The organism is Fluviispira multicolorata (genome assembly GCF_009208585.1).
GTDB classification, from domain to species: domain Bacteria; phylum Bdellovibrionota_B; class Oligoflexia; order Silvanigrellales; family Silvanigrellaceae; genus Silvanigrella; species Silvanigrella multicolorata.
The window spans coordinates 1-57,671 of record NZ_WFLN01000010.1; the positions used below are offsets into that span (position 1 = coordinate 1).

The 57,671-nt window shown below is 30.4% G+C and carries 54 protein-coding genes (1 of these 54 running past the window's edge); 37 read left to right on the forward strand and 17 right to left on the reverse strand.

The annotated features are described in order from the left end of the window. Positions 1-361: 361 nt before the first annotated feature. Both GCL57_RS12975 and GCL57_RS12980 read left to right on the forward strand, forming a co-directional pair. Complete coding sequence (locus GCL57_RS12975) at positions 362-1,096, forward strand: 4-hydroxy-tetrahydrodipicolinate reductase (protein WP_152213783.1); 735 nt, start codon at positions 362-364, stop codon at positions 1,094-1,096. Positions 1,097-1,242: 146 nt separating this feature from the next. Then, positions 1,243-1,848 (forward strand): hypothetical protein, encoded by a 606-nt coding sequence (locus GCL57_RS12980; RefSeq protein ID WP_152213784.1) that lies wholly within the window; start codon positions 1,243-1,245, stop codon positions 1,846-1,848. On the opposite strand, the gene GCL57_RS12985 is transcribed toward GCL57_RS12980, so the two are convergent. After that, positions 1,845-2,486, reverse strand: a complete 642-nt coding sequence (locus tag GCL57_RS12985) for a hypothetical protein (protein WP_152213785.1) — start codon at positions 2,484-2,486, stop codon at positions 1,845-1,847. The two genes, GCL57_RS12980 and GCL57_RS12985, sit on opposite strands and share 4 nt — an antisense overlap. Before the next feature lie 167 nt (positions 2,487-2,653). Between GCL57_RS12985 and GCL57_RS12990 the strand changes: the two genes are divergently transcribed. From GCL57_RS12990 to GCL57_RS13010, 5 genes are all read left to right on the forward strand, one after another. Beyond that, positions 2,654-3,427 carry a hypothetical protein gene (locus GCL57_RS12990; RefSeq protein ID WP_152213786.1) on the forward strand — a complete coding sequence of 258 codons (774 nt, stop codon included), beginning with the start codon at positions 2,654-2,656 and terminating at the stop codon, positions 3,425-3,427. Between the two features lie 65 nt (positions 3,428-3,492). Next, the gene (locus GCL57_RS12995; RefSeq protein WP_152213787.1) at positions 3,493-5,043 is read left to right on the forward strand and encodes a response regulator; all 1,551 of its coding nucleotides are present in this window, start codon (positions 3,493-3,495) and stop codon (positions 5,041-5,043) included. Positions 5,044-5,076: 33 nt separating this feature from the next. Continuing rightward, the gene (locus GCL57_RS13000; protein ID WP_152213788.1) at positions 5,077-5,877 is read left to right on the forward strand and encodes a DUF6588 family protein; all 801 of its coding nucleotides are present in this window, start codon (positions 5,077-5,079) and stop codon (positions 5,875-5,877) included. A 199-nt stretch (positions 5,878-6,076) separates the two neighbouring features. Next, complete coding sequence (locus GCL57_RS13005) at positions 6,077-6,409, forward strand: hypothetical protein (protein WP_152213789.1); 333 nt, start codon at positions 6,077-6,079, stop codon at positions 6,407-6,409. 36 nt (positions 6,410-6,445) lie between these two features. Beyond that, positions 6,446-8,452, forward strand: coding sequence for a SpoIIE family protein phosphatase (locus GCL57_RS13010; protein WP_152213790.1), 2,007 nt, complete (start codon positions 6,446-6,448; stop codon positions 8,450-8,452). Between the two features lie 62 nt (positions 8,453-8,514). Here GCL57_RS13010 and GCL57_RS13015 read toward each other — a convergent pair whose 3' ends face one another. From GCL57_RS13015 to GCL57_RS13025, 3 genes are all read right to left on the reverse strand, one after another. Beyond that, positions 8,515-9,528 (reverse strand): leucine-rich repeat domain-containing protein, encoded by a 1,014-nt coding sequence (locus tag GCL57_RS13015; protein ID WP_152213791.1) that lies wholly within the window; start codon positions 9,526-9,528, stop codon positions 8,515-8,517. A 310-nt stretch (positions 9,529-9,838) separates the two neighbouring features. Further along, positions 9,839-11,788 (reverse strand): ribosomal protection-like ABC-F family protein, encoded by a 1,950-nt coding sequence (gene abc-f, locus GCL57_RS13020; protein WP_152213792.1) that lies wholly within the window; start codon positions 11,786-11,788, stop codon positions 9,839-9,841. 26 nt (positions 11,789-11,814) lie between these two features. Beyond that, positions 11,815-12,696, reverse strand: coding sequence for an alpha/beta fold hydrolase (locus GCL57_RS13025; protein WP_152213793.1), 882 nt, complete (start codon positions 12,694-12,696; stop codon positions 11,815-11,817). A gap of 135 nt (positions 12,697-12,831) precedes the next feature. Here GCL57_RS13025 and flgG point away from each other — a divergent pair, with 135 nt between their 5' ends. From flgG to GCL57_RS13050, 5 genes are read left to right on the forward strand one after another with little or no spacing between them, the layout of a single operon-like run. Then, positions 12,832-13,617, forward strand: coding sequence for a flagellar basal-body rod protein FlgG (gene flgG / locus GCL57_RS13030; protein ID WP_152213794.1), 786 nt, complete (start codon positions 12,832-12,834; stop codon positions 13,615-13,617). A gap of 12 nt (positions 13,618-13,629) precedes the next feature. Beyond that, the gene (locus tag GCL57_RS13035; protein WP_152213795.1) at positions 13,630-14,424 is read left to right on the forward strand and encodes a flagella basal body P-ring formation protein FlgA; all 795 of its coding nucleotides are present in this window, start codon (positions 13,630-13,632) and stop codon (positions 14,422-14,424) included. Next, positions 14,411-15,682, forward strand: coding sequence for an FtsB/FtsL family cell division protein (locus GCL57_RS13040; RefSeq protein ID WP_152213796.1), 1,272 nt, complete (start codon positions 14,411-14,413; stop codon positions 15,680-15,682). The genes GCL57_RS13035 and GCL57_RS13040 overlap by 14 nt, the downstream gene beginning before the upstream one ends. Positions 15,683-15,710: 28 nt before the next feature. Then, positions 15,711-16,787, forward strand: a complete 1,077-nt coding sequence (locus GCL57_RS13045; protein WP_161597759.1) for a flagellar basal body P-ring protein FlgI — start codon at positions 15,711-15,713, stop codon at positions 16,785-16,787. 17 nt (positions 16,788-16,804) lie between these two features. Next, positions 16,805-17,299 carry a rod-binding protein gene (locus GCL57_RS13050; protein ID WP_152213798.1) on the forward strand — a complete coding sequence of 165 codons (495 nt, stop codon included), beginning with the start codon at positions 16,805-16,807 and terminating at the stop codon, positions 17,297-17,299. Between the two features lie 29 nt (positions 17,300-17,328). On the opposite strand, the gene GCL57_RS13055 is transcribed toward GCL57_RS13050, so the two are convergent. The 3 genes from GCL57_RS13055 to GCL57_RS13065 all read right to left on the reverse strand — a co-directional run bounded on the left by GCL57_RS13055 (position 17,329) and on the right by GCL57_RS13065 (position 20,431). Further along, on the reverse strand, positions 17,329-17,700 hold the full coding sequence (locus GCL57_RS13055; protein WP_152213799.1) for a hypothetical protein: 372 nt from the start codon (positions 17,698-17,700) through the stop codon (positions 17,329-17,331). Next, on the reverse strand, positions 17,697-18,653 hold the full coding sequence (locus GCL57_RS13060; RefSeq protein ID WP_152213800.1) for a hypothetical protein: 957 nt from the start codon (positions 18,651-18,653) through the stop codon (positions 17,697-17,699). Before GCL57_RS13060 ends, GCL57_RS13055 begins: the two co-directional genes overlap by 4 nt. A 62-nt stretch (positions 18,654-18,715) precedes the next feature. After that, complete coding sequence (locus tag GCL57_RS13065; protein WP_152213801.1) at positions 18,716-20,431, reverse strand: hypothetical protein; 1,716 nt, start codon at positions 20,429-20,431, stop codon at positions 18,716-18,718. A 438-nt stretch (positions 20,432-20,869) separates the two neighbouring features. On the opposite strand from GCL57_RS13065, the gene GCL57_RS13070 reads away from it, so the two are divergent. Next, complete coding sequence (locus GCL57_RS13070) at positions 20,870-22,816, forward strand: methyl-accepting chemotaxis protein (protein ID WP_152213802.1); 1,947 nt, start codon at positions 20,870-20,872, stop codon at positions 22,814-22,816. Positions 22,817-22,843: 27 nt separating this feature from the next. On the opposite strand, the gene GCL57_RS13075 is transcribed toward GCL57_RS13070, so the two are convergent. After that, positions 22,844-24,322 carry a WD40/YVTN/BNR-like repeat-containing protein gene (locus GCL57_RS13075; protein ID WP_152213803.1) on the reverse strand — a complete coding sequence of 493 codons (1,479 nt, stop codon included), beginning with the start codon at positions 24,320-24,322 and terminating at the stop codon, positions 22,844-22,846. Between the two features lie 230 nt (positions 24,323-24,552). On the opposite strand from GCL57_RS13075, the gene GCL57_RS13080 reads away from it, so the two are divergent. The 3 genes from GCL57_RS13080 (at position 24,553) to GCL57_RS13090 (ending at position 28,644) form a co-directional block, all read left to right on the forward strand. Beyond that, complete coding sequence (locus tag GCL57_RS13080) at positions 24,553-25,782, forward strand: hypothetical protein (RefSeq protein ID WP_152213804.1); 1,230 nt, start codon at positions 24,553-24,555, stop codon at positions 25,780-25,782. 68 nt (positions 25,783-25,850) lie between these two features. Beyond that, a complete protein-coding gene (locus GCL57_RS13085; RefSeq protein ID WP_152213805.1) occupies positions 25,851-28,199 on the forward strand; it encodes an adenylate/guanylate cyclase domain-containing protein in 2,349 nt (782 codons plus the stop codon). Positions 28,200-28,209: 10 nt separating this feature from the next. Further along, positions 28,210-28,644 carry a GatB/YqeY domain-containing protein gene (locus GCL57_RS13090; protein WP_161597760.1) on the forward strand — a complete coding sequence of 145 codons (435 nt, stop codon included), beginning with the start codon at positions 28,210-28,212 and terminating at the stop codon, positions 28,642-28,644. Between the two features lie 6 nt (positions 28,645-28,650). On the opposite strand, the gene GCL57_RS13095 is transcribed toward GCL57_RS13090, so the two are convergent. The 4 genes from GCL57_RS13095 to GCL57_RS13110 all read right to left on the reverse strand — a co-directional run bounded on the left by GCL57_RS13095 (position 28,651) and on the right by GCL57_RS13110 (position 31,498). Next, positions 28,651-29,118: a hypothetical protein gene (locus GCL57_RS13095; RefSeq protein WP_152213807.1), complete on the reverse strand. Its 468-nt coding sequence runs from the start codon at positions 29,116-29,118 to the stop codon at positions 28,651-28,653. A gap of 153 nt (positions 29,119-29,271) precedes the next feature. Then, positions 29,272-29,976 (reverse strand): substrate-binding periplasmic protein, encoded by a 705-nt coding sequence (locus tag GCL57_RS13100; RefSeq protein WP_152213808.1) that lies wholly within the window; start codon positions 29,974-29,976, stop codon positions 29,272-29,274. A 58-nt stretch (positions 29,977-30,034) separates the two neighbouring features. Next, positions 30,035-30,487 carry a hypothetical protein gene (locus tag GCL57_RS13105; protein ID WP_152213809.1) on the reverse strand — a complete coding sequence of 151 codons (453 nt, stop codon included), beginning with the start codon at positions 30,485-30,487 and terminating at the stop codon, positions 30,035-30,037. A 27-nt stretch (positions 30,488-30,514) separates the two neighbouring features. After that, positions 30,515-31,498 (reverse strand): pyridoxal-phosphate dependent enzyme, encoded by a 984-nt coding sequence (locus GCL57_RS13110; RefSeq protein WP_152213810.1) that lies wholly within the window; start codon positions 31,496-31,498, stop codon positions 30,515-30,517. A gap of 74 nt (positions 31,499-31,572) precedes the next feature. Here GCL57_RS13110 and GCL57_RS13115 point away from each other — a divergent pair, with 74 nt between their 5' ends. Together GCL57_RS13115 and GCL57_RS13120 are read left to right on the forward strand one after the other, a co-directional pair. Continuing rightward, a complete protein-coding gene (locus GCL57_RS13115; protein WP_161597761.1) occupies positions 31,573-32,871 on the forward strand; it encodes an RsmD family RNA methyltransferase in 1,299 nt (432 codons plus the stop codon). Continuing rightward, positions 32,868-34,223, forward strand: a complete 1,356-nt coding sequence (locus GCL57_RS13120) for a hypothetical protein (protein ID WP_152213812.1) — start codon at positions 32,868-32,870, stop codon at positions 34,221-34,223. The genes GCL57_RS13115 and GCL57_RS13120 overlap by 4 nt, the downstream gene beginning before the upstream one ends. Before the next feature lie 7 nt (positions 34,224-34,230). Here GCL57_RS13120 and GCL57_RS13125 read toward each other — a convergent pair whose 3' ends face one another. Both GCL57_RS13125 and GCL57_RS13130 read right to left on the reverse strand, forming a co-directional pair. Next, the gene (locus tag GCL57_RS13125) at positions 34,231-34,563 is read right to left on the reverse strand and encodes a type II toxin-antitoxin system PemK/MazF family toxin (protein ID WP_152213813.1); all 333 of its coding nucleotides are present in this window, start codon (positions 34,561-34,563) and stop codon (positions 34,231-34,233) included. Then, a complete protein-coding gene (locus GCL57_RS13130) occupies positions 34,553-34,786 on the reverse strand; it encodes an AbrB/MazE/SpoVT family DNA-binding domain-containing protein (protein ID WP_152213814.1) in 234 nt (77 codons plus the stop codon). The genes GCL57_RS13125 and GCL57_RS13130 overlap by 11 nt, the downstream gene beginning before the upstream one ends. Before the next feature lie 161 nt (positions 34,787-34,947). Here GCL57_RS13130 and GCL57_RS13135 point away from each other — a divergent pair, with 161 nt between their 5' ends. From GCL57_RS13135 to GCL57_RS13195, 14 genes are all read left to right on the forward strand, one after another. Next, a complete protein-coding gene (locus tag GCL57_RS13135; protein ID WP_152213815.1) occupies positions 34,948-35,496 on the forward strand; it encodes a DNA-3-methyladenine glycosylase in 549 nt (182 codons plus the stop codon). 100 nt (positions 35,497-35,596) lie between these two features. Beyond that, positions 35,597-36,262, forward strand: a complete 666-nt coding sequence (locus GCL57_RS13140; RefSeq protein WP_152213816.1) for an HAD family hydrolase — start codon at positions 35,597-35,599, stop codon at positions 36,260-36,262. A 4-nt stretch (positions 36,263-36,266) separates the two neighbouring features. Next, the gene (locus GCL57_RS13145; protein ID WP_161597762.1) at positions 36,267-37,514 is read left to right on the forward strand and encodes a glycosyltransferase family 39 protein; all 1,248 of its coding nucleotides are present in this window, start codon (positions 36,267-36,269) and stop codon (positions 37,512-37,514) included. A 2-nt stretch (positions 37,515-37,516) separates the two neighbouring features. Next, positions 37,517-38,998, forward strand: a complete 1,482-nt coding sequence (locus GCL57_RS13150; protein ID WP_152213818.1) for a B12-binding domain-containing radical SAM protein — start codon at positions 37,517-37,519, stop codon at positions 38,996-38,998. Between the two features lie 27 nt (positions 38,999-39,025). Beyond that, positions 39,026-39,979 carry a class I SAM-dependent methyltransferase gene (locus GCL57_RS13155; protein WP_152213819.1) on the forward strand — a complete coding sequence of 318 codons (954 nt, stop codon included), beginning with the start codon at positions 39,026-39,028 and terminating at the stop codon, positions 39,977-39,979. Next, positions 39,960-40,772 carry an NTP transferase domain-containing protein gene (locus GCL57_RS13160; RefSeq protein ID WP_152213820.1) on the forward strand — a complete coding sequence of 271 codons (813 nt, stop codon included), beginning with the start codon at positions 39,960-39,962 and terminating at the stop codon, positions 40,770-40,772. The genes GCL57_RS13155 and GCL57_RS13160 overlap by 20 nt, the downstream gene beginning before the upstream one ends. A 1-nt stretch (position 40,773) precedes the next feature. After that, on the forward strand, positions 40,774-42,789 hold the full coding sequence (locus GCL57_RS13165; protein ID WP_152213821.1) for a 2-phospho-L-lactate transferase CofD family protein: 2,016 nt from the start codon (positions 40,774-40,776) through the stop codon (positions 42,787-42,789). After that, positions 42,752-43,474 carry a glycosyltransferase family 2 protein gene (locus GCL57_RS13170; RefSeq protein WP_152213822.1) on the forward strand — a complete coding sequence of 241 codons (723 nt, stop codon included), beginning with the start codon at positions 42,752-42,754 and terminating at the stop codon, positions 43,472-43,474. The genes GCL57_RS13165 and GCL57_RS13170 overlap by 38 nt, the downstream gene beginning before the upstream one ends. A 122-nt stretch (positions 43,475-43,596) precedes the next feature. Beyond that, on the forward strand, positions 43,597-45,381 hold the full coding sequence (locus GCL57_RS13175; protein WP_161597763.1) for a glycosyltransferase family 4 protein: 1,785 nt from the start codon (positions 43,597-43,599) through the stop codon (positions 45,379-45,381). A 93-nt stretch (positions 45,382-45,474) separates the two neighbouring features. After that, entirely contained in the window at positions 45,475-45,717 is a 243-nt protein-coding gene (locus tag GCL57_RS13180) for a class I SAM-dependent methyltransferase (RefSeq protein WP_152213824.1), read from the forward strand. 143 nt (positions 45,718-45,860) lie between these two features. Further along, entirely contained in the window at positions 45,861-46,028 is a 168-nt protein-coding gene (locus tag GCL57_RS14835) for a hypothetical protein (RefSeq protein ID WP_161597764.1), read from the forward strand. Between the two features lie 8 nt (positions 46,029-46,036). After that, positions 46,037-47,062, forward strand: a complete 1,026-nt coding sequence (locus GCL57_RS13185; protein WP_152213825.1) for an NAD-dependent epimerase/dehydratase family protein — start codon at positions 46,037-46,039, stop codon at positions 47,060-47,062. A gap of 326 nt (positions 47,063-47,388) precedes the next feature. Then, complete coding sequence (locus GCL57_RS13190) at positions 47,389-48,216, forward strand: glycosyltransferase (protein WP_152213826.1); 828 nt, start codon at positions 47,389-47,391, stop codon at positions 48,214-48,216. Positions 48,217-48,232: 16 nt separating this feature from the next. After that, positions 48,233-49,420, forward strand: a complete 1,188-nt coding sequence (locus tag GCL57_RS13195; protein WP_161597765.1) for a glycosyltransferase — start codon at positions 48,233-48,235, stop codon at positions 49,418-49,420. Positions 49,421-49,446: 26 nt separating this feature from the next. Here the strand turns inward: GCL57_RS13195 and GCL57_RS13200 are convergent, their stop codons facing one another. The 3 genes from GCL57_RS13200 to GCL57_RS13210 are packed head-to-tail and all read right to left on the reverse strand — an operon-like array spanning position 49,447 to position 53,087. Next, on the reverse strand, positions 49,447-50,367 hold the full coding sequence (locus GCL57_RS13200) for a UbiA family prenyltransferase (protein ID WP_152213828.1): 921 nt from the start codon (positions 50,365-50,367) through the stop codon (positions 49,447-49,449). Between the two features lie 16 nt (positions 50,368-50,383). Continuing rightward, positions 50,384-52,399: a hypothetical protein gene (locus tag GCL57_RS13205; RefSeq protein WP_152213829.1), complete on the reverse strand. Its 2,016-nt coding sequence runs from the start codon at positions 52,397-52,399 to the stop codon at positions 50,384-50,386. Position 52,400: 1 nt separating this feature from the next. Next, positions 52,401-53,087 (reverse strand): class I SAM-dependent methyltransferase, encoded by a 687-nt coding sequence (locus GCL57_RS13210; protein ID WP_152213830.1) that lies wholly within the window; start codon positions 53,085-53,087, stop codon positions 52,401-52,403. Between the two features lie 344 nt (positions 53,088-53,431). Between GCL57_RS13210 and GCL57_RS13215 the strand changes: the two genes are divergently transcribed. The 5 genes from GCL57_RS13215 to GCL57_RS13235 all read left to right on the forward strand — a co-directional run. Beyond that, positions 53,432-53,758: a hypothetical protein gene (locus tag GCL57_RS13215; RefSeq protein WP_152213831.1), complete on the forward strand. Its 327-nt coding sequence runs from the start codon at positions 53,432-53,434 to the stop codon at positions 53,756-53,758. 36 nt (positions 53,759-53,794) lie between these two features. Then, positions 53,795-53,995: a transposase gene (locus GCL57_RS15225; protein ID WP_152213968.1), complete on the forward strand. Its 201-nt coding sequence runs from the start codon at positions 53,795-53,797 to the stop codon at positions 53,993-53,995. A gap of 425 nt (positions 53,996-54,420) precedes the next feature. Next, on the forward strand, positions 54,421-56,190 hold the full coding sequence (locus GCL57_RS13225; RefSeq protein ID WP_152213832.1) for an ABC transporter ATP-binding protein: 1,770 nt from the start codon (positions 54,421-54,423) through the stop codon (positions 56,188-56,190). Positions 56,191-56,233: 43 nt separating this feature from the next. Next, a complete protein-coding gene (locus GCL57_RS13230; protein WP_152213833.1) occupies positions 56,234-57,469 on the forward strand; it encodes a class I SAM-dependent methyltransferase in 1,236 nt (411 codons plus the stop codon). After that, a protein-coding gene (locus GCL57_RS13235; protein WP_152213834.1) for a DegT/DnrJ/EryC1/StrS family aminotransferase crosses the window boundary here: on the forward strand, positions 57,466-57,671 show its beginning. The gene runs 901 nt beyond the window's last position; the window shows 206 of its 1,107 coding nt (coding positions 1-206); the start codon lies at positions 57,466-57,468; its stop codon lies beyond the right edge, outside the window. The genes GCL57_RS13230 and GCL57_RS13235 overlap by 4 nt, the downstream gene beginning before the upstream one ends.

Genomic DNA, 57,671 nt, shown 5'->3' on the forward strand with positions numbered 1-57,671 from the left:
TTTCTCTTGACGGCTCGTCTTTTATCTCGAGCCCCGAAGCCTCTTTATCTCTCAACTTGCGCCGATTGACTCAAAGCCTCTAAGGACCCGCACTCTGTTTCTGCTCTCTTCTCTTGTCAAATAACTTTACCAGTTATGTTGAGTTGTTAGACTGATTTCTCAGTTTCGCTTCCCGCTGGTAAGGGATGTAGCTACAGAAACCACGATCACTTGTCAAATTTTTCCAAAGAGTTTTTTGAAAAAAAAATTAATTAAGTATTTTCATTTACTTAAAACTGCTCAAAAGAGTTGCTTTGAAAAAGCTAAAAGTCGTTATATCCTCTGGTCTGTTCTTGAATACCTTAATATATAAGGATTTTTTATGTTTATTGGAATTATTGGAGCTTCAGGACGATTAGGGTTACTTACATGTGAGCTACTTGAGCAGGAGAAAACATCTTTCGTTAAAATTTTACGTTCAGATCTTTCAAGTATTGAAAATTTCAAGCAATTATTAATTGATATTCCGCAGGATCTACTTTTACTCGATATAAGTCTTCCACAAGGAACTTTTAATTTATGCAATATAATTAGTGAATTAGATAAAGATTATCTTACTAGAATAAGAGGCCTAGTGGTTGGTACAACGGGACACTCTCAAGTTCAAAAAGAAGTTTTACAAAAAGTTTCAGAGAAAATACCCATCTGCTTAGTTTCAAATTTCTCAAAAGGCATTTTTCTATTTGAAGAGCTTTTAAAGGCCCAAACAACATTGGGTTTGAGTGTAAGTGATCTAGCTCAAAAACTTGGATTCGATCTGGCTGTTCATGAAAGCCATCATACTCAAAAGAAAGATTCTCCAAGCGGAACGGCTCTCACTCTTGCAGATGCAGCAAGTATCAAACATGAGCGCATTTCTTCGTTACGTGTTGGAAAGGTTATTGGAGAACACACTCTCGTGATGAGCAGTCATAGCGAAAATCTACAAATCACACACACAGCTTACACAAGAAAGTTATTTGCAGAAGGTGCGCTTGAAATTTGCAGAAATATATATAAAAATCGCCCAAAGCCTGGTTTTTTAAGAAAAGAAGATTTTTTTATTCAAATGACTTGAGGCTGAGAAGTCATTGCATAAAAATTCATGCTAATCTATATCTGCGCTGGGATTTTCCCGAATGACTAGATACGACAAATGCTCTCATTAGATAAAGCTATTTGTAAATCTTACAAATTTTTACTCAATTAAATTATGGTTGGTATATGGAAACTGTAGTGCTTATTTTTAGAACTTTATTTTTAGTAATTGGATCTCTCACTGGATTAGTTTATTTTCTTTTACAACTTTACCAAAAAATGCCAAACGAAAAGTTTAAACTTTTAACTGCCGACTATATAGTATATTCATTTGTTGCACTCGTCTTTGGATTTGGAACAAACTCATACTATGGACTTCTCGCTTTTCTTCCTCTCATTGTTATGAAATTTATTTCTAAAAAATTTATTGCACCTAATAAGCTCAGAGGTTCTGGTTTTTGGCTCGAAATTGACTGGAAAAAGCTCACTCCTAAAGGTTTCGATCGCAATGTACCAAGACATATTCTTGAAGAAATGAATAAAATGCTCAATAGCACTCCTAAAGACACACATTTTATAATCCCAAGAATTTATGCTAAAATTGCAATTTATTTTATGATGCGTAAAATGAAAAAAGAGACACAAAAAATGCCGACTGGATTTACAAATCAACAAAAAAATATGGGCATGGAACAATTTACCAGCTTAGCTCAAAATATTTTAAAACTTGAACCTGGAAATACAGAAAAGAAAGATTTAAATATAGGTATTCTTAAAGTTACAAGGCTTTAAGCGTTATTTGGCATATCTAAAATCCATCGAATATTTTCACCTTCTTTTTCAAATCCGGCTATTAAAACAGATGGAATAATATCATTTTCAGAAGACATTTTGAGTATTTTTTCAAAGTCTTCGTGAGTGTTATTTGGAACTTGCATCTTTACCCATTCTAATAAAGCATTTAGAGATGTTCCCACAAGAACAAGAGCAGGATTTAAATCTTCATTTAAATGCTGCGTAAAATCAGTTAAAGCCTCTTGGAGAGTTCCAAGCTCTGGTTTTAATAAAGAATGTCTATCAATCCTCTCGTCAACACAAGCTGGAAGTGCTAATTTTTTTGCAAGAAATTCCGTTGTTTTAAGAGTTCTGTCATCACTACCCGATATAATAATAAGCTCGGAAAATAAATTGACAGAAGTTTTTACAGCTTCTAAAAATAAAGATTTATCTTTAAATGAACGCCACTTAACATCTTCATTAAGAGAATTAATTCTTTCATCTAAAGTTGACTTTAAATCCAAATGAAGACTCTCTGTTAAAAACGAAAATATTGTTTCCGTTAAAGTTTCAGCACCTTGTTCACCTGTGCGACTCAAATAATGAGGAGCGCCAGCTTCTCCTTGAGTATAAAATAAAAACAGTGATTTCATATCATCCTTCCTGCAAATTAAACGCCGCAAATGTTCAATAGATTTTATATCTCGCCTCAGTCAAGCCCTTGTAGTATGTTATAATTGGAAATCACAATACCTTCGGAGAGTCGGTTCATTGTGAAAAATTAAATAAAAATAGTCAAAAATATGATCGAGGTCTTTTTATGAGTAAAAAAATTGAATTTGAAAATCACTTTTCGGCGCGTGTTTTAGAAATATTCTTTCCTGAAGGATATCATGTTCATTCAAATGAAGATATTTTGAATTTAAAAAATTTATGGATTGCAAATTTAAAATCATGGCATTCGCCTTATACATGTTTAATTGACTTCAGAGATTTTGACATTAAACCTGAATTAATCCCTGCATTTGAAAATACCCTTAAATTTTTTAAAAACTTTTTTATGAGAAAAATAATTGGATTTTATGAAGATGAATTAAAAAAGCCCCATGTTAAAATAGAAATGATATTTGGGTACGAAAATGCAATAAAACAAACTGGACTCGCTCGAGGCAGAGGCATTCAAAAAGTTAAAGGTGATTTAAGAAGTTCAATACAAATAGACAACGATTTTAATGCACATGTTATGGAAATAACTTTTGCAGAACATGTAGATTTTTCAAATAATGCGGACATACAAATATTAAAATCAAAGTTACAAAATATTCTAATGATGTGGCATACCCCATATAGCATTATGTTTAATTGTGTTAACTGCACATTTAGTCCAGAGACTCATTCAGAGTTTGTTAAAGTAGAACGTTTTCTAAAAGGTTTTTTTTGCAAAGCAATTATAGGGTATGCTCCTAAAGAAGCTAAAGAAACATATCCCTTTATAACCTTTCGTTCCCGTCACCTTGCTGCTGCTTCCCTTGAAAACAGCGGAATCGATTCAGGAGAGATAGCAAACTGTTCAACACGTAAAATTGGCACATAAAATTCTAAAAAACAGGTTAAACTAAGAGTACCCAAAGTTTTGCTCAAATAAGGGGCTCTTATAGTATGTCTGAAAACTTATCTGAAAATGAAATCATTCATGCTTTTGTTATAAATGCAAAGCAAAAAATTCAAGAACTTAACGGAGTTGCTACAGTTCTAATGAAAGAAGGGGCAAAACCAGAATTTTTTGATGCAATATACAGAGCAAGCACTTCAATAAAAAACTTTGCCTCAACCTGTAATCAGAATCAAATCGTTTATTTTATAGTCAGTGTCATTGATGCTCAATTTAATCGTATTCGGCTCGAAAAAAAGGAAATAACAGATACAGAAAAATTAGAAATTAAAGAAAATATCAAGACACTTCGAGAAATGGTTTTAAAGCTTGTAAACGAAATGCCAACTAAAGAAACAGCTATAGTAACAAGCGATGAAACAAATGAAAATCAATTGGAACTACTTGCAACAATTGGGCAGTTGAGCGTTTGGAGCTTTCACGAAATGATGAACGCATTTGCAAAAGTCCATGGCTACACAGAACTATTAGATGATATTGCTCAGCATATACCTAAAACTTTTACACAAGTTCATAGCGAAATGCATGTAGTGCAAGGAAAACTTATAGCAAATACGGAATATATGACAGGAATAATGAATCGCATTCGATCATTAAGAGGAAAAACAAAAATCACGTTAAAAGATTTTAATATTAGAAGTCTTGTTCAGCGTATTCAAGATTTAACTCAACAACCACGTAAAACGCTACAGTGGTCAGCGTTACAAATTCCAAGTGTAAATATTCAAGTTGATCATATTATTTTTGAACAAATGTGGGTCCATTTATGGAAACTTCTTTCTGAATGGCAAACACCTAATAAAAATATTCAATCGATGTGCTTAGGGAAGATTGAAAAAAATAAGAATCCAAATAATCCAAAATATAAAAATCAACTTAACTTATATATATGGATCGAGCCAAATAGTGATTCAAGAATTAATCCAGAAGCATTGACTTATACAGATAAAACAGAGCATACCGATATTGCAAATGTATTTCACTATACTGCAAAAACAGCTGCACGTATTCAGTGTGAAGCCTCTTATGGTAAAAGTAACGAAGGATCTCCTGTATTTAAGATATCATTAGCTTGTGATGATATTTTGCATGCAATTTCAGAAATAACAGGTAACGCCGTTCCGCAACCCCTTCATTTAACAGAAGAAAATAAAATAAATGCTCCCTTAAAATACGTACTTATTGTTGATGATGAAAAAGATCTTCGTGCAATATTAAGTATTAAAATAAGTAAACTTGGCTATGGTGTTTGCGCTGCTTCTTCAATACAGGAAGCAAGAGATATATCTAAACAAAAAGAAATAAAACTCATTCTCTCTGATTTATTTTTAAACAATGAAAGTGGAATAGAGCTAATGAAAGAATTTAAGCTAAACTTTCCAACAGTTCCTTTTATTTTTATCACTGGTGCAGATGAAGATGATATTCCAAATTCAATAATGGAAATTATGATGAAATATACCAGTGGATTTCTTCCAAAACCAATATCTAATCAAACATTAAAAGAAATACTTGATAAAAATTTACCGCTCACATAAAAAATATTGGGATCTTTTTTGAAAGGAAAAGTAATGTTTCTTAAAAAAATGAATATATCACGCAAAATATTCACATTGTTCTGCACTGCGCTTTCACTTCATTCATTTCAAGTAGTATATGCAAATTCACTCAACTATCAATTTACTGCGCAAATACCACAGAATGATTATGATAATATCGTCCGCCCAATAGTGAATGCATCTCGATTTCAATTTATGTCTTTTCCAGGAGCATCTTCAGGCAGAATAATACCACTGTCAATATCAGCTGGAGCCGGTGTTACTTACTTCGATACGCCAAGCTCGGCTAAAACTTCATTATCAACTTATACAAATGGCAGTGCCGACTTTCCTGATTCAATAATTTTTCCAAGAATTATTGCCCAAATTGGTATTCCATTTGGTCTCGATATCGCAGTAAATTATGCACAAATTCCAAATAGTAAAATTGAGCTTTCAGGTGTAGGATTTCAATTGGCAATTAAACCCAAACTTCTACCTCTCTCATTTGCAGCACGTGTGGGATATACACAAATTGCAAACTATGAGCCATTTACAGCTTCATCAACAAATGCAGAAATCTTAATTGGAGCTGCAATTCCATTCTTAAAACCCTATATTGGTGCTGGAGCAAATTGGTCTAATGCAAGTACAAATGCAGATTTTACAAATAATGGTGCAACAATTCATATTTCGCAAAGTTCAACATGGACAGAATATTATGGAATCGGAGGAATTCATTTAACATTTATTCCTTTTATTGGAATTGATTTCAATGCTCAATTATCTGAATCACAAACTCTTTATAATGCGAAACTCTCCTTAGATATTTAATTAAATAAGAAACAAATATACTTCTAATATTAATAATTAAAAAAGTCAAAAGCAATTAAGCATAAGGTAATTCTTACCGCATTAACTATCCCACTTATTCTCCGAACAATTGTGAAGCAATAAAAAAGAGTCTGCAAAAGACACTTTTTTATTCCAAAGGAGCAAGAAGCTTCTTTGTATATGCCAGGAGGCAAATAATATGATCTTTTTTACGTTGCAAAAAAAGCTACGCGAACTTGTGACCTCAAATTGTACATTATTGTGGCTAGAGGGAGCAAAGCATGAAAGGGTCTTAAAAATTAAGTTAACTGGAAATAAAGTCATATTAAATTTATCAAACGAAACAACACGAGTGATTGCATTTGAGCGTTATGTATGCACTTCAGTTGGACTACAATTTTGGTTTCAAGGTAAACCAGGTGTTCTATATAAGTGGGAGCAAGTATCAAAATCAGATCATTATGATCAAATATTAAGGGAACAAACTTTACCTGAGGATGATCCGACTCCCCCTCCAAATGTTGCAGCTTAAATTATTAATGCAATATTTTAATTTTTTGAGGCATTTATGAGGTTGACTGCCAAAATTCTATCATGGTTACTAGGTTCTACTTTAGTAGTCATGCTTTCTTTTGCAAGTTTAGCCATTTATATGCTGGAAAAAAACTTAAGAGCTGAAGCACTTAACTCTCACAAACTTATTTATACTTTATTTTTGCCTTCAGTTACAAGATATTTATGGGAATTTGATATAACAGGAATTAAAGAAACATTATCAAATATTATAGAAAATAATTATGCAAATAAAATTTATATATTTGATGCTGACTCAACTCTTGTGACCTTTCTTTATAAAGATCCCAAGACGGGGAAGATATCTAACTCAAACAATGCAAGTATAATTAAAGAAACAGAAAATATTATTACTTTAGATAAGAAAAAATCACTCGAAAAAAAACTCTATAATGATGAAGAAAATTTTCTTTATCAAGATAATCTGCCAAATGAAACATCACGCATAATAGGAAGTATGCTTCATAGAAAAAGAGCAAATGCTGAGCCTTCAGTAATTGGATACTTTGTCTTAGATTATTCCACTTCAAATATTTCTAATGCAATAAAAGCAATGATAAGAAATGTTGTTTTCCTTACTCTTTGTATTACCGTGATGATTGTTTTTGCAATTGGACTCTTACTAAGAAAAACACTTATAAATTCAATTTTAAAACTTAGCCAAGCAAGCTTAAATATTTCAAGAGGTAAATTTATAAAAATTCCTGAACGACACGGAAGTCGTGATGAAATGAAAGATCTTGTAAAAAACTTTAATATTATGAGTTCTCAAATAGAAGAAAATCAAGAAAATTTAAAAAATATTGCCGAAGAAGGTATTAAAATATCAAGTACTTTTTCAATTGAAGATCTGGCAAAGCAAATTTCAGAATCATTATCTAAAATTGCAAAAAGAAATCTAAACACAGAATTTTATGTTATAAATTCGTTATTACACTTTGCTTCGGCGGAAGGCTTTCACGAGATTTTAAAATCAGAGGAAACAGGAGAAAACCTTTTTCTAGCACCTGATGACTTCGAAGGAGATCCTACAGGTAAAAAAAGATTTTCCATTTCAGACAACGGAACAGGAGAGGTCTGTGCAATTATTCAGATCTCGGATATAAGACAAATTTATCAGTTTTCATACACAGCTGCAGAGTCTGTTTATAGCGCCATTAGAGCATTACAAATAAGTGTTTCAAATGCACTCGACAATATGAGATTTGTAAAAGAGCAAAAAGAACAACAAAGACTTATAAGTGAACAAGAAACAGCAAGACTCGTACAGAATAATCTTATGCCTAAATCAGACTTCAGAACAATTGGAGACTTTGAGTTAGCAAATCACTTTGAAGCTGCAGATGAATGTGCAGGAGATTGGTGGAATTATTATAAATTAACGAACGATAGATTGTTACTTTTATTAGGTGATGTAACTGGACATGGCACTGCCAGTGCACTTTTAACTGCAGTGGTTAAAGGCTACTGCGACTCAATCCACACTCAGCCTGACATAACAACAAAAGCGATATTGTCTCAGTTAGATTCTGTTGTACGTAACAGTGGGGATGGCAATAAAGTCATGACAATGTTTGCAGCAGTTCTCGATCCCATCAATAAAACAATTGAATTCTCAAATGCAGCTCATAACTTTCCAATTACAATTAAAAAGAAACAAGAGAAAAACTCTCTTTCTAAACTTATTGCTCAAGGCAAACCACTTGGCTTTGACATGACTCCTACTCCAGAGCAGTCTTCACAAATATACGAACAAAGAAATGTAACGTTAGAAAATGGAGATGTCCTGATTATTTTTTCAGATGGACTTATTGAAGCACTCAACACTTCGGGTGAAGAGTTTAGTGAACGTCGCTTAAAAACGATTATTTTAAAAATGGCAGAAAACTCTGTAACTGAAATAAAAAATGAAATCATCAAAGAATTTAGAGAATACACATTTCCAAATAAACTCATGGACGATGTTACTTTTTTAGTGTGTCGTTATAAAAAAATATCTTAAAAAAAAACATCTCACTTATGTAGAGATGTTTTTTTAACATTATATTTAAATAGTTGCTCTTTTTATTTAAACTGAGTTGCTTGACCTACATTGCCATCAAGATTTTTAACTTTTAATTTATCAAGCCATTTTCTGGTGCTCTCAGGAATTTCTTTAATTTCATTGTTTTGTAGGATTACAACTTCAAGAGATTTCATTTTCGTAAGAAATTCAGGAATCTCTTTAATTTTATTTTGACCTAAATTTAAACTTTTTAAATTCTTTAACCATTTAATACTAGGAGGGATTTCTGTTAAGTCATTCATAGAAAGATCTAGGAATTCAAGTTTATCAAGATTAGACAAGTCAGGAATGTCAACACCTTTCATATTTGAAGCCGTAAGTTCTTTAAGGTTGATGAGAGCTGTGATTGGAGAGAGAGTTGTAATCTGAACTGGTTTACCATCTCTATCTTTAAAATCAGATAAATTTAAAGTCTCCATATCCTTTGAAGCATGATTCTTTAAATTCAGAGATAAGCCATTTAAATTATTCAAATATTGTTCACTATGTAACCACTCACCAATAGTATGATTAAAACTTACATCCAAACGATTGTCTTGCAATTTTGCTTTACTTGATTTTAATTTATAAGAACAAGTGATTTGCTTTGGCAATTTAATATTATAATATGGATTGTTTTTTAATATTTCAATTGCATTTTGACTTTCATTTATTTTTAATGCAAAAGCATCACAAAATTTTGGTTGTTTTTTAGAATCATAAGCTTCTATGCTAAGACTTTTTTGACTTTTATTATTTTCTGCAACCTTAAAGGCAATAGCTGCAACTGGAGATGAATCACCGTACTCAAAACTAATCCCAGCAAAAGTTTTAACTTTTTCACCTTTGTTATTTTTTATTTCAGCAACTCTGAGTTCATTATCCATTAAATATATCAGTGGTGTATTAAAGTGTGCTCCCTGATTTTGATATGTAACTTTTTTTTCATCTTCTACTCTATCATTTAGACCACAGCCCACTGCAGTTGCTAAAAGAAATGAAGAAACTGTTAATAGACATAATTTATTTTTCATTTTTTATTCCTTATGAAAATTATTTCTAAAAAAAAACGTAACAACCAAATATAAAGCATATTATTTTATAAATATCAATTTATTTTACGTTAATTATTTTTTGCTATGAAAAAGTATAATAATTTATTTATATTGCGCTTAAAATTACAAATTTTTGGTAAGCTATATATAATACTAAACAATTGTCATCTAAACAAAACGCATTTAAATTAAGCATTGTTTATTTAAGTAAGAATCAAAAAAAAGAAGAATGCATAAAAATAAGCATTCTTCTTTTTAGAAAAAATAAAAATCAGCGCAATTTTTAAAATTATTTAATTGCGTTTAACTGCTCTTCTATTTCCAGCCATTCTTCTTCTGCATGGGAAAGTTGGAGTTTAAGGTCTTCGTGGCTTTTATTTAATTCTGCAAGACGTAAATAATCAGAATGATCGACAGCCTCCATTAAAGTTTCTATATCTTTTACTTTTAAAGCTAACTGAGAAATATCAAAATCAATTTTCTCTTTTATTTTTTCGAGTCTTTGCTTTTCTTTTCTATGTTCTTGTTGTTGTTCACGGGAAATTTCAGCAGGTTTTAGTTGAATAGGCTTCGTATATTCATCTGAAATTTTTGCAATTTCTAAACTTTTATCTGGACTTAAAATATCAGGAAATCCAGACAATGGAGCAAGCCTTTCATAATCCTCAAGCTTTCCTTCAAACAAAGCAAAGCGTCCATCGTTTGTCATAGCAAACACATGTGTACAAATAGAGTCTATGAAATTTCGGTCATGACTTACAAAAAGAACAGTTCCATCATATTCATCAATAGCTTGCGCTAAAATTTCTGCACTTGACATATCTAAGTGGTTTGTTGGCTCGTCTAACAAAAGAAAATTTGCTTCTTGCAATAATAAGCACGCTAAACCTACACGACTTTTTTCTCCTCCAGATAAAACTTTAACTGGTTTAAAAACATCGTCTCTTTTAAATAAAAAACTACCCAATAGACTGCGTGCGCGTCTTTCAGAAACATTCCCAGAACTGCGCATGACATTTTCTAAAACTGTTAGTTTTTCATCAAGAACATCTAACTGATCTTGCGCAAAAAATGCTAAAGAAACATTGTGCCCCAATTCAAAATTACCGTCGAAAGGACGAATAATAGATGAAATAGTTTTTAATAATGTTGATTTTCCAATTCCATTTGGACCAATGATAGCAATTTTCTGTCCACGTGCCACTTTAAGATGAATGTCTTTCGACAAAACAGATTCGTAGCCAATGCTTAACTTTTCAACAGTTAAAACTTCTCGTCCACTTGCAATTGCTTTTGGCAATGAAAAAGAAATTTCATCTACCGCATTATCAAGATCAAATGTGCCTTCAAGCTCTTTCATACGTGCTAGCATTTTAACACGACTTTGCGCTTGTTTTGCTTTTGATGCTTTTGCTTTAAATCTGTCAACAAAGCGCTGCACTTCTTCCATTCTTTTTTTCAAACGATCTGCTTGTGCCGCTTCAAGTTCTAAGCGGTGTTCACGTTGCTCTAAAAAGGAATCAAAATTACCTTTATAGGGAGTAAGCTTTCCATTGTTTAAATGTAAAGTAACAGTTGACAGTCTATTTAACAAAGATCTGTCATGTGAAACAAATAAAAGCGTCCCTTGAAAACTTTGCAAAAACTTTTCAACCCAAATTAAACTTGGTAAGTCTAAATGGTTAGTGGGTTCGTCTAACACTAAAAAATCGGGATCATTTAAAAACACACGCGCCAATTCGAGACGCATTCTCCATCCACCGGACAGCTCCTTAGGATTTTTTATAAACTGAAAATCTCGGAACCCAAGTCCTAGCAGAATTCCTTTCGCTCTGGCTTCAAGTGCATAGCCTCCCGCTTCACGAAAATCATTTTCAATTTTTTCATATTTTTTATGCACTTCTTCGCTATAATTATTCTCCATTTGTTCAAGAATATTATCAAGAAGTCTCTTTAATTCACGTAATTTAATAGCCCCATCAACACACTCTTCAAGCAATGTTGGTTTGGGATTTGCATTGGGCTCCTGCGGCAAATAGCCTAAATTTACTTTAGCAGGTTTAACTATTTGTCCTGTATCTGCCTCATCAATTCCACAAATAATATTTAATAAAGTTGACTTTCCTGCACCGTTTGGCCCAACAAGAGCGACTCTTTCGGCTTCTGGAAAATGATAAGTTGTATTTTGGAATAATACTTTTGCAGCATATGCTTTGCATAAATTCTCGATCCGAATCATTAATTAAGTTCCATTTCTTTCTTTGCTCAACCACTTTTTTCAATCCAGTTTAATAGATCTGATATTGCTTGAGATCGACATTGTTCAGTTTCGTTAAATATCTCATGGCCCGCACCTTCAATGATTTTGAAAGAACTGCCAATATGAGAAAAATAGGGCACACATTTTTTTGTCACTTCAATTTTTACTAATTTATCATCAGCAGCGGCAACAACCGTAACAGGTGCACGAATAAGTCTAATTGCTTGGACAATTTTTTTCTCATCAAGAGCTCCAAGGAAAGTATTTCCCATCCTTGCCGTTATATGTGTTAAAATCAAATGATCATGTCGTGCCGCCTCATTATTATCAGGATTATTTGATAAAGTATCTGGTTTTATGCCAATAGGTGCAACCAAATTAGGAAGATATTTTGCCACTTTTGTTGCAAGAAATCTTTTCCAAACAGGTATATTTTGCTTAACACCATAACAGGGAGAACTCAAAAAAAGTGGAGGACAAGAATCGGCCAAATGCGCTGCAGCATACGTTGCAAGCAACGAACCAAAACTGTGTCCAAATAAACCAAAAAAAGAATTTTTTTGTCTAGTCAAACCAAGAATTTCTTTAACATGATTTGTCATAAAAATCACGTCTAAAACCATGGCATGAAGATTTTCCGCATCCCCTCTAGCTGGCCCCGATTTACCATGCCCTCTGATATCAAAAATTGCAAAGGCAAGATTTTTCGAGCAGACAGCTCTTGCGACATGCGCATATCGCCCACTGTGTTCACCAAAACCGTGAACGGCAAGAACGACTCCCTCAAGTTTTGACTCTCTCTGATCTTTTTTTGCAGGAGTATAAACACGAAAAAAGAGTTCATTTCCATCGAAACTTCTTATATTTTCTGCACGTTCTTGAAACATAATCAAAACTCCCTGCTTCAAAATTTCCTATGGTTATTCAGATACCTGCAATGTTTTCATACAACATTCACACTAAAACAAATTAACCTGCAAGAAGAAATAGAAATATTTTGACCTCTAAGAAGGAGAAAGACTATGCTTCGCAGTTTAAATACCGCTGCAACAGGTATGGATTCCCAACAAAGATTGATAGACACGCTTTCAAACAATATGGCCAACGTCAATACAATCGGTTTTAAAGGAAGCAAAGCTTATTTCCATGATCTTCTTTACCAAAATATACGCGCACCAGGTTTACAAACAACCACAGGAACGATTGCTCCCAGTGGAATTCAAATTGGTAATGGGTCAAAGCTTGTATCTGTAGAAAAGTCATTTGACGAAGGAGCAATTAAAATCACCAATAAAGATACAGACATGGCTATTATGGGCAAAGGTTTTTTTAGGATTCAACTTCCGGATGGGAACATTGCATATACAAGGGATGGAACATTTCGCAGAAGTGCGGATGGAAGAATTGTAACTTCTGAAGGGTTGCCTTTGTTACCTGAAATTGTTGTTCCTTCAAATACGCTGCATTTGAGGATAGCCATTGATGGAGTTGTGACAGCCAAAGTCAGTGGAGAATATGAACCAAGAAATTTAGGGCAAATTCAACTGGCAAATTTTATAAACCCAGCTGGATTAAACTCAATGGGGCGAAATTTATACACAGCAACACCAGCATCTGGCGAAGCCATTGTTTCAATCCCCGGCGAAAATGGTGTTGGTACCATTGATCAAGGAGAACTCGAAACAAGTAACGTAAATATTGTAGAAGAAATGGTACAATTGATTGTAGGACAAAGAGCCTATGAGTTAAATAGTAAAGTTATTAAAACTGGCGATGAAATGTTAGCATCTACAAATCAAATGAAATAAATAAGGTGATTCATGATTTCTGTACCTCCTCAAATCTATGTTGAATATAAAAACCTAGCTCATGAGCAAATAATGGCAGAAATTCAAAAAGATTTAATTGTGCAAGTATTAAAAAAAAATGGCTATGAAGAAAGTATTATAATTGAAAATCAGTTACAAAAAAATCCAAGTGATAAAGACATTATTTTAAATGTAAATTGTCTTCAATGTCATATTTCTGGAACAGATCTGAATGAGATTATTTATCCATCTATCAGAAAATCAATAAAAAAAAATGACTATACTGTTGAATATTCATTTGATGTGAGTTCTACAAACTTAAAAAACTCCGTTTGGAAAATTGAAGTAACAGATAAAAAATTAATCTACTTTATTTCAGCAAAACAAGGCATTATCCTGAATTCTATTTTAAATTCACAAAATACTGAAATAAAAACATGTATAACAGGTGATGATAAATGTATGCCTAGAATCTCTTTTGCTTCCGCACAAGAAGCAATGGATCAATTAAAATTATTTCTAAATAAAAAAACAAATAAGGACTTAAAACCTGGGCAAGAAATCGATGGAAAAAACTTATCTCAAGAGATCTTCGTACATACAGGAGAAAAAACACGTATTACATACAAACCCACACAGGCTCTCACCATTCAAACATTTGGAAAATCACTTTCAAACGGTGGACTAGGAGAAATAATTCGTGTTCAAATAAACGACTGGTTTGAGAAAAGCTCTGCTTTTCGCCCTACAGGGATCATTGAAGGAACAGTGATTGCGCCAGGTGAGGTTGAATATGCAATCAAATAACAAATATGCAAAAATAATTAAAGATCTCGATTCCATCTGCTTAAATGAAGAAGAGGGATATACCGAAACTTTACAAATAAAAGCAAACCAAGAAAAAAAGGTTAATGCTAAAAAAAGAGTTCATAGAAAACCTGAGCATGAAGTTAAAAACTCATCGAGTGATAGCAATGTTTGGTTTTCAACAATTGATAAATATTTAAGTTCAGTTGAATATGCCTTTGACAAAGGTAACAGCACTAGTAAAAAAGTTTCGACAGCATTCGACAATATTCCTGAACCTACATCTAAAAAATTTGTTTTACGACTCACATTTCTTTTTGTAATTATTGCACTGATTATATTTTTTTCTAGCTGCACTCCCACTTTTAATGCCTCTGCTCAGAATTTCACTCCACGTCCTCTAGTTGGAAATTTAAATGACCCGCAAAGTGACAGCTTAGAAAAAAAAATTGAACGAAATAACTCAACAGAAAATCCACGTAACCAAGAACAGTTATTTATTAAGAGAGAAAATTTATCTATCAAATCGAGAGAGGCGGGATCGACCTCAGGAAGCATATGGGCTGATTCAATGCAGCCTAAATCTCTTGCCACCGATTTTCAGCCAGCTCACGTCGGTGAAATTATCACAGTCAATATTCCAGAAGATCTTCAATACAAACCTGATACAGCTCCTCAAGCGGGGGCTGGGGCTTCGTCTCAAAAATACGACCCCATTAAATCTATGAAATTTGAAGTGGTTGGGTTTGAACCGGGGGGGGATGTTTACTTAAGAGGAAGCAAAACCTATGTCAGTGAAACCGGAGAAACAAAAAGTCTACTCGTTATGGCTAAAATTCCTCAACGCAGTCTTAATAAATTTGAAGTCGATGCAAAAGAAATAACGCAAATTGCTGTTACTGAAAATAATAGTGGACAGGTAAGCGACTACTCTGCAGCAGGCTGGGATCTTACTGTCTCAAGAAAGCTTTCTGGCTATGCTCCTGATCTCAATACTGCAATGGCTTCTCTTGATGGACAAAAGAAAGAACTAGAAACACAAAAGAATGCTTTAAAAGAACAAGAAAAATCTCTTAAAGATGAAGCAGATAGACTTAAAAAAGATCGAAGTCGCCTCGATGCAGAAACAGCTCAAGCTAAAAAAATTCTTGAATCAGCAGTCATCATTGATGGCCCACCGCAAGATTCTGCCGGCGGTAAAGGGAAAAGCGGTAAATCCACAGGCAATGCAGGCGCAGGCAAAGCACCCGCAAAATAATTTTTCACCTTGTTAAAGGAGAATTCGATTGAGAAATTATTTAATCTTCTTCATTTTAGGAAGCCAGATCTTTCTCATTAATTTAATTTTCCTTCAATTTAATTCACATGCTGAAGAAAGCGAACTTCCAGTCAGACTCAAAGATCTTGTTGAAGTGAGAGGAGTGAGAGGAAACTCTCTTTCAGGAATTGGACTTGTGGTTGGATTGCAAGGAACGGGTGACAGCAAAGCGAGTATTGCAACCAACAAAGCAACGTCAACAGTCTTTACCCGCCTTGGAATGACTGTGGCACCAACAGAAGTCATCACAAAAAATATTGCAATAGTTGTTGTTACTGCTGTGTTACCCGCTTTTGCACGCATTGGCGATAAACTCGACATACGTATTTCAAGTATTGGTGATGCACAAAGTTTAGAAGGAGGCACGCTTTTATTGACTACATTAACTGCTGTCGATGGACAAGTTTATGCGACAGCGCAAGGGACTATAAGCCAAGGCACATCTATGGCGGGAGCTGAAGGCGGAGCAGGCCAAGCAGCACGCAGCTCAACCCCTAAAACTGTTTCTTTAACAAATACTGGCATTGTCGAAAAAGAATTTCTTTCTACATTTATTAGCAATAATAACATTGAATTAAGTTTAAGAAGTGCTGACTTTACAACAGCAAATCGCGTAGCAAAAGCTCTTAATGAATATTTTGGAGAATTTATCGCAGATCCAATTAATGCAGGACTTATTTCGGTAAAAATTCCAAATAAAGTCACACGAAACAATCCAAGCTTTAATCCTGTTGCTTTTATGTCAATATTAGAACAAATAAAAGTCACTCCCGACTCTGTTGCTATTGTTGTCATTAATGAAAGGACGGGAACAATAATTTCTGGTAATAATGTCATTATTGAGCCTGTAGCAATCAGTCATGGCAGATTAGAAATTCAAGTTGAAAAGAAAACAGCAAAAGTTGGTGAAATTTCCGCTACCACTTCGGTTGCTGATCTTGTTCGGGCACTTAACAATTTAGGTGCAGGACCTAAAGATATCGTATCAATAATGCAAACATTAGAAATAGCAAAAGCAATTAAAGCACAAATTAAACTTATGTAATAAGTGAGGAACTGACAATGAGAATTGGTTCACTTGATGTTTTGCAAAAAGTTAAAAATAATTCTGAATTAAATACAGATAACAAAAATGACGAGCCTTCACAGACTGTAAAAAATTTATCAAAAAAAGATCAAAAGTTAAAAGAAGCAGAAAACGTCGCAAAAGAATTTGAAACACTCTATATCGATATGATGATAAAAAGCATGCGGCAATCTGCAAAACCAGAAGAAGAAAGCAATGCACACGATATTTTTCAAGGAATGCTAGACGGCGAATATGCAAAGGTCATGGCTGACTCACAAAGTTTTGGAATAAGAGATTTAATTTTAAATTGGATGAAAGAAAATGATCCTGAATTAAATTCAAATGTAAAGTTAGCTAACGATAAAGAAGGAATTGCTAATAGTAAAAAAGAATTAAACAAAGCATCAGATATAATACAAAAAATGAAAAATGATTCATATATGTCAAAAATGGCGATTGAACAGTATAAAATGGAATTAGGAAAATAAATGACAATAGACAATCAAATATAATCTAATTAAAATTCATCTGGCAAATAGATTTCCTCTCCATTTGCCATAACAGTGATAGTCACATTTCCTTTTCTAAATATCTTTGTACCATCATCTCTTACTTCAAGTAATACTCTATTTTGCGGATTTTTTAACCATGTAACATATTCTACAGGCCGCAATTCTCGAACTATCATTTCTTCATTTATTTGATCTTTATCTGTTTTTTTCGAATATTTTTGTTTAAGTTGTGATGAAGAATTTTTTTCAATTTTTGTTACTTCTTTCTCATCATTACTTGTAATATGAAATTTATCATTTTTATTAAAAAAATTATATGTCAAATAAGATATCAAACTGAATCCAAAAACATAAATAGGTAAGTATTTTCTTTTCATAATCCAACCCACACTAAATTATCTGAGTAATTATTACTTCTTGTTAATCTAATAAGAACAAAATTCTTATGGATGTTATTGTTACCACAAAAATCCACTAAAAACTTTTCGTTAAAAAAACATTTTTCAAATAACAGTTTTGAGGATTTCATATAAGGAATCATTTTATAGTAATCATTAAAATAATTACTAAAATTAGGATCTTTTCTTCTCAAACTATCAATAAATAAAAAAACCATATCATTTTCACTCAATCTTTCACTCTTCAAATTTTCAATCGTCTGAATTAAGTCAGAAATAACCTCAGATGAAACTTGGGGAGAATTATTTTCTGCAAAATCAATAAAGCTCAAAAAATTTTTCAATTCTTCTTGCGCCCCATCTTGATATTGCTTTGCATAAGTATTTCCAAGTATATTTTCATATTTTTCATCTGGTTTGCGGAAAGAAGACTTATCACTTATAAATTGTTCAAAACCAATTTTAATATAAGTCGTAGAAAAGTCCCCAAGTTCCTTTTCTTGTTTACAACTTGCTAAATGAGCACTCGTAAAATTATTTAATAATTCAGAAAATAAAGCAACTTCTTCAACTCCTATATTTAATGAAACGTTTGGTCTTAAATATTCCATTAAAATTAATTTTTTGTCAACATCTAGTTGTTTGAACCAACTAAAAAAGCAGCCCCTTACAATTTCTTTCACTGAATTTTGAAAATCTAAGGTTACAGTTAGATCATTATAATTAAATTTTGATCCTAAAAAAATATTTTTTAACCAATTATTAGAATATCCCATCTCTTGAATTGAAAAATTCTCATTTTCAGTATGCAAAAAATATATTTTATCAAGAGTTTGAGAACTTCTAAAACTCCCAAAAATATAATTTAATGGTAATGAAAAAGCATTGCTATTTATAAGCAATAAAAAGATGATAGCATATCTTTTTTTCATATAACCCTCAAACAAAATTCAATGAGAGCTTCACACTTTTAAGTGAAGCTCAAGAAATCTAATTAAAGATTTTCTGGAAGGATATTTCCTTCTGGTGAAGTAGGTGCATTAGTATTTCTATTATTACCACACTGAATTGCGTCTTGCGTGTCGCTGCATGATTGAGATTGTTTAGCAGATTGGGTTGCATCTGTTAATGGAATTGCTTTTGCTTGTTCTCCTTCATTACATGCTCTATATGCTTTCACATGTACGTTCCAAACAAGACAAATATTAGTAGGAATTGAAACACTCATTGAACTTGCTGTTTCAAAGGACAATTCTTTATGTATTTTTAAACCATTCAACATTGTCATTTCTTGAGCATTTATTTGCCAATAATAATTTGGGCGACTTGCTAAAGCAGACACTGCAGACTGTGCCCATCCTGATTGCTGATAGGCTTGGAAAACGTTTTGATGACCGTTATTTTGCTGAGTTCTATCTATAATTTGGCCTTGTTGTTGTTGAATTTGCTGCCAGTATTGAGATTTATCCACAGGAGATAAATTTGATTTCTGTGCTAAAAGTTTCGAAACTTCTGTTTCAAGTGCTTGCACAGCCGCATAATATGCAGCTTTTGTATCGCCAGAATGAATTGTCACTCGACAGAAACTTTGAGATTGAGGACCGCTCATAATCATATTTGAAATTGTATTGTCGTTAAACACAGCTACTTGTTTATTAATAACAGAGCGATCTTTAATTATAAGACCAGGACCAAAATCACAATCAAGTGTGGCTTTATAAGAACCTACCTGTTGGTGTAAAACTCCTTTAATACTGAGAGGGGGTATAAATGGTGATAGGTTACGTGCAAATGAAACGGCACCATTCGTGGTTAAATCAAAGTTAAAGGTTGCTCCACTTAAAGTACCACCCCCTTTAAGTGATGAAAAAATAGGAATCCCAGCTCTTTGGCTTTTTACACCATATGAATCATATTGAAGTTCAGTTAGTGATTCAAAAGATAAACTCGTTAAAGGAATTACAGAAATTTTTAAATTTGGAGCATACTTAGATTTATATGTCTTTATTTTTAATATTTCACCATCTGTAAATCCACCGTAAATATTTCCAGTTATTAATCCGCCATTAGAAGAATTTAAATCTGCTAAATTACGATTTAATCTATTGTGTCTTGCGGTCACAATTTCATTTTCATATATTGGGAAATGAATTCCTGCAGCTCCAAAAATAGTTGCAATATTATTGTAGATTGAAGTTAATACACCTTTAGGAATGCTTTGCTCAAAACTATTTGCTTTTGCTTCAATTTCTTTTTTCTTCTCAAGCGCTTTATTTAAGTAATTCTGATAAATTTGAATATTTGGATCTGAAGGATTTCTTGCAACAGTATCAATGATTATCTTTTCTAAATTACTAACAATTTTGACCGCATTGAAATATTCTTCAGAAGTTAAACTTGAAACTTTGACACTCAAATCGGTTATAACAGATGAACTTGAGACGGCAACATCATTCTTTAAAAATGTTGCAGAAACTCCATCTGCATTGGTTGATGCCTTTAATTTAGGAACATAATAATATTGTGAAGAATCTTGCTGATCTTGATAAACGGGCATGCTCACAACAAAGTCAATAGCTTGCTTGTCATTTTGCTCCATCGTTCTATCAACAGGAAGAGGTAAGGTTGTGGTTTGTGTATTTGGTAAACCCGCATAACTTATTGCGGGCAACATTAAGCCAACGACTGAAAGAAGCGATAAACATTTCATATCATTTCTCCTAGAATATAATTAAGGAAACAAGATCACCATCAGAAAATTTTAAAAATAAGAGTATAATTTAAAGAAACAAATAACATACAAATTTTAAACAAGCAATTAAAAATATAGTTTTATAAAATAATAATTAATTAATTATATTTCGTTTATATAAAGATAAAGACAAATATAATTATCATCAATTAAATAAAAAAAACTATCCATAAATGATTTATTTTATTTTTATTTTAATAGTACACAGCTTATAAAATAGATAAGTAAATTTACAATTAAACTATTCTGCTTTTTTTCCAAATCAAGAGGTAAAAATTTCTTTAAGAGTCAGAGAAAAAACATATTAGAAATAAAGTCATTATCAAAATCATCATTTTCTGATATTTTTATTGAATGAAGTTAAGTTCAAGTAAAAGTTAACCATAAGGTCAAGCTATGATTTTAGAAAAACTTGGCAAATTTCTCGATAAATATAGTTTAAAAGCCAAAGTTATTTTTACAGGCATCTTTGGGATTTCAATAATTGCCGTTATAATTATAACAATTGCAATCTTCAATAATAATATAAGAAACCAAGAAGCAATTCAAAACTATATTAATGAATCGACAGCAGCGATTGATAAAGCAATTTCTACTCAATTTTATGAAAGATACGGTGACGTACAAGCATTTGCAGTTAATTCCGTCTTACAAACAAGCCGCATTGCAGATATGACAAAAATATTTAATGAATATGCTCGTATGTATGGAATCTATGATGTAATTCTCTTTGTTGACACAAAAGGAAATTTCGTTGCCTCAAATGATAAAAGCCCTAATGGCGAAAAAATCAACACCACAAAACTTGCTAAGCAAAATTATGCGAAAGAAGATTGGTTTCAAAACGCTTTTGAAGAAAAATACACGACCGACAAAAACAATGGATTTGATGGCACCTATTTTGAAGATGCAAAAATTGATCCTATTGTTGAAAACGCTTACGGGAAACAAATATTTACTACGAGCTTCAGCACGGTCGTAACAAATTTTGAAGGAAAAAAAATTGGTGTTATTACAAATCGTGCTAATTTTTCGTGGGTTGGAGATGAAATTAAAAATGAATATGAAAATGCGCGTGGTCAAAGCTCCGTCCGTATTGACCTTTTACTATTAAATAAAAATGGTGAACTTCTTGCAGATTTTACAAAAGAAAGTTTTGATAAAAAGGTAACTCTCGATCCGAACTATTCTTCGGAAAAAGCAAAAATGCTTGTAGAATCTCAAACAGTAAAAGATGCATTGAATTCAAATAGCGGTTCTACTACATACTATGATAAAGTATCAAAAAGAGATTCTTATATTGCTTTTGATCATATTAAAAATAAAAAATTTATTCCAAGTATCAACTGGACATTAATTATTAGCATTCCTGAAGATGACATATTTGGCGCAAACAATCGACAAACTTTTTATACTGTAACTATTATTACTTCAACATGGCTCATTTCACTTATTTTTGCACTTTACCTTTCGCTTGGCCTTTCAAAAAAGTTTTCAGAAGTTGCACGCAGACTTGGGATCACTTCCGAGTCCATTCTAAAGTCATCAAAAGAGCTTACGAAACTATTTGATAAAGTCGCTGCAAATGCAGTAAAACAATCACAATCACAAGAACAAACATCTGCAGCATTAACTCAAATACTTGCCATGATCAGCCGTACTGTTGAAAATGTGCAAAGCTCAAAACAAACAGCAACAAGTGTTTCAAATGAAGCACAAGAAGGTAACATTGCAATGGAAAGAATGGAAAAAGCTGTTATAAAAATTGAAGAAACCAATACTTCCCTTGAAGAAATAAGAAAAATAATCAATCAAATTAATACAAAAACTTCTCTCATCAATGACATTGTTTCTAAAACAGAACTTCTCTCCCTAAATGCATCAATTGAAGCCGCGCGTGCTGGTGAATATGGAAAGGGATTTGCAGTCGTTGCTGAAGAAGTAGGAAACCTTGCAAAGACAAGTGGAAATGCTGCTACTGAAATTGAAACACTCATTGCTTCCAGTGCATCAAAAGTAAGTAGCATCATTGAAGAAACCAAACTAAAAGTTATTGAAGGAATCGAGGCAAGTAAGCTAGCAGTGACCATTTTTAAAGGAATTTCAGAAAAAATAGAAGATATTAAACAAAGAGTAGACTCAATAAATGAAGCAACTAATGAACAGAAAATTGGTGTTGAATCAACAACAGATGCAACCAATCTCTTAAGCCAAATGACAAAAGAAAATAGTGATTCAGCTGAGAAAGCTTTAACTACAGCTAAAACTGTAGAACAAGACAGCAACCGCATAGCCCTCAGCATGAATGAAATAAAATATTTAGTATATGGTAAAAAATTCTAAAAAATATAATTCTTTAAGATATTTCCATCACTCAGCAGTTAAATACTGCAAGCCATAACTTGTCCCTAAAAAGACTTTACCTCCACTGACAGAAATTCCCATTAAATTAGTGATTGACATTATTTTTTTAAATTTAAATTGATCTTCTTGCTTGGCATAATAAAGCCCATCTATTTGTTTTTTAAGATTATTATCATCAGAGCAGAAGCTACAGAGAACTGCTGCATAAAGATTTTTTTCGTAAACAAATAATCCATATATTTGTTTTCCATTTCCAACCATATTTTGAACATCCAAAAATTCTTTGTCAGGACCATTTGTCGAGATATACAGTCCATTTTCTCCTCCAACAAAAATATTATTATCAATAACTGCAATTTCATTAAGATATTTATCATTAAATTCAAAATTATTTTTAATAAAAACTCCAGATGTAAAATCATTTGAATAGTATAAATTTTTTTCGCCTGTTGCAAAAATTTTTCCTTGAGAGATATGTAAACCTTTTATATATCTCTCATTTAAACTTATTATTTTTTTAAATTTACCTCTAATTCCTTCTGTTGTATAATATAATCCATCATTCTCTGTTGCAATATAAATAGTATTTCCATCTGCTACTATATTATGTATATCTTCTCTATCTAATAAGGGATCTGTAGTCCTTTCAAAATTTTCTCTATCTTTCGAATAAAAGACTCCTCCATTTTTTCCTTTACATACAAGAAGAATATATTCACCTGAAATTGCCATAATTCTTACATCATGATTTCTTATTGTACTTAAATTTTTAAATGGTTTATTTGGAAAATCATTGCTATGAAATAGCCCTCCCAGTCTATCTCGTTTCTCTCTAGTATTTGTGGCCAAATATATAGATTTTCCAAACGAATAAATTCTATAAACAAATGTACTTTTCAAGCCATTCACCACAGTTGGATTCCGTGTGAAATTTATCTTCTTATAATTTAATAAAGTATCGGATACTAAATGATCATAATTTTTAATATTAGAAACAATTACCTTTAAAACCATAGAATTTAAATCATTTAAATTTAAAAAATATTTAATATATATATTAGCATCAAAATTTCTTTCATTCCTATTTAATTTTGAAAATTTTATAAACTCAGACGGGAAAAAACGAAATGATAACTCAGCTTTATTACTAAAATCATTTAACTCATATTCATTTTTTTTTCCATTAACTAACATAACTATTTTTTTGATCTCTAAAGTGCAATCAAAATTATTTTTTCTCATTTTTAATGAATGAATTGTTGATTTTTTCTCACTATAGGCTATCCACTTTTCTCCCACTTTATGTCCCGTACACGTATCTCCATATATACCTTCAACAAGATATTCCTTTTTTGATATACTTTGGTTATAAGAATTAAGAATAATATCAATATTTACAAAATCATTTATTGAAGTTTTTTTTTGTTTTTCAGAAGCGCAGGCACTTAATAAAATCTGAACAAAAATAATCATATAAAATTTCATTTTAAAACCTTTAATATTAGTATTGAAATTAAATCTTTCGAATAATTTTATATTTTCACAGCACATATAACACTTTGTTTTTACTTATTTTTATAAAATTAGTTTATTTTATTACAATCTCTTCCGAAGAGTCATTTTGTAGAGTTTTTGAAGCTGTTCAAAAATGGAGTTGCACTCTACGCCATTAAACTCTTAGCAAAATCTTAAAAGACCCAGCTAGGGAGGTCTCAATGGTAAAAAATGTAAATAGTTCGGCAAAAGATGATCCGATTTCGGCACTCAGAATGTTTATTCTCGAGAAAAACTTAAATCGTAATGATCTTAATAACAATGATAGAGTATCCCAAATATATAATAAATATATTCTCCTATCAAATGAACAGAAAAACAAAATAATACAATTTACTGCTCAGCAACTACAAAATATATTATATCGAGAAGAATCAATTCATAATCAACTTTATTCATTTTGTCTTATTTCAGGTTTCGAAAAAGAATTTGAACATATTAAAAAATTAGTTGAGCAACTCACTGAAAATAAGTTGGAAATGAATTTATTTAAGAAAATTTGTCAAACATTATTTACAATTATTGACCATGAATATGACATCGATACAATTAATAGCACAGTCGCAGCATATTCACTTGCTTTTTTAATAGAAATTGGAATATATTTAAATAATCAAAACTCAAAAAACAAACACGATACTGAACAGCTTCAACATGTCATTCAGTATATCACTTCTAATTTACTTGCAAGAAGCAATATCAATAATGAAGAAATTAGAATTGCACTTGTCTATTATTTATCCAGAATTAAGGATAAATCCCAGATGTATCTTGACAAAATATTATCACGTTTTGGAGAGAGTTTACTTGAGAGTGTTTTCAACAAATATTTTATTGATCCCAAAAAAAATAAAATCGCATTTTATTTTCTTACAGAACATTTAAATCTTTTTTTAGGAGGATCTGCTTACATTGCTGAAATGAGCAATGCAGTTCTACAATCACAAATGCTAAAAAACTCAAATGAATTCATTATTTTCTTTGAATATTTTGTTAAAGAACAAATTAAAGAGATGAACGATTATAAAAGCTTAACAATACATATTTCATTTCTACTTAAAAAATCCTTTGAAATAAATAATAATGAACTCATAGATGGTCTTAAAAACTTATTACTTATTCATATTGAAGAGAATAAAGACATAAATATGAATCAATATATTGAAGCATGCGATATAATAATTGATATAATTTCTGAAGTCCGCACTAAGAGCTCACGTGACTTTATTTCGCATATAAACACCCAAAATATTGCTCCAAAAAAACTAAAATCAAATAAAATAAAAAAATTAAACCTTCACTCCTCACTTACTAATATACATTTAGAAAATAACTATAAAAAGTATCCTCACCCGTCAGCACTCGAAGAAATTTTACTTTTGGCTAGTTAAAACAATTTTTCCTACTTCTTAAATTACAAATATAAAATAATAGAATAAACAATAAAAAAGGTCTTTCAATGAAAAAAAATGCTTTGCTCTCATTCCCTAAAAAAAAACTTCTTCACATTTTTTTAATGCCTTCATCATTCAAAACAGGTTTAATTATCTGTTTTATCTCACTCTTCCTACTTCTTAGACACTATTCTTTACCTAAAAATGCTCTCGATTTAGTGGGACAATTAGAGCGTGAACTCTACGACATACGTTTTAAAATTCGTGGTCCAATCAAAATGTCAGGTACAGTTGGAGCTCTCACAGCTGATGATAAAAGCATTGAAAAATTTGGTCGCTGGCCTTTTTCTCGCGGAATTTATGAAAAGGTTTTTCAAAACTTAAAAAAAGCTGGAGTAAAATGGATTGGTTTTGATGTTTTTTTTAGCGAGCCTCAAAGAAGATTTCTTGATGAAAGTATCATAGATCTCAAGCAAATTTATCAAGAGAAAAATTTTGGAGCACGATTACAAGAATTAATGCTCACAAGCCCTGGAGATTTTTCCTTAGGAAAAGCTATCGATGAGTTTGGAACAATCACTCAGGGGTTTTATTTCATTGATCACAAATTTCACCTTGAAAATTCGCAATATGATTGGCTTGCAAGTTTTCGCCGTTTAAAAAACTCCTCCATCGATTTTATCGATTTTCCTTCTGGTAAAAAGCTAAAAGACTACAAAGATCTTTTAAGTTATGGGGTCGTTACAAATACAGAAATTATTGCGGGTAAATCTCGCTACGTCGGATTTGCAAATAATCAATCAGATTCAGATGGTCTCATTCGTAAGGCTGGATTAGTTAAGGCTATCGAACCTACAGATGACAAAGGAAATGCCTTAGCTCCTCCCATTGTTGTTCCAAGTTTAGCTCTTTCGCTTGCAGCAAATTATTTAGAAAGTGGAATCGTTGTTCACTTTGATGCAGTGGGAATTGATGGAATTGATCTCTATCCAAGTGACAATAAAAAACCCCAATTAAAATTACCTCTTTTCTATGATGGTCAAGGAAAACTTTTAATAAATCACTATGGAGAATTTGGACGTCTACCTCAACTATCTCTACAAGATGCATATGAAAATAAAATTCCGAAAAATGTCCCGCCCATTCTTGTGTATGGAGGAACTGCGACAGGAACAAATGATAAAAGACCTTCGCCATTTGATGAAAATTTTGACGGCGTTGGACATCATGTAGCTGTTATCGAAAATATATTGACACAAAACTTCATGAAAAGACCTCTCTCAGCACCTGTTCTTGAAATTGCATTATTAGTTTTATCAGGAATCATTTTTTCATATATTTTAAAGAAAATAAACGCAATAAAATCAGCAATTTTTGTCCTTATTTTTATGACTTCTTTTTACTTTATTGACTCTTATTTTCTTTTTGGCAAAGGTAACTGGTATTATGTAGGAATGTTCTATGTTCAAAGTATTTCTATTTATTTTGGCATTACAATTTTTAAATATTTTACTGAAGAACGTGAAAAGAAAAAGGTAAAAAGTGCGTTCCAGTTTTATTTAAATCCAGCAGTTATCAATCAACTGATGGAACAACCAGATAAATTAAAATTAGGCGGAGAAAAAAAGAATTTAACTGTATTTTTCTCGGACGTTAGAGGATTTACTACTATAAGCGAGTCACTTACACCTGAAAAATTAACCGTGCTCTTAAATGAGTATTTCACTCCAATGACAAAAATAATACTTGATTCAAATGGTCTTCTCGATAAATATATTGGAGATGCTGTAATGGCAGTTTGGGGAGCACCAATTCCTATTGAAGATCATCCAGACCGCGCCGTACAATCTAGCCTAAAAATGCTTGATGAGTTGGAAATTTTACAAAAGAAATGGGCTCAAGAGGGTCTACCTTTTCTCGATATTGGTATTGGCCTAAATACAGGTGATATGGTAGTAGGAAACATGGGAAGTGACCAACGCTTTGACTATACAGTCCTCGGCGACGCTGTTAACTTAGGCGCCCGACTTGAAGGAATTAATAAAAACTATGGAACTCGAATTATATGTTCTGAATTCACTAAAAATAGTTTAAAAAATCCTGAAAAATTCCTACTTAGAGAATTGGACAATATTCAAGTCAAAGGAAAGAACGAGCCTGTTCGTATTTACGAAGTCATGCGTTTTCCAGAGGCAGATAAAGAAAAAATCAAAGACCTCATTCGTATTTATGAAGAAGGTTTGAGTTTGTATCGATCTCAAAAATGGGACGAAGCAATTGCCCAGTTCAGGAATGCCTTAAAAATTAAGGCGGAAGATTATCCGAGCAAAGAATTTATCGAACGCTGCAATTATCTTAAAAATGAAGGACTCGACAAAAACTGGAATGGTGTTTGGGTCTTTAAAACGAAATAAAGGAAGAAAAATGGCCTCATTAAAAGAAAAATTAAAAGAAGATCTAAAACTTGCACTTAAAGAACAAGATAAAGAAACCCTTTCAGTCGTCCGTATGTTAATCAGCGCCATTCAGTATGGCGAAACAGCGGCAAAACCTATACCTGAATTCGATTCAGTTCTCACTTATAGAAAGCAATTGCTTGATTCACTGGAAATGTTTCCAAAAGGAAGTGACAAACAAATTCAAATTGAAAAAGAATTGAATATTGTAGAAAAATATATGCCCAAAGCACCCACTGAGCATGAATTACAAAATATTATTAAAGAAAAAATAAACGGAGTGCCAAAAGAAGAGAAAATAAATATTGGCCTCATAATGAAAGAGCTCAAACAAAGTTTTCCAACGTGCGACGGAAAATCTGTAATGGCACTTATCCAAAAAGAAGCAGCTGAGAGAAAGTAATGATAATTACAAATTGCTAAAAGTATACTGAACCTTTAAACCCATTGATATATTGGATAAATTAGCAAGTTCAAATGGGTTTTTTGTGTCATTTTCTAAATTCTTGCCGTAAATAATTGGTTTATTTACAAATGCAAATAAGGGTTCTGCATGAAAACCAGGTTGCTCAGAATTTCTTACATGTCTATTTCCTGAACCGCAATCGGAAAAGGAAAGCTCAACCACACCGACCAAAATACCAACACCAGCACCTATGAGTGTAGCGGTCGCTAACTTTGCTGGAACTTTGTCAGAAGTTTCGTTAGCAACTAAAATCAAGGCCCCCACGCCAGCACCAATTCCTGCACCAAAAAGAGTGTCACGAAAAAGAACAGGGCCAACCTCGCATTGTGCCTGAGCAGATTGCCAACATGGTATAAGAAAAGTTATTGAAGTTAATACAAATTTTAATGTCTTCTTTAATTTCAGTTTCATTCATAGCACCAAAAAGATAAATTTTAAGTGTTTTTATTTGAAATAACAATAAAAACAAAAGCTCACAAAGCAAGATTCCAAAGCCTTGAAAGGTTAACTGAGCATATCTTTTTTTGCAATGTTAAGATTAAAATTTTAATAGAACAAATAGATCTACTTCTCTCTGCAGACTGAGATATAAGAATTAAAAGTTTCTACTATGCTTGGATTCAACTCGACATATTTCTTTGAAAAATAAAATACAAGGGAGTTTTTCGAGTGAAAAACAATTTTGAAATCACTCTTACTCAATTTTTTAATTTTCAAATCATTATAGAAAATTGATTCTGCTGTTAATAAAGCATCAAAGCGACCTAAATTTAACATATCAATGAGCTGGGATGATTGTTTCACACGGTCAGTTATGTTATAATTATTATCACTTAAAAAGTCTTCAAGTGCAGTGCTAAATTTTACTCCTATTGTTGTATTCAACCGAAATGATTTTGAATCAGGATCTAATTTTGAATTTTTTTTCATAACCCAGAGCCAGTTTTGTTCTACAAGTGAATTTGAGGGAACTGCATATTTATTCCTCCGAGAAGTTACAAATGCAGCATAAAATGCATTTGCCTTCCCATTTTTAACGCTTTCTTGCGCACGTGCCCATGGTAAAACCATAATGTCATAATTTTTATTCATTTTTTTAAAAATACAAATAACCATATCGGTAGTAATACCCGAAAGTTTTCCATTATTTGATACTTGATAAGGACTCCAATCTTGGGTAGTTACTATAATTTTATTTGCATATACGAATTTTGCAGAAAAAATGAAAAGATATATATAGACTTTAAAAATTAGATCTAGATATTTCATAAATCTCCAATAATAAGCTTAAAACTTATTTTAAGTCTATGACAAAAAGATTCATACTTCAATTTTTATCTTCAGTCAGTTTCTCTTGCAAAGTTTTAATAAATTCCGCATCATAATCAGCCGCTATTACACTTTCATCTATTCCACCATTAGAAATATATTGAACTGCAAGTTGCAAAAAATTTTTTTCAACTCCCTCTTTCAATAACTTAACAGCTTTAGGAAAGACAAACCAATTGACATCTATCTTTTCTTCCAAAAAATTTAAAACAGAGGGCAATTGATCTTCTTTTTTTGCAGTCAATTCTAGCAAATATCGAGTATTAATATTTTTATTAACATGCCAATCAAATTTTTCGTGCCTAATAAGTTTATTTTTTTTAATAATATTTTTTAAATCATTTTTCTCTAAAGAGACTTCTACTATCTTATTATCCTGCAATGCAAATAAGATTTTAAATGCACTGTCAGATAATTTTATTTTAACAAATAAAAGCAATTTTGCTTTCATATATATCCTATTCTGAAAATAGATTTCTTATTTAGAAAATTTATTATTTGATAATATTGCTTGTTTAAAATTCATTTTTGACAACCAATCATTGTCCATAAGTTTTGTCATATAATTGCGAATTCCATCGGGGAGAATAACAACAATTTTAGAACCTTTTGGAACATCATGTAAAATTTCATTGACACCAAATAAAGCTGTGCCCGAACTCCCACCACACAAAAAACCTTCTTCACGAATAGCTTTTCTCGCCCAAACAAAACTTGGTTCATCGCTGGTTTTAATCCATTTATCTATCAAATTACAATCCAAAACCTTAGGAAAAAAATCGTAGCCAATACCCTCTACTTGATAAGTTCCAACTTCTGTACCGCCTCCCAAAATACTCCCCACAGGATCACAACCAATGACTTGGCAGGAAGGTTTTAGCTCCTTAAATTTTTTGGCAATTCCAGTAATTGTTCCACCTGTACCTGCACCAGCCACTAAATAGTCAGGTACCATGCCAAGGTCATCAATAATTTCTTGAGCTGTAAAATTATAATGTGCATCACAATTAGACGGATTGGCATATTGATCGAGAACATGAGCATTTGGAAGCTCTTTGGCAAGTCTATTTGCTACAGAAATATGACTTTCAGGTGCATTGTAAGCAGCTTCAGTTGGAGTTCTAATTATCTCAGCACCAAGAGCTGCAAGAACAACTTGCTTTTCTTTACTCATTTTTTCAGGCAAAGTAATTATAACTTTATAACCTAGCACAGCTCCTGCTAAAGCAATTCCAATTCCCGTATTTCCACTGGTCGGCTCTATTAAAATATCGCCTGGCTTAATCCTTCCAGAGTTCTGAGCATCAAGAACCATTTGATAGCCAATCCTATCTTTGACCGATCCTCCTGGATTTAAAAACTCACATTTCGCATAAACCTCAACACCCTCTTTTTTAAACAGATGATTGATCTTTACCAAAGGAGTTCTGCCTATAGCTTCAAGAATATTTTTTGTTTGCATTTTTATACCTTCCCATGCGACAACCTGTCGTCGCGTATTTTTTAGAATTAACTTCTAACTCAAAAAGGGTTACAATGTCCAAGCAAAGCACGAAACACTTATCGGCAAATCTCAGCTTAGCGAAGGGACTTCGCTTTCGCATTGGAGATAATGGCAATATATATGCATCGATTTCCAGTTCATCTGGAGAATTTTATGTTGCGCCAGAAGTATTAACATTTTTGTGTTTTTTAGCCGACAATAGTAAAGTAACAGATACAACCGCAATTCCAAATAAAATAAAAAAACACTATAATTCACTTTTAAATAATATTCCAAACTCTGAAGAATGTGCCGAATTATTGAATGATCTCATAGCGGCAGGGGTTATTATAAATACAAGCGAAAACTCTTCACGTTACCTACAAGAAGATGGTTTTGGCGATCCGTGGATTCAATGGGCTATGCTCTCTGACTCTGTACGTTCAAATTCTTACTATTCTGCAATTAAGCAAGAAATCACAGCTCAATCCGTTGTCCTTGATGTTGGCGCAGGAACAGGACTTCTTTCTGCACAGGCTTTATCAGCTGGGGCAAAAAAAGTGATTGCAATTGAAGAAACAAAAACTGCGGAAAGTATAAAAGCAATATTTACAAAACTTGGTCTTGAAACAAATTCAAAAAATTTCATTTTACATAACACAAATAGCTATGATGTCGAACTCACTGACACTATAACAATGGTGGTCAGTGAACTCTTTGGCAATGATCCTTTTCAAGAAGGAGTCATTCCAACACTTCGAGAAATTGGTTCACGCTTTGTTGGCAGCAACATAACTTATATCCCTAGCAAAGTAACAGTTTATTGTAATTTAATTGAACTCAACAATCACCCTATGCTCCATAGAATAAAAGCTCTAAATAAATTAAAAACTAAAAGTTTAAGTGAAAATTTTTTAGATAAATTTATGTTTGCAGCTGCAAGCAAACTTAACTTAAATAATATTTCTTTCCCCATTGCCTTAAACTCTCAAAATTTTAAATATCTCTCAAAAACTGTAGAAATAGGTTCAACCCGTCTTGATCCACCTCCTGTCTACAGTTCCGATTTAAGCAAACACCCACTTTATGGAAAAAAAGAAATCGAAATCGAAGAAGATTGCGATAATATTCTTGCAATTATTTGGTTTAGAGTGCACTTGACCAAGTCAATAACAATTTCTTCTAATCCAAAAGAAAACGATGCGTGCGAACATTGGAGCCCAATCGCAATTCCACTCAATAAAATTATAAGTAAACAAGATAAAGTCGAAATTAAATATCAACTCAGTGAGCAAGAAAATCTTATTTGCTGTGATATTTTTCATAAAAGCGAAAAAATAGGTTCAAGATGAATCAAGAAAAAGAACAAAATATCGAAAAGCAAATTAAAAAGCATATCTATGGGAAGTCACAAACTGCTATTGCAACTTTTCCAGCTGGTTTTAGTTTAACTGCGCTTCAAGAAATCGAAGAAATTCTAAATAATCTTTGGTTTAAACAAAAATTCAATAGCAAATGCACACTTTTAAAAAATGAAATATTGATAGAAAATGTTCACGTTTTTGCATTGACAGAAATATTAATGCGCAGCCTCTGCCTTACTGACCTTCGACTTATATTACTCGAAGAAAAAGCTGTTGGTAAAGAAGCTTTTACCAAGCAATGTCAGTCTATTTCTTGGGACTATTATTTAAATAAATCAATGTCACTTAAAGTGAAAGTAGATTCTGTCGCAAGCAAGGCATTTCATGAAAGTGGCTTAAAAGAAATATTATCAAATATATTAAATGATAAATGCTGTGAAATTGTCAGTGGTGAAAACACAAACGAAACAACTGCGCTTTATGCTCATTTATACAAAGATAAATTAACCGTCAGTATTTCACTTGCTGGTAACCCTCTTTATAAAAGAGGCTATCGTGGTACTTTAAGTGCCAGCGCTCCATTACGTGAAGATGCTGCTGCCTGCACAATAACAAAAGCTTTTGAGTTTCTAAAGAAACACAACCCAGAACTCAAGGCACAGATACTCATGCTCCCTTTTTCTGGGACAGGAACTTTTGCTTTTGAATATCTTTTGTCACAGTTTGCACACGCACCTAGTTTACTGAATAGAGAATACGCTATTCAAAAAATGCCTCTTTTTAGAAAAGAAAACTTTTCTTTTCTTTTAAAAAAAGCCAATGAGTTTTCTAAGATAAACCTATTAAACTCAGCAGAAAATCCATTCCGTATTCTCAGCATTGACAATTCAAAACAAGCAAATACTGCATTTCTGGAAAACATTGAAAACTTTAAAAACAAACTCAACACTTCACTGCAGGATTTATTTATTAATAGTTTTCATAAACATAACAATTCCAACGAAAATATTTTATGTGAAAACTTTCTAAAATTGAATATCGATGAAATTTTAAATAATGCAAATTTCGGAAATGTTTTTCTTCCACTCAATCCCCCATACGGCATCCGCTTAAATGACAAAGGAGACTCAACAGTTTTCTATTCGAATGTAGGAAAAAAAGTTTCCGAAATAGGCGCAAAATTAAAAAATAATAACACCCATTTATTTGGCTTTATACTTTGTCCAAATGAAGATTCTTGGTCCGCTTTTTGCAAATGCATGCGCGGAGCAGAAATTGAAACCTATCATTTCACTCAAGGTGGTATGGATATTCGTGTGTGTATGTTTTTTAATAAATAAATTATAATTAAATAAATTTATTTTTCATATTTTCGTAGTTTTCTTGATCTATTTTCGACAATTTTCCACAAATATTTAAAATTAAACTATTATCCAATGTAAATATTTTGAAACGCATAACACATGATTTTCTTAAACCAGCTTCTTCTAATTGCTTTATTGGAATATCACCAAACCATTTTGAATTTGTAGCACTTGTAATCATACAAAGAATAGTTGCAGAATTTTGAATATTAAAATCATATTTACTGATAACAAGAGCTTTTCTTTTTTTTGTAATTGCGGGAGTGTCTACAAATGGAAATGGGACTTCAACTACATCGTATTGACTACAAATCATCGTCTTCTGAACCTTCCCATTCTGTTAGAACTGTATTCGATAACTGCAAGTACCATTGAATATCAGCTGCAGTTGCTTTTCGCATAACTGCAATTTTCTTTTCAGGATCAAAATCAAAGCAAATACGATCACCAGCCCCAAGCTCTAGTTTTTTACAAAGAGATAAAGGGATTGTGATCTGACGCTTTTCACTTAATTTTGAGACATTTTCGATAGTAAACATTTTAAACTCCATCTTATTGTTCGGTAAAGATGTAAAGAGACTTTACCATAATATTGCATTTCTTTCAAGCAATCGTTATTGTAACCTTTTCTTTTGCATAAAGCGTGCACCAAGAACTACATCTATTTGTATTTATTAGACTTATCGAGAGTGACTTTAATATGAACCTCCTAGATAAAGATTTTTTTAAACAAAATGCCACTGAACTTGCCCCCAAACTGCTCGGCATGACTCTTTGTCACATCACTCCAATAGGCACACTCAAAAAAGGAATTATTGTCGAAACAGAAGCCTATATGCCTGATGACCCCGCCTGCCATGCGGCAAAAGGCAAAACAAAACGCACACTTCCCATGTTTGAAGAAGGCGGTATCAGTTATGTCTACCTAATATATGGCATGTACTATTGCTTCAATATTGTCTCAGGGGAAAAAAACAGCGGGCAAGCTGTTCTCATTCGTGCACTGCAATTACCTGAACACCCTCACTCCAAAGAAGCCGCTGGGCCCGGTAAACTCTGCCGTTACCTAGAAATTAATAAAAGTCAAAATGGAATTCAATTATCCAAAGAAAATAAACTTTGGTTAGAAAAATCACCACTCATTTCAAATCCTGAAATAGTAACAACAACCCGCATTGGTATTTCTGCAGGAAAAGAAAATCTGTGGAGATTTTATATAAAAAATAGTAATTCAATTAGTAAAAAATAATCTTTATTGTGAATAAAAACATGTCCCCTTGAGTTAAAAAAAAAAAAATGATACATCTTAGATAAATATTTTTTGTTGTATTATTAAACTAGGATTAAACTTGATTTTATCAAATAAAAAATTAATTATATTTGACATGGATGGAGTGCTTTTTTTATCCACTCATTCGCATGAAATTGCATTTAAATCTATATGTCAAAAATATTCATTACCAAATTTTATCTATACAGAAATTTCTGGCATGCGAACGGACGAAGCCTTTTTACATATTTTTAATAAGAATAAAATGATATATACACCGGAATTAGTGCAGTTAATGACTATTGAAAAAAGAGAGATTGCTGCTCACTTATTAAGAGAAAATCCAATTTTTGCAGAAAATTGTTATAACATCATAAAGAATTTATCTGAAAAATATATATTATCATTAGCAAGCTCATCAGATCAAAAAAATGTTCACTACTTTCTTAATACTAGTAGAACTAAAGAGTTCTTTAAAGTTATTATATCTGGAAATGAAGTATCAAAATGCAAACCAGATCCTGAAATATTCAATAAAATTTTGTATACACTTTCAATTAGTCCGCAAGAGAGTTTAGTCATTGAAGATTCCATAAAAGGCATAGAAGCAGCAAAAAGTGCAAAAATCTGTGCAATTGGTATTGCAAATGATGAGTTCATGAGAACTAATTTAATGCATGCAGGAGCTTTTAATGTCTTTCTTTCTGTAAATGAATTTTACGAAAATTTATCAAAAGGAAACTAACTGGATGTACAGTAAAGGGTTAAGACATATATTTCATATTTCAAATCAACTCTTTAAATACTATATTCCTCAAATAGTAATTTCAATTATAATGATTCTTTTATTTGTAAAGAATTTAATTGAATTCAATGATAAATTATGGCCAGATGTGATAGGATACATTCATATTGCAAACTCAATCTCAATAAATAACTTATATCACACTGGTATGCGAGAGCCATTTTGGATTTGGATTGTAAAAATATATTTAACAATTTTTCAAGATCCTGTAATATCAATACGTCTTCTTGGCTTTACTTTATTTATATTGACTGGATTTATGATATATAAATTTGTCAAAGAATACACAAATAGCAAAGTGGCAGCTACTATTTCTATTTCTTTTTTATTCTGCAATAATTATTTAATACATATTGCTGTAAATTGTACACGAGACATGCTTATTCTAGCAATAATGCCTATAATCTGTTATTTAACGCTTATTAAAAAACCTCATTTAACAAATAATAGAAGAGTTATTTACTGGTGTATAGTTTTTATCATATTAATAGGCACTCGAATGAATATTGTTTTACCCTCTATAATCTGCTTAATATGGTCATCATTTCGATTTAAAATAAATTTACTAAAATCAATATTACCTATAATACTATCTATTATATTTATTTCTCCATATCTCTTTTACAGTTACAATACATATCAAGATCCATTTTTTTCAATGAATATTCACGCAGTTTGGTGGCGCAATTACGAATTTATACAGTTGAAAGGAACAGGTTGTATTTCTTGCCCTAGTTTAGAAGAATATAAAAATATGGGAATGTATTCAGGTCCTAAAACAACTTCATTTGAATATATTTTTAAAATGAGATCATTGAATGAATTATTTAGTAGCATAATTTATGGATATTCCGGTTTGTTTATTCTTCCTACAGTTGCCTCTAGTTACCAAATTGGAGGAATAAACATAATAAAAATGTCTAATGGAATCACCTTTAATCCTTTCTATATATTTTATGTAGTTGGACTCATTTCTTGTTATATGAGTGATAAAAAATATTTTATAATATTTCCTATTTTATTTCTTAACCTCATTGCTTTCACTCTTCAACTGAATATGGATCCACGTTTATTTACACCAGCCACTCCTTTTATTTGTATAATAATGGGTATAGGATATAGTTTAATTCTAAATAAAATTTCTCTAAAATTTAATTTTAAAAACAATAAACCACCATCAATCGAGATATAAAAATGGATGCTGTACTAATCAATCCAAATTTAATATTCCAAAGGAGTGATCCATTCACAACTGGAATTGTGTATATGCCCATAAGCTTAGCTTATGTAGCAGCTTCTTTAAGACATGCTGGTTTTCAAATCTCAGTCATCGACGCTTTTGCAGAAAAGCCAAAACAATCATTAACATTTGAAAAGTACACTCGAATGGGCCTGTATGTTGAAGAGGTTTTCGAGAGAATTCCTAAAAATACAATATTTGTTTTTATATATGCAATAAATTTATCTAATCACGACTCAATTTGTGATATTACTAAATATATTAAGACAAGAAAACCTGAAATAATCATCACAGTATTGGAAAATACTCAAGCAGTTACAGCATATCAACTCGAAAAAATAGCACATGAACTATATGATATAGGAGTGGACTTTACAATATCAGGTGAAGGTGATTATCGTGCAGTTCAATTCTTAAAATCAATAAAAAATGGAAGAAATGAAAATGAATTAGCTAAAATTGATGGACTTGGCTGCCGCAATTTCTCTTCTCCTCCTATTGGCAAAATTAAAAATTTGGATGACTTACCTTTTCCAGCATGGGATCTCTTTCCACTCAAAAATTATTGGAAAATGCATTTTGCTCATGGACCTCAAACAAGAAAAAGATATATGCCTCTACTCACATCAAGAGGTTGTCCTTACAGCTGCGCTTTTTGCGTAGTTCCAGCGACTAATAATCGCAAATGGAGGCCAAGATCTCCAATAAATATTGTTACAGAAATTGAATATTATATAAAACAATATCAAGTTAAAGAATTTCATATAGAAGATCTCGATCCAACAATTGATGATAAAAGAATTAGAGAGTTTTGCCAAATTATCATTCAAAAAAAGCTTTCAATTGCATGGAAAATTGTAGCTGGAACTAAAGTTGAAACAATTAAAAACGAAGAAACCGTTGATTTAATGGCCAAAGCTGGATGTACTTATGTCTCCATTTCTCCAGAAACAGGTTCGCCAGAGCTTCTTAAAACGATGTTAAAGCCTTTTGATTTAGACCATGCAATAAATATGATAAAAAAAATGAATCAAGTTAATATTAAAACACAAGCTTGCTTTGTTCTTGGTTTTCCTGGTGAGAAAGATTCAGATCGAATATTAACAAAAAAAATGATAAAAAATTTAACAAAATCAGGTATTGATGAAATTGCACTCTTTATAGTTACTCCAGTTCCAGGTTCAAGAATCTATAATAAATTATCTGGTTATAATACGTTATCAGAACTTAATTTTTCTCCTACATGGAGAGATGACTATAAAAAATTAAATAAATTTAGACTGCACTTATACTTTTGCTTTATTCTCTGGAAGATTATTTATCATCCTAAAAAAATATTAATTCAAGCACTTAACTTTTTCTTCAGACGCTTTCAAACAAAAATGGAAATGGTTCCATATAGAGCAATTGTGCTTCGTTTACTTTGGGGAAGATAAATCAGAAAACATTTTTAAGGTATAATCATGAGAAATTTTTCTAGCTATTTCGAATTTAATCCTTGCATTATTTGCAAATCAAATGACTTTAAAGTATTAAAGAAATCAAAATATAATGAAGATTTAAATGAAGATAAATTATTACAACTATATAAAAGTTCAAGTGATGAAAAACTAATTGATCAAATGGTTTGTTGTAAAGAATGCAACTTAGTATACTTGAATCCAAGAGTTAAATCAAATATAATATTAAATTCATACACAAATTCAGATGATCCAACCTTCTTTGAGCAAAATAATTTAAGAATAAGAACTTTTAAAAAACAACTCAATAAAATAGTTAGGACCCTAAGTATAACGCCAAATAAAAATTATATTCTTGATATTGGATGCGCAGGTGGTGCATTTCCAAAAGCAGCTCATGATCTAGGCTTTAAAGTTATAGGGATTGAACCAAATAAATGGCTCGTAAACGAAGGTATAAAAAAATACAATATTGATCTAAAATCAGGTATTTTATCTGATTTTAATTTCCAAAAAGAAAACTTTAATATTATAACATTATGGGATGTTATTGAACATTTAACCAATCCAGAAGAAGTTTTACATAGCATTTCTCATATCATAAAAAATGATGGTTATTTACTAATAAACTATCCAGATGTTAATAGTCTAGCTTGCAAATTAATGAGATCGAAATGGCCTTTTTATTTAAATGTTCATCTTTTTTATTTTAATAGAAAAACAATAAATAAATTTTTAGATAATTGTGGATTTAAAGTTATTTCATGTGAGCCATTTTGGCAGACATTAGAACTTGGCTATATTTTGAAAAGAGCATCTGCATATTTCAAAATATTTAAAATTGCATATTTTATATCAAAAAAAATAAAGCTCGATAAAATTCCATTTAAATATAATTTAGGACAAACATTTATAATTGCACAAAAAAAGGCCGGACATGAAAAGAATCTGGAATAAAGAAGAATGTCATAAAAATTACGCTGATTCCCTTTTAAAAATTAATAATTTTACAGCAATTATTCCTGCAGCTGGCAAAGGAACACGGTTAAAATATAGTAAACCAAAAATATTATATAGTATAAATAATAATACATTATTAGATATAATTTATAATAAATTAAAATTCCTTTGTAAAAAAATAATTATTGTAGCATCACCTGATGGGCAACACCAAATATACAATCATATTAATGAAAAAAACTATTTAAATATCGAGGTAGTAGTACAAACAGAGCCGAATGGGATGGCAGAAGCTATTAATACAGGAGTAAAATCTGTATTAACAAAAAATGTCATTATCATCTGGGGTGATCAAATTATGTTTAGTAAAGAAACAATTCAAAATTGTATGCATCTAATTGAACTAGATTTTCATTACTCAGCAATAATTCCAACTATTAAAAGAAAAAATCCATACATACATTTTATAAGAAATAAATCAGATAAAATAATTAATATTTTACAGTCTCGAGAAGGTGATTTAATGCCAGATATCGGAGAAACTGATTGTGGAATTTTTACTTTAAATAAAGATATATTATTAAAAATTCTTAATAATAATTATTTTAAAAGCATTGGAAATAAAACAAATGAATGGAACTTTCTCCCTCTTATTCAAAAATTTGAAAAATTCTTGGGTGGAGTTTGTACTTTAATTTTAGAGGATATAAATGAAAGCATTGGCATAAATGATAAATATGACGTCATTAAAATAATGAATATTATCAAAGAAAATCCAATTGGAGAATGATATGTTAGATAAAATTAATGTAGTAATTTTTTCTGGCGGAAGAGGATCTGCAAGTTTAACAACTGCACTTCTAAATCATGAACAAATTAATCTAAAGGTTTTAGTTAACGCATATGACGATGGACTTTCTACAGGATTAATTAGAAATCTAATTCCTGGAATGCTTGGCCCCTCTGATATAAGAAAAAATATTTTCCGCCAAATAGAACTAACAAATCCAACTCTTGCCTATTTACTTGAATACAGATTTCCAATTGAATCAGACAATGTTCTTCAGTTTTTAAAAAATTTTATAAATAATATTGATATTCATGATTTCAAAAATATCACTTCTAAAATAAATAACTTAAAACATTGGCAAGTTATTATTTTAAAAAAATATATTAAGAAATTTCTAGAAAATGTAAATCAAGATAAACTCAATAAGTTTAATTTTTCAGATTGTTCATTTGGAAATATATTAATGGCTGGATGTTATTTAAAAAATAACCATGACTTTAATAAGTGCATAAATGAGATTTCTCAATTTTCTGAAATTACTGGACAGGTTCTAAATATTACTGATGGAAAAAATTATGTATTAATTGCATTAAAAGAAGATGGTAAAATTCTACTAAATGAATCAGAAATAGTATCAAAGCAAGATAACTCTAAAATTAAAGAAATATATTTATTAGAAAATTATCTTTTGAAACAAGAAATAGATGATTTAAACTTATTATCATTAAATGAAAAAGCAAAATATCTTAATAGCAAAGCATTCTATCCTGAAATTAATCCTGAATCTAAATACGAATTAGAAAATGCAGACGTAATAATATATGCTCCTGGAACTCAGCATTCATCACTTTTTCCTTCGTATATAACAAAAGATTTAGCAGATACAATTCATAAAAATAAAAAATCAGAAAAAATATTTATTGGGAATATATTCTTTGATCACGAAATTCAATCAGAAACATGTAATTCACTAGCAAAGAAATTCCTTTATTATATGAATATGAAAGACAATAAAAATTATTTAATGAACGATTTTGCAACTTCATTTTTTTTCCAAATCGAAAAAAACAAATATCAAGAAAAATATATTTCATTTCAAGAAGAGGATGAAATATTTCCTAAAGATCGAGTTATCTTAACTGATTGGGAGGATGATCCCGGAAAACATTTAGGTGGTAGAATATTAGATGAAATTATTAGTAAAGTTAATCAAAGTTTAGATCTTAAAATAAAAGACCATATGCACCTTGTTTCTATTATAGTTCCTGTTAAAAATGAAGAGAAATATATTGCAAATGTTTTGAATGAATTAAATTTAGTAAGTTTTCAAAATTTAGGTTTAGGTAAAGAAATCATTGTAATTGATGGTAATTCAACAGATAATACTTTTAATATAGTAAGTAAGTTTGAAAATATCAAATTAATAAAAACAAATAATCTAGGGAGAGGGCATTGCTTAAAAGTTGGAGTTTCAAAGGCTAGGGGAAATATAATTATCTTCTTTCCAGGTGATGGTGAATATAAGTGCAGTGACCTTAATAGTATAGTTAGTAATTTTAGAAATAATTTAGATTGTCAAGTTGTTTTTGGCAGTCGATCAATTAAATGTCTCAATTTAGATGAAAGAATCAGATATATTTATGGAAATAATTATTTTGGCTATTTTTCAAGTAAATGGGGTGGGAGAGTTTTAAGTATTCTTACATTAATTTTATATAATCGTTATATCACTGACCCGCTAACATCAGTTAAAGGTTTTAAAACTCGTTTTTTAAAAAGTCTTGATTTAACTTCTAATGGTGTAGAGCTTGAAATGGAAATCATTGCAAAAACATCGAAAAAAATGAATTACATTTTAGAAACTTCTATTTCATATAAACCAAGAACTCGATCTGAAGGTAAAAAAACAAATGTATGGGATGGAATAAAATGCATTTTTAGTCTCATATACTTTTTTTATCAAAAAAAAGGAAAAGAAAATGAAACTTTTGTCAATTATAATTCCAGCATACAATGAAGAACGCTTTATTAAAAAGGTTATTGATTCTGTTATAGAAGTTAATATTGATTCATTAGGATATAAAAAAGAAATAATTATTGTTGATGATGGCTCAATTGACAATACCTATAATATAATATCATCTTATAAAGATATTATATTAATAAGGCAAAAAAATTTAGGAAAAGGAGCGGCTGTTCAAAAAGGATTAAGCATTGCCAAAGGAGAGTATTTTTTAATTCAAGATGCAGATTTAGAATATAACCCTAAAGATTATATTATTCTACTATCAAAATTAAATGAGAATCCAAACGCAGTTATTTATGGAAGTAGAATATTAGGTTGTATAAGGAGTAATGGGTTTAAATTTCTACCCGGTAAACATAAAATGCAATCTTTTGGTCCATGGCTTGCTAATTTAGTTTTAAGTTTATGGACTTTTTTACTCTATGGAAAGTGGATAACAGACACACTTACTGCATATAAAATATATAAAACATCTATAATTAAAAATTTAGTAATTAAAACAAAAGGTTTTGAAACTGATCATGAATTAACTGCTAAACTTATTAAAATGAAAATTAAAATTCATGAAGTTCCTATCCAATATTTTCCGAGGAGTAAAGCGGAAGGAAAAAAAATTAAACTTTCTGATGGATTTGTTGCAATACTAACTCTTTTACGTTTCAGAGTTTCAAATTGATACTTTTTGTCAGATAATTTTTATAATTTAGATTTTACTTATTCATAAAATTAGCTACATAATAACAATTATAAGCTATTTAAATGATTAGCAAACTAATAACTAATAGCAGGAGAATAAAATTGAGTGGAATATATACTATTCTCATTTTCTTTACATCATTTACATTTTCTCTTCTATTAATTCCAATTATGATTTACCTTGCAAAGAAAAAACAGCTCTATGATTTACCTGATAGAGGACATGCAACAGCTTCAGAGCCATCTAAAAATAGCGTTCTATATACAAAATCACGTCGTATTCACACCCAACCCATTCCTAGACTAGGTGGAGTTGCAATAGTATCTGGATTTTTTATTAGCATTTCCATTTGGAAACTGCCGTCAAATATGGCGCTCATTTATTGCTGTTCGTTTGTTATGTTTGCAATAGGTCTTATTGATGATATAAAAACTCTTACAGCCAAAGTAAGACTCTTCATACAAATATTATCTGCATTAACAGTTGTTCTTTTTTCAAATTTACAAATTCAAAATATTACTTTTTCAAATGATATAATATTTTCAATACCATATATTTTAGGAGTTATACTTTCTACATTTATAATAATTGGATCTATAAATTCAATAAATATGATTGATGGACTGGACGGACTCGCAGGAGGAGTTGTCCTCATCGGTATTTCTTTATTAAGTTACTTACATTTTTTAAGCACACATAATTTAAATCTCATAATTGTATTTAGCATTCCAGTAATCGGAGCAATTCTTGGCTTTTTAAAATATAATACACATCCATCATCAATATTTATGGGCGATTCAGGCAGTAATTGGCTTGGTTTTATGGTAGGAATATTTTTAATTCTTATTCTAAACAATGAAGTTGTTTCAGATCAAAACTCAAGATGGATTTTAGAAAATAGCTCAAAAATAAATTACTTTCCAATTTTAAGTGTCTTGCTTTGCTTATCAATACCTATTTTTGACACCGCACACGTTATTATTCTTAGACTGATTGAAAGGAAAAACCCTCTTAAAGCAGACACAAGACATTTTCATCATTCCCTCATAAAAATGGGTTTTACCCATTCTCAAAGCGTTATTATAGTTTATTTCTTAATGATATTTTTTGGGATATTAGGAATATTACCAATTGCTTATCCACAATATAATTTAAATTGGACTCCAATTCTTGGTGTTCTATTATCTATCTTCTGTATTGTCTTTTCTTTTAAATTAACTGATGGTTTTATAACGCATCTTTCAAGTTATAAATTTTTACTGGTTTCAGAATCATCTGTAGGTCCTAAAATCACACTTATTTTAAGATACTGGGAACATTTAAATAGATATACAGTTTATATGATCTTGCTTGCAACCCCATTTTTAGCAGGAATTGTTCCTAAAACAATAAGTTTAGTTGCTGCTTGTATGGCCATGATAATGATTTGTACAATTTTTATAAAAAAGAGCGACAGTTTTTTTGAGTCATTTCTCATAGCAATTGCCTCGACTGTTTTACTTATTGCTAATAATTCAAATGTAATTTGGATTGAAATTCTTGGAGAGAAATATAATTTACAAAATGCATATAATAATCTTTTTATTTGGCTGTTATTTAGTACTCTCCTTTTTTTTATTTTTACATTTAAAAGAAAATACCTAATAATCGCTCCTACTGATTTTCTTTTAGCAATACTGCCTCTTATTCTTCTGTTATTACCTGCGGAATACCAAGCAGAATATAAACTAAATATTATTGCCCTACGAAGTCTTGTGCTTTTTGCTGCACTCCGAACTCTTTCTAAAAGGCACAATCGCTTCTTTTACAAAATTCATTTTATCTGTATCATTGCATTAACTTGGATAGCATTAACAACATTAGTAGGTTTGAGATTGGTATATTAATCTTACATATTCTGAAAAATTTTTAATTCAGAAAGAAAATACTATGATGAAAAATTTATTTTTTAAAATACTTAAACATTTAAAGGTGAAAAAATGAAAGAGGAATTGAGATTTGCATTTGGAAAAAACTGGACACACTTTTTAACCCATCTGACTGATGATAGAATTCATGAAGCATCTTTAAGCTTATTAGATTTTCTGAACATCGATAATTTAAAAAATATGTCGTTTCTTGATGTGGGTTCAGGTAGCGGTCTTTTTAGTTTTGCTGCTAAAATGAATAGAGCTAAAGTCTCAACAATCGATTATGACACTGACTCAGCTCTATGTACTTAGTATTTGAAGAATTCTGGCTTTTTAATGCGATTTTTTCTTATCATATATACTCTACTTAAATGTTGGGGTATTACTTTTATAAAAGATTTTATGAAAGGAAATCCTCTTAAGAACTGGTTTAATTATCAAAAAACAATCGTGGAATGTCAGCATACAATGACCTCATTGATTGGCTTGAAGGTTATCCATTTGAAGTTGCAAAACCTGAAGAAGTATTTGCATTTTCTCGTACAAAAGGATTTGTTTTAAAAAAAATGAAGCCCTGTTCTGGTGGATTAGGATGTAACGAATTCTTATTTAGAAAAATTTGAGGAAAGCCATGAAAAGAAAACTTTTAGTTACAGGTGTTGCTGGTTTTATTGGTTATCATGTAGCTAAAAAGCTAATAGAAGATGAAAATAATACAGTTATTGGAATAGATAATTTAAATGACTATTATAGTATAGAACTAAAGAAAAAAAGAATAGAAAATATAAAAACAAATGATAAATACAATAATTTCAGTTTTCAGTACTGCGATATATCTACTGCACAATCTTTAAAAGATTTATTTATAGAAAATAATTTTGAAACAGTTATTCATCTAGCAGCTCAGGCTGGAGTAAGATATAGCCTAATAAATCCTGACGCCTATATAAGATCAAATATAGTTGGTTTTACAAATATTTTAGAATGTTGTCGACATCATAAAATAAAGCATCTTATCTATGCTTCTAGCAGCAGTGTATACGGAAGCAATACAACTCTTCCATTTACTGAAGAGCAAAGTGTCGATCATCCCATTAGCCTTTATGCTGCAACAAAGAAAAGCAATGAGCTCATGGCACACACATACTCACACCTATTCTCTTTACCAACAACTGGACTACGATTTTTCACAGTCTATGGCCCTTGGGGGCGCCCTGATATGGCTATGTTTCTTTTTGCTAATGCAATTAGCAATTCAACTCCATTGGACCTTTTTAATGGTGGTGAGATGCTTCGTGATTTTACCTATGTTGACGACGTTGCTGAATGTATTTTAAGACTTTGTGAATTACCTCCAACAGAAATTCATGAGCACTCCGTACAATTTGCTCCATACTATCGAATACTTAATATAGGCAACAATCAACCAGAACTTGTCTTAAATGTGGTTCGTAAAATAGAGAATTACTTTAAGAAAAATGCAATTATAATTACTAAATCTATTCAACCTGGCGATGTTCACTCCACATATGCCAATATTGAAAGTATTTTTAAATTAACTGGATTCCACCCTAAAACCTCAATTGACAGTGGAATACTAAACTTTCTCAATTGGTATAGCAGTTATCATAATCTATCTTTAAATTCAAAAATATAAAGGAATTCAATATAAAATCTGTTATCTTTATTATCAATAATTCAACATTCTTTATCTCTCACAGAATAAATATTGCATATGCTTTAAAAAATAAATCTATAAATTGCCATTTATACGCTCCAGAACTTTCAAAACAAAATGAAAGTAAGCTTAAATTAGCAAATATTCATTTTAACAAACTAACATTTTCCCGAAATAATTTAAAGATATATGATCTCTTCATTACTTTTTTTAAAACATTTTTTATCAAAGAAAAAGGAGAACATTCTGTCTTTCACTTAATCACAATTATTCCAATTATAATTTGTGGAATACCACTTCGAATTATGAAGCAAAAAACAATATTTTCACTCTCAGGAATGGGCACAATTTTTACTTCAAAAAGTATAAAATCTCTAATATTAAAAGCAATAATTAAAAAAGTATATCAGTTTTTATTCAATGGAGTAAAATCAAAAGTTATTGTTCAGAATAATGATGATTATAATCTTCTTAAAAATATACTAAAAATAAAAACTGAAAATATAATTCTAATAAAGGGAAGTGGTGTCAATCCTTCTGACTTTATTTATTTAGAAAATGACACAATATCAGACATTCCAATCATTTTGCTCCCTGCACGCTTGATTAAAGAAAAAGGAATATTTGAGATTTCTCAAGCATCAAATTTATTAAATAAAAAAAATATCCCACATAAAATCTATATTGCTGGAGATATTGACAAAGGAAATCCATCTGCACTTTTAGAAAGTGAAATAAAAAAAATTGAAAAATCTTCACCCTCTGTAAAATTTATTGGATATATTAATAATATGAAGGAACAATATAAAATATGTACAATAGTCTGTTTACCATCCTACAGAGAAGGTTTGCCAAAAGCATTACTTGAAGCCGCTGCAAGTGGAAGAGCAATCATCACATGTAACGTTCCTGGATGTAAGGAAGTCGTTGAGCATAATAAAAATGGAATACTTGTTCCACCTCAATCAAGTGTAGAGTTAGCAAAAGCTTTAAAATTATTAATAGAAAATAAAGAGTTACGAAATACCTTGAGAAAAAATATGTATCAGAAATTTTTAAATGAATTTACTGAAGAAAAAGTTGTCAATGATAATATTCATTTGTATGATTCATTCTATGAAAATAACATATAAAAAAAGGCATACACTTTTGCAACAAAAAATATTATTTATAATTGGAACATTAGAAAGAGGAGGAACTGAAAGACACTTAAGTTATATATTGCCTCTTTTAAAAAAAAATAATTGGGATGTTTCTATAATTACATTAACGAACAAAAATTCTTTATTGCCAATATTTGTAAATGCTCAAATTCCTGTTCTTCAACCAAATATATCTTTTCTGAAATTCAAAAGTAAATTGCCTAAATTAATTGGAAAGATTGTATTTATAATATATACAATCCTAAGGCTTTCCAATATATTTAAAAAAGATAAAAATGCTATTTTGCACTTTTTTTTACCTGAATCCTATATACTAGGCTTAACAGCAGCAGTACTTATACAACATAAATCTGTCACCGTTATGAGTAGACGCTCTATGAATGACTACTTTTCTAAAAAACCTTTATTCAAATGGATAGAAAGTAAATTACATAAAAAAATATTTTTTGTATTGGGAAATAGTAAAAAAGTAGTAGATCAATTGGTATTTGAAGAAAAAATTCCTTCATTTAAGGCTGGATTAATTTATAATGGCATTGAAGATAGAAGAGAATTAAGAAACCCAAATACAGACAATAATATTATAATTATAACTATAATTGCAAATTTAATTTATTATAAAGGTCACGAAGATTTACTTAAAGCACTGAGCAATATTAAAAATAAAATATGTAAAAATTGGATACTTAATATTGTAGGTGCAGATCCTCAAAACAGAGCTGAAGTACTTAAAAAATATTCAATTGATTTAAAAATCGATAAGCATATTACTTGGCATGGTGAAATAGATAATATTGAAAATATTTGGAACACAACTGATATTGGAGTCTTATGTTCCCACCAAGAGGGTTTTTCAAATTCAATAATTGAAGCAATGCGCTCTAAAATTCCAATGGTTGTAACAGATGTTGGAGGAAATGCAGAAGCTATTATTCATAATGAATGTGGACTTGTTGTGGAAGCTCAAAATCCTGTTGCGTTAGGAAATGCTATTCTCAAACTAGCAAATAATTCTATTTTAAGAAACCAATTCGGAGAAAATGCGCGAACCAGATATTTAGAAAACTTCTCCATTGAAAACTGTGTGCAAAAGTATGAAAATGTTTACAAATCATTAGCAGTAAAATCATATCCTGAAAGAGAAAATTCTCTTGAAATAAAGCGAATTTATTGAGCATAATATCTTATATATTTTATAGTTTATAAAGAATAAATTGCACTACTAAAAACTATTATAAAACAAAACCAAGAAAACTTATCTTTTAATGAAAAAATGACGGGATCTTCATTAACAAGACCTCTGACTGAAAGAAGCCAAAATCTCGAAAACCAGAATAATAATAATGGCATAATAAACCATAATCTCTCAGAATGATTATAAATAACGCTAACATTTTCAGAATTTAAATATAACGATAATGTGACGACTGAAGATATTGAAGATGTTATTCCAATTACTAAGACAGGTATTTTATCAATTATTTGATAGGCTCTACCTGGAATAAAATCTGTATTTTCATTGATTTTAGAAATCTCAATATATCTCTTAGCAAGCGAGAGTCCAAAGAAAAAGAAAACTGAAAAAATGAGTAACCAATTTGAGACTGCGATACCTGTAGCAATCCCACCAGCAAAAACACGAAGGGTATAAAAAGTCATTAAACAAAATGAGTCCCAAAGTAATATACTCTTAAAATGAAAGGAATAAGCAAGATTTAAAATATAATAAAAAATCACAATAAATAAAAAATGAACTCCAATATAAGTTGAAATAAAAACACTGAACAAAAGAAATAAACACAAAGTTATAATCCCATTTGAAATTTTTATTCTTCCTGAAGCTAAGGGTCTATTTTTTTTTGTAGAATGGGATCGATCATTTTCCAGATCAGTTATATCATTTAATATATATACTGCCGATGCAGCAAATGAAAATGCTAAGAACGCTAAAATAGCCTGAAAAAAAAGTTGAATTTCTAAAATTCGATGACTTGCCAGAATAGGTAAGAAGATAAGAAAATTTTTTGACCAGTGAGCAACACGAATTAACTTTACATAGTCTTTTAAATTTGCTCTATTACACTCAACTACTTCAATTTCTTCCATAGATTTTTCTGACATATTTTAACCTCACCTCTTATGTTTTAATTTGATTACTTACTCTTTTAATTTGAGTATTATAAATATATATGAGCATATTAGATAAGAAAAACGAATATACAATATAAGTAAGAATCCATGATAAAGCTGTATATCGATCAAAATTAAGGTAAAATAATGAAGGTAAATGAAGACCAAGTGCAGAAATAGCAATTATTCTTATATTCAGTGGAAAAAATTTCCGAAAATTTAGAATGGATAATAATAGTATAAATATACAAATTAAATTAAAAAATCTATAATCTAACCAACGACTTAAATGCTCAAATATTTTATAAATCTCATATTTATTTGGAGTAAATTTTAATATGTTATAAATTTCACTTAAATATTCCTTAGGTGAAATGATCAAATTTTCTTTAATTCCGACTGATGATGTAAATAATACAAATTTTCTCCCAAAATATAAATTATGGAATAAAAATGTAAATATAAAAATATTTCCAATAAAGTATGGTAAAATTAATTTATATTTTTCATGCTTAATAATATGAAAAAATAAAAAAGTTTGCACAATTGTAAAACAAATTATATAATTTGGCCTTAAAAAAACTGATAGGCACATAAGAAAAGAACTATAAAAAACAAATTGATTATTTAACTTTTGCTTTGTAAAAATTCTTATATTCAATAGAAGTGCAAAAAGCAAAAGAGTGTTTGCAGCTGTTTCAGAATATCCATCTATAGAATAAGAATACTGAGAAGCAAAAAGCCCATCCCGAATTGGTCGCAAGAAAAGTATAAGAAATAGAGCAAGAGAAATGAAAGAAACCCTATTTTTAAAAAATTGTAATTCTTTTAGTATTAAATACAATGAGAACATAATTGCTACAAAGAAAAGATATGAACCAAATATTCTAGCTCCGAAAATATATGAAAATAATGCTTTAATATATCGCATACCAGGTTGATAATAGTATATAGATTCATTTCCTTTAAATACGTTGTAGAAATCACCTTCTTTAAAATATTTTGCAATATCTATTCCCCATGATTCATAGGTTAAAGAATCACTTCCGCCATCATAAACTGGATAAATATCAAAATAGGTAAATTGATTCGAACCAAATAATAATAATGATATTATTATTGAAAATATAAAATAATATCTCTTTGAATTGAAAATTGAATATATTAAGGTAATAAGAAAAATTAAACTCAAAAATTTAAACAAAAATTCGTAAAATAAAGCAAAATTTGATTTTTCAAACCATATTCTATACTCCCCGGCGTCTTGAAATACTCCAAGCCATATTTTTTTACCTATATACTCATCTGTAATTTTTACGCATTGAGCTGAAGATTCATTATGGCTATTGTCAATTAATTTATTTTTTACCTCACTGTATAAATTCATTTTTCCATTATAACAAATTTTACTTCCAATAGAATTAGAATCAAACTCATAAAAAACATAAAATGGAATACTATTCCTTTTTATGTTTTTAGGCTCTTGAGAGTACCAATTATAATGTAAATTATTAATACTTAAGTGAAACTGTTCTAAGTTTGAGTAATTAAATCCATCAACAACTCTGGAGTATTTTGCATTTTTTAAGAGATTATCTGATGAAAATGAATAACTTTCATTTAAAATATTGCTAAAACTCCAACATCCCCATGAGTCTTTTTTGCACCAAGACTCTTTAGGATATAACTTAAAAAAATCACTCCTCATTTTTTCACGAAATTCGATCGGTAAATATAAGTATTCATCCTCTTTACTTTGGTTTGATATTAAAAAAGGTTTATGACCTTCTTGTATTTCAATCTGAGGAATAAAGGATTGAAGTATTTTTACAATTACAAAAATAAAAAATAATTTTAAAAATTTTCTAGAATCAATTTTAAAATCGATTAAATAAAATAAGAAGAAAAAAATTGTTATAATTAAAAAAGATGAGAATAAATTAACAGGAATTCCCAAAATTAATAACATCATTACAAAAACAAATGACACTTTTATATAGTTACTATTTAATATTTTTATCATTCTATTTCTCAGCTAAAATTACATAATGGCTATATAAATAAGTTCTTATTTTTAACTTTTTCTTAACTTTAAAGCCAGACTTAATTATTAAATATTCTGCATTATTAAGTGATATTTCATTACCAATTTCTTTTGAAATAATTAAATCATGAATTTTATTAAAAATAAGAAAAAATCTATCTGCAGCATCTATATCTTTTAGCATCAATGTAGACCCTGAAGACATTGAGTTATATATATTTTCTAAGAACTTCTCTCCTTTATTTTTTTCAATATGATGAAAAACATCAATCATTACAATTGTACTGAAATTTTTTATACATTCAGGAAAATCACCTCCATCGTACATCTCAACTTGAAATGATTTATTTAAATTTAAGCTTGAAATATATGTTCTGGCAGAATTCACTAGTCTAGGTGAAATTTCAATTCCAAAAATCTCTTTTGGATTCTTAAATTTCAGTACGAGAGCCATAAAAAGTCCCATACCACAACCAATTTCAAAGACTTTTGAATTATTATCAATTAAGTTAAGAATCTTCTGAAATGGACATATATAAGGTCTAAAATTTATTTTCAGTTTTTCTAGAAAAGAAAACTTATTTTGACTAGAAGAACTATTTAAAAATTTAACTATATTTTTATTTTTTAATTCTATATTTTCAAAATTTTGTACTAACTCGGGCATTTATTGACTCCCAGTATATTTCTTCTATAAATCGATCGATTGATTGATTATTTAAATAAATTTAATGCCACTTTATAAATTTGTCAATACATTAAGTTATCATCTGCTTCTATCTAACTGGATCAATTTGTTACAATAAACGGATCCACATAAATTACATATTAATGCTAGTTCGACGTAATAAATTGAAGTTAAGCAGATTTTGAAGAAATATTTGATAAAAGAAAAAAGATAGGGCTTCCTTAAGTCAACAAAATAAAGGAGCCACAATGAATGATACTTTATTGAAGATATTTATTTTTAGTTAAACTTTGCAAAAATTTTGAGATGTCCTGGAAAAAATTTTGTTAGATTTTAAAAATGAGAATTCACGAAATAGAAAATCAGAGTTATGTTTGAGTGAACTGATGATCATACTTTTATGCATTCATCTTGGCGATTTTAAAAGTTTTAAATCGTATTACATGTTTCTCATAAAATATTTCAAATCAGAATTTCCAAATTTAGTTTCATACACGAGAATTGTAGAATTAAAAAATACTTGTGCTGTTCCATTGCTTCTTTTGCTTGAGGTTATTTCTGCATCATGTGATGGAGAAAGCTATATAGATTCAATTTATTTGGCAATTTGTCACATTAAAAGTGAGTATATCCATATAGCTTTTAATTGAATAGAAAGAGAAAGAAAATCAATAGTGGATTGATTTATTGGATTTAAATATCATACGATTTTTAGTAAATTTGGATATCTCATTTCTTTTTCATTAAAACATGCAAATTGTGATGACAAGAAAGCTCTTAGCAATATATTTTCTAAAATATTTGCTGCCCGTGGTTATATTGGAAAACCATTTTTTCACCACATGAAAGATAAATTATCGAAGAATAATATGTTGATGATTCCTTAAACCAAAGTGTTGTTATTATGTAAAAAATTATCTACTATCAGACCTAGGATATGAGACTTTTGTTACTAGTTTTGAAAATTTGGAAAAAAAATAGTTTATTTATTGAAATTAAATCAAATTAGCCTTATCATAGGTATAACTTTTATCTAGTTCAGTTATCTATGTGATTTTTTTGCATATTTAAAAAGCATTTCTTAAATTTACTTTTAGAACTTGACAAAATTAAAAACGAGATTGAGAATATTACCTAGAATTTAATTGTTTTAGAGTCACTTTACGTAAGCATTATTCTACAATGAATTTAATCTTGGTTATTTCACCCGGATTGCGGTAGCATTTGAAAAATATACTTGTTGGAAAATTACAAAAATGAAGCTAAATTCAGATAGAATACTTTTAGTTATTAAAAGAACTAAAGATTCTCTATGCTAATAACAGTAATACCTTCAAACATATCTGCCTTAAAAAAAATACGAAGTATCCTAACGCGAGAAGAAAAACTGAAATGGCTTATTATTGTGGCTTTTACAGTATGTCTTTCTATTTTAGAAGTTATAACAGCTTCTGTCATAGTGCTATTTGCACAAGTCTTAATTCTTCCCGAAAAAGGCCAATATTATTTATCTAAAATTGGCCTACATGATCAAATATCGCAAAGCCAAAGCATTTTATATATTGCAATCCTTTGTGGCTTAACGTATTTTATTAAAAATTTTTTTGCAGCCATAGATGCTTTTCATTTAAATTTTTCTATTCAAGAAATGAATTATAATTTTAAAAATAAAATGCTACATCGTTATGCTCAGTCAGATTATGCATCTTATATTTCTAAAAACTCAATGCATGGATACAATGTTGTATCTGGCGATGTTGAGTTGATGTTTAATAACGCAATGCTTGCTATTGCAACTTTGCTTTCAGAAGGAATGATATCTTCTTTTCTTATTGCAATGGTTATTTATATGAATCCACCGCTTGCTATCATTATATTTGGCTTTGGTGTGTGTGTTTGGTTATCCTTAAGTAAGGGATTATTGCCGCAGTTCTATAGATGGGGCAAAAGGACTCAAGAGTCTGCTTTATACAGTAGCCAAAATTTGCTCCAATTTTTTCACGCATTCAAAGAGATTGCACTTTTAGGAAAAAGAGATTCTTTTGTAGATGCATATAAATTCTATTCAAAGAATCAATCAAAACTTCGCGCCGTACAATCCACCACAAATGCCCTCCCAAGAATGATTATTGAAGTTATTTTTGTTGGTTTATTTGTATTTTCAATTGTTTTTTTATGTATGAGAAATGAAAACTCAAACCAATTGATTGGTGTTTTGGGTGGGTATCTTTATGCAGGTTTTAGGATTATGCCTGGTTTAAATAGGATCATTAATCAACTCAATGTTTTTAAATCTTCTATTCCGAGTATAGAACGAGTTTATTCTGAATATAATACAGTTGTTTCAAAAGAAAGCTATTTAGATATTAAAGATTTTTCCTTTAATGAATCGATAAGTTTAAATAATTTATTTTATTCATATCCAAATACAAAAAAAAATGCTCTTATTAATATCAATTTAATAATTAATAAAGGTGACTGCATTGGCATAATTGGTGAAACGGGCTCAGGAAAATCAACGCTATCAGACATCATTTTAGGTTTTTTAAAACCGACAGATGGAATCATTTTAATTGATAAAAAATATCCTGTGACTTCATTACAATGGCATAATATAATAGGATATGTCCCTCAATCCATATATTTAATTGATGATTCTATTGAAGCAAATATTGCCTTTGGTGAAACAAGTGAAAAAATCAACTCTAGCAATCTCTCAGAAGCCATAAAAGCATCACAATTATCAAAATTTATAGACAATTTACCAAATGGAATTAAAACATTTGTGGGGGAGCGTGGCGTAAGACTGTCCGGAGGTGAACGACAACGCATTGCAATAGCACGTGCGTTGTATAGAAATCCAGAAGTACTTATTTTTGATGAAGCAACTTCTGCTCTTGATAACGAAACGGAAGCAAAGCTTATAGAAACAATTCATAATGTAAGTAAAAATAGAACGGTAATTATGATTGCCCATAGATTAACTACCCTTAAAAATTGTGACAGGGTCATTGTTTTAAAATCTGGTATTATTGAAAATGAATTAAGCTACAAAGAGTTAATCCATCAGGCAGTTATATAATAGATAAAATTCTTTGTTTTATGAAATTATCGGGAGCTAAAAAATGAAATGTAGGGTATGTTCTAAAAACATAGAATCAATTATGTCCTTTGGTTCCATGCCAATTGCAAATGGATTTTTAAGTTTAGATAAATTTAAAAATGAATATTTTTTCGAATTAAATACTGCTTTTTGCATGAATTGCAAAATGTTTCAACTCGTAGATCAACCCGACCCTAAAATGATGTTCCATGACAGCTATGCTTTTTTTTCTAGTACATCTAGAAAAATGGAAGAATATTTTAAAAATGTTGCTGAACATTTTATGAATAATTATCTTAGAAATACAGAAAATGCTTTTGTAATTGAAATAGGTTGCAATGATGGTATAATGCTTAAGCATATTTCAAATCGTGGAATTAAGCATCTTGGAATTGAACCTTCTTCTAATGTTGCTGAAGTCGCTAAACAAAATGGCGTGAATGCAATCACTTCTTTTTTTAATGAAGAAACAGCTGCATATATTCTTGAATCCAACAATCATGCTGATATTATTTTTGCAGCAAATGTAATGTGTCATATTCCAGATATACATTCAGTAGCCCGAAGCGTTAATTTATTATTAAAGGAAAACGGAATATTTGTTTTTGAAGACCCCTATCTTGGTGATGTTTTGCAAAAGACTTCCTATGATCAAATTTACGATGAGCATGTTTATCTTTTTAGTGTACACTCCATTACAAATGCATTTGGCTTAAACAATTTAGAAGTTTTTCATGTTGAACCGCAGTTAACACATGGTGGCTCTATGCGTTATTATTTATGCCGCAGAGGAAGCAAAGATATTAATATTTCAGTAACGAAACAGCTTAAGAAAGAAAAAGAATTAGGATTGGATAAATTTCAAACGTTCCAAAAATTTAAATTAAATTGTGAACAAAATAAAAATGATTTGATAAAGCTACTTAATAAATTGAAAGAAGATGGGAAGCGTGTTGTAGGATATGCTGCAACCTCTAAAAGCACAACTATTTTAAATTACTGTGGAATTGATTCATCTTTAATTGAGTATATCAGCGATACAACACCTATTAAATACGGAAAGTTTACCCCTGGTAGCCATATACCAGTAAAATCATATGAGGAGTTTAAAAAAGACAAACCTGATTATGCTGTTTTATTTGCTTGGAATCATTCAAATGAAATCTTTGAAAAAGAATGCGACTTTTTAAAGAATGGAGGCAATTGGATAGTCTTTGTACCTGAAGTTAAAATACTTAACAAGGAAACTTATTCATGAACCATCAAAATAAAATTTTCTGTAGTAATCCACAAGCACAATTTTCTAGTTACAGAGAAGAAATTCTTGAAGCAATTTTAAAAGTTTGCGAAAAAGGAACCTATATTCTTGGTGAAGAAGTTGAAGGTTTTGAAAGTGAATTTGCAACATATCACAATACCAAATTTTGTATTGGAGTCGGAAGCGGAACTGATGCTCTTAC

Bases quoted from the DNA above. Each gene is read 5' to 3' on its own strand.
- GCL57_RS13180 (WP_152213824.1), top strand. From the start codon at position 45,475: ATGAAAGAGGAATTGAGATTTGCATTTGGAAAAAACTGGACACACTTT.
- GCL57_RS13185 (WP_152213825.1), top strand. From the start codon at position 46,037: ATGAAAAGAAAACTTTTAGTTACAGGTGTTGCTGGTTTTATTGGTTAT.
- GCL57_RS13160 (WP_152213820.1), top strand. From the start codon at position 39,960: ATGAAAAGAATCTGGAATAAAGAAGAATGTCATAAAAATTACGCTGAT.
- GCL57_RS12980 (WP_152213784.1), top strand. From the start codon at position 1,243: ATGGAAACTGTAGTGCTTATTTTTAGAACTTTATTTTTAGTAATTGGA.
- GCL57_RS13025 (WP_152213793.1), bottom strand. From the start codon at position 12,696: ATGTTTCAAGAACGTGCAGAAAATATAAGAAGTTTCGATGGAAATGAA.
- GCL57_RS13040 (WP_152213796.1), top strand. From the start codon at position 14,411: ATGCAATCAAATAACAAATATGCAAAAATAATTAAAGATCTCGATTCC.
- GCL57_RS13100 (WP_152213808.1), bottom strand. From the start codon at position 29,976: ATGAAATATCTAGATCTAATTTTTAAAGTCTATATATATCTTTTCATT.
- GCL57_RS13110 (WP_152213810.1), bottom strand. From the start codon at position 31,498: ATGCAAACAAAAAATATTCTTGAAGCTATAGGCAGAACTCCTTTGGTA.
- GCL57_RS13150 (WP_152213818.1), top strand. From the start codon at position 37,517: ATGGATGCTGTACTAATCAATCCAAATTTAATATTCCAAAGGAGTGAT.
- GCL57_RS13050 (WP_152213798.1), top strand. From the start codon at position 16,805: ATGAGAATTGGTTCACTTGATGTTTTGCAAAAAGTTAAAAATAATTCT.
- GCL57_RS12995 (WP_152213787.1), top strand. From the start codon at position 3,493: ATGTCTGAAAACTTATCTGAAAATGAAATCATTCATGCTTTTGTTATA.
- GCL57_RS13210 (WP_152213830.1), bottom strand. From the start codon at position 53,087: ATGCCCGAGTTAGTACAAAATTTTGAAAATATAGAATTAAAAAATAAA.
- GCL57_RS13085 (WP_152213805.1), top strand. From the start codon at position 25,851: ATGAAAAAAAATGCTTTGCTCTCATTCCCTAAAAAAAAACTTCTTCAC.
- GCL57_RS13095 (WP_152213807.1), bottom strand. From the start codon at position 29,118: ATGAAACTGAAATTAAAGAAGACATTAAAATTTGTATTAACTTCAATA.
- GCL57_RS13125 (WP_152213813.1), bottom strand. From the start codon at position 34,563: ATGATTTGTAGTCAATACGATGTAGTTGAAGTCCCATTTCCATTTGTA.
- GCL57_RS13035 (WP_152213795.1), top strand. From the start codon at position 13,630: ATGATTTCTGTACCTCCTCAAATCTATGTTGAATATAAAAACCTAGCT.
- GCL57_RS13010 (WP_152213790.1), top strand. From the start codon at position 6,446: ATGAGGTTGACTGCCAAAATTCTATCATGGTTACTAGGTTCTACTTTA.
- GCL57_RS13075 (WP_152213803.1), bottom strand. From the start codon at position 24,322: ATGAAATTTTATATGATTATTTTTGTTCAGATTTTATTAAGTGCCTGC.
- GCL57_RS13130 (WP_152213814.1), bottom strand. From the start codon at position 34,786: ATGTTTACTATCGAAAATGTCTCAAAATTAAGTGAAAAGCGTCAGATC.
- flgG (WP_152213794.1), top strand. From the start codon at position 12,832: ATGCTTCGCAGTTTAAATACCGCTGCAACAGGTATGGATTCCCAACAA.
- GCL57_RS13070 (WP_152213802.1), top strand. From the start codon at position 20,870: ATGATTTTAGAAAAACTTGGCAAATTTCTCGATAAATATAGTTTAAAA.
- GCL57_RS13000 (WP_152213788.1), top strand. From the start codon at position 5,077: ATGTTTCTTAAAAAAATGAATATATCACGCAAAATATTCACATTGTTC.
- GCL57_RS13225 (WP_152213832.1), top strand. From the start codon at position 54,421: ATGCTAATAACAGTAATACCTTCAAACATATCTGCCTTAAAAAAAATA.
- GCL57_RS13155 (WP_152213819.1), top strand. From the start codon at position 39,026: ATGAGAAATTTTTCTAGCTATTTCGAATTTAATCCTTGCATTATTTGC.
- GCL57_RS13065 (WP_152213801.1), bottom strand. From the start codon at position 20,431: ATGAAATGTTTATCGCTTCTTTCAGTCGTTGGCTTAATGTTGCCCGCA.
- GCL57_RS13120 (WP_152213812.1), top strand. From the start codon at position 32,868: ATGAATCAAGAAAAAGAACAAAATATCGAAAAGCAAATTAAAAAGCAT.
- GCL57_RS13190 (WP_152213826.1), top strand. From the start codon at position 47,389: ATGAAGCAAAAAACAATATTTTCACTCTCAGGAATGGGCACAATTTTT.
- GCL57_RS13205 (WP_152213829.1), bottom strand. From the start codon at position 52,399: ATGATAAAAATATTAAATAGTAACTATATAAAAGTGTCATTTGTTTTT.
- GCL57_RS13145 (WP_161597762.1), top strand. From the start codon at position 36,267: ATGTACAGTAAAGGGTTAAGACATATATTTCATATTTCAAATCAACTC.
- GCL57_RS13200 (WP_152213828.1), bottom strand. From the start codon at position 50,367: ATGTCAGAAAAATCTATGGAAGAAATTGAAGTAGTTGAGTGTAATAGA.
- GCL57_RS13105 (WP_152213809.1), bottom strand. From the start codon at position 30,487: ATGAAAGCAAAATTGCTTTTATTTGTTAAAATAAAATTATCTGACAGT.
- GCL57_RS12990 (WP_152213786.1), top strand. From the start codon at position 2,654: ATGAGTAAAAAAATTGAATTTGAAAATCACTTTTCGGCGCGTGTTTTA.
- GCL57_RS13055 (WP_152213799.1), bottom strand. From the start codon at position 17,700: ATGAAAAGAAAATACTTACCTATTTATGTTTTTGGATTCAGTTTGATA.
- abc-f (WP_152213792.1), bottom strand. From the start codon at position 11,788: ATGATTCGGATCGAGAATTTATGCAAAGCATATGCTGCAAAAGTATTA.
- GCL57_RS13165 (WP_152213821.1), top strand. From the start codon at position 40,774: ATGTTAGATAAAATTAATGTAGTAATTTTTTCTGGCGGAAGAGGATCT.
- GCL57_RS13115 (WP_161597761.1), top strand. From the start codon at position 31,573: ATGTCCAAGCAAAGCACGAAACACTTATCGGCAAATCTCAGCTTAGCG.
- GCL57_RS13005 (WP_152213789.1), top strand. From the start codon at position 6,077: ATGATCTTTTTTACGTTGCAAAAAAAGCTACGCGAACTTGTGACCTCA.
- GCL57_RS12975 (WP_152213783.1), top strand. From the start codon at position 362: ATGTTTATTGGAATTATTGGAGCTTCAGGACGATTAGGGTTACTTACA.
- GCL57_RS13080 (WP_152213804.1), top strand. From the start codon at position 24,553: ATGGTAAAAAATGTAAATAGTTCGGCAAAAGATGATCCGATTTCGGCA.
- GCL57_RS13170 (WP_152213822.1), top strand. From the start codon at position 42,752: ATGAAACTTTTGTCAATTATAATTCCAGCATACAATGAAGAACGCTTT.
- GCL57_RS13060 (WP_152213800.1), bottom strand. From the start codon at position 18,653: ATGAAAAAAAGATATGCTATCATCTTTTTATTGCTTATAAATAGCAAT.
- GCL57_RS13135 (WP_152213815.1), top strand. From the start codon at position 34,948: ATGAACCTCCTAGATAAAGATTTTTTTAAACAAAATGCCACTGAACTT.
- GCL57_RS14835 (WP_161597764.1), top strand. From the start codon at position 45,861: ATGTCAGCATACAATGACCTCATTGATTGGCTTGAAGGTTATCCATTT.
- GCL57_RS13230 (WP_152213833.1), top strand. From the start codon at position 56,234: ATGAAATGTAGGGTATGTTCTAAAAACATAGAATCAATTATGTCCTTT.
- GCL57_RS13090 (WP_161597760.1), top strand. From the start codon at position 28,210: ATGGCCTCATTAAAAGAAAAATTAAAAGAAGATCTAAAACTTGCACTT.
- GCL57_RS13015 (WP_152213791.1), bottom strand. From the start codon at position 9,528: ATGAAAAATAAATTATGTCTATTAACAGTTTCTTCATTTCTTTTAGCA.
- GCL57_RS12985 (WP_152213785.1), bottom strand. From the start codon at position 2,486: ATGAAATCACTGTTTTTATTTTATACTCAAGGAGAAGCTGGCGCTCCT.